This window comes from Streptomyces sp. NPDC051172 (genome assembly GCF_040682555.1).
Lineage (GTDB): Bacteria > Actinomycetota > Actinomycetes > Streptomycetales > Streptomycetaceae > Streptomyces.
Map to the genome: position 1 here is coordinate 1 of NZ_JBFBBE010000051.1, position 56,014 is coordinate 56,014.

Annotated in this window: 57 protein-coding genes (1 of these 57 cut by a window edge); 19 read left to right on the top strand and 38 right to left on the bottom strand. The window is 69.8% G+C overall.

Features of this window, described 5'->3' with window-relative positions:
* Positions 1-89: 89 nt before the first annotated feature.
* Positions 90-383: an MTH1187 family thiamine-binding protein gene (locus tag AB0N07_RS27655; protein WP_365839529.1), complete on the bottom strand. Its 294-nt coding sequence runs from the start codon at positions 381-383 to the stop codon at positions 90-92.
* The gene (locus tag AB0N07_RS27660; protein WP_115905837.1) at positions 380-724 is read right to left on the bottom strand and encodes a DUF3817 domain-containing protein; all 345 of its coding nucleotides are present in this window, start codon (positions 722-724) and stop codon (positions 380-382) included. Before AB0N07_RS27660 ends, AB0N07_RS27655 begins: the two co-directional genes overlap by 4 nt.
* Before the next feature lie 160 nt (positions 725-884).
* On the opposite strand from AB0N07_RS27660, the gene AB0N07_RS27665 reads away from it, so the two are divergent.
* The 4 genes from AB0N07_RS27665 to AB0N07_RS27680 all read left to right on the top strand — a co-directional run bounded on the left by AB0N07_RS27665 (position 885) and on the right by AB0N07_RS27680 (position 3,538).
* Positions 885-1,517, top strand: coding sequence for an AIM24 family protein (locus AB0N07_RS27665; RefSeq protein ID WP_115905838.1), 633 nt, complete (start codon positions 885-887; stop codon positions 1,515-1,517).
* Between the two features lies 1 nt (position 1,518).
* Entirely contained in the window at positions 1,519-2,169 is a 651-nt protein-coding gene (locus AB0N07_RS27670) for an AIM24 family protein (protein ID WP_365839531.1), read from the top strand.
* Positions 2,166-2,966: an AIM24 family protein gene (locus AB0N07_RS27675; protein ID WP_365839533.1), complete on the top strand. Its 801-nt coding sequence runs from the start codon at positions 2,166-2,168 to the stop codon at positions 2,964-2,966. The genes AB0N07_RS27670 and AB0N07_RS27675 overlap by 4 nt, the downstream gene beginning before the upstream one ends.
* 95 nt (positions 2,967-3,061) lie before the next feature.
* Positions 3,062-3,538, top strand: a complete 477-nt coding sequence (locus tag AB0N07_RS27680; RefSeq protein WP_365839535.1) for a MarR family transcriptional regulator — start codon at positions 3,062-3,064, stop codon at positions 3,536-3,538.
* Positions 3,539-3,692: 154 nt separating this feature from the next.
* Here the strand turns inward: AB0N07_RS27680 and AB0N07_RS27685 are convergent, their stop codons facing one another.
* The 3 genes from AB0N07_RS27685 to AB0N07_RS27695 form a co-directional block, all read right to left on the bottom strand.
* The gene (locus AB0N07_RS27685; protein WP_365839537.1) at positions 3,693-5,153 is read right to left on the bottom strand and encodes an MFS transporter; all 1,461 of its coding nucleotides are present in this window, start codon (positions 5,151-5,153) and stop codon (positions 3,693-3,695) included.
* Between the two features lie 188 nt (positions 5,154-5,341).
* Entirely contained in the window at positions 5,342-6,298 is a 957-nt protein-coding gene (meaB, locus tag AB0N07_RS27690; protein WP_365839539.1) for a methylmalonyl Co-A mutase-associated GTPase MeaB, read from the bottom strand.
* Between the two features lie 36 nt (positions 6,299-6,334).
* Complete coding sequence (locus tag AB0N07_RS27695; protein ID WP_365839541.1) at positions 6,335-7,537, bottom strand: acetyl-CoA C-acetyltransferase; 1,203 nt, start codon at positions 7,535-7,537, stop codon at positions 6,335-6,337.
* A 147-nt stretch (positions 7,538-7,684) separates the two neighbouring features.
* Here AB0N07_RS27695 and mce point away from each other — a divergent pair, with 147 nt between their 5' ends.
* The 7 genes from mce to AB0N07_RS27730 all read left to right on the top strand — a co-directional run bounded on the left by mce (position 7,685) and on the right by AB0N07_RS27730 (position 17,519).
* A complete protein-coding gene (gene mce / locus AB0N07_RS27700; RefSeq protein ID WP_099931336.1) occupies positions 7,685-8,125 on the top strand; it encodes a methylmalonyl-CoA epimerase in 441 nt (146 codons plus the stop codon).
* A gap of 211 nt (positions 8,126-8,336) precedes the next feature.
* The gene (gene scy / locus AB0N07_RS27705; RefSeq protein ID WP_365839543.1) at positions 8,337-12,215 is read left to right on the top strand and encodes a polarized growth protein Scy; all 3,879 of its coding nucleotides are present in this window, start codon (positions 8,337-8,339) and stop codon (positions 12,213-12,215) included.
* Between the two features lie 183 nt (positions 12,216-12,398).
* Positions 12,399-13,334 (top strand): cellulose-binding protein, encoded by a 936-nt coding sequence (locus AB0N07_RS27710; protein ID WP_030950047.1) that lies wholly within the window; start codon positions 12,399-12,401, stop codon positions 13,332-13,334.
* Between the two features lie 154 nt (positions 13,335-13,488).
* Entirely contained in the window at positions 13,489-14,514 is a 1,026-nt protein-coding gene (locus AB0N07_RS27715) for an ABC transporter ATP-binding protein (protein WP_365839544.1), read from the top strand.
* Positions 14,511-15,287: an ABC transporter permease gene (locus tag AB0N07_RS27720; RefSeq protein ID WP_365839545.1), complete on the top strand. Its 777-nt coding sequence runs from the start codon at positions 14,511-14,513 to the stop codon at positions 15,285-15,287. The genes AB0N07_RS27715 and AB0N07_RS27720 overlap by 4 nt, the downstream gene beginning before the upstream one ends.
* A 145-nt stretch (positions 15,288-15,432) precedes the next feature.
* On the top strand, positions 15,433-16,647 hold the full coding sequence (locus AB0N07_RS27725) for an ATP-binding cassette domain-containing protein (protein ID WP_365839547.1): 1,215 nt from the start codon (positions 15,433-15,435) through the stop codon (positions 16,645-16,647).
* Positions 16,644-17,519, top strand: a complete 876-nt coding sequence (locus AB0N07_RS27730; protein WP_365839549.1) for an ABC transporter permease — start codon at positions 16,644-16,646, stop codon at positions 17,517-17,519. The genes AB0N07_RS27725 and AB0N07_RS27730 overlap by 4 nt, the downstream gene beginning before the upstream one ends.
* A 7-nt stretch (positions 17,520-17,526) precedes the next feature.
* Here the strand turns inward: AB0N07_RS27730 and AB0N07_RS27735 are convergent, their stop codons facing one another.
* Entirely contained in the window at positions 17,527-17,868 is a 342-nt protein-coding gene (locus AB0N07_RS27735) for an ATP/GTP-binding protein (RefSeq protein WP_115905851.1), read from the bottom strand.
* A 220-nt stretch (positions 17,869-18,088) separates the two neighbouring features.
* Here AB0N07_RS27735 and AB0N07_RS27740 point away from each other — a divergent pair, with 220 nt between their 5' ends.
* The gene (locus AB0N07_RS27740; RefSeq protein ID WP_365839551.1) at positions 18,089-19,117 is read left to right on the top strand and encodes an LLM class flavin-dependent oxidoreductase; all 1,029 of its coding nucleotides are present in this window, start codon (positions 18,089-18,091) and stop codon (positions 19,115-19,117) included.
* Between the two features lie 84 nt (positions 19,118-19,201).
* Here the strand turns inward: AB0N07_RS27740 and AB0N07_RS27745 are convergent, their stop codons facing one another.
* Positions 19,202-19,594, bottom strand: coding sequence for an SCO5389 family protein (locus AB0N07_RS27745; protein WP_365839553.1), 393 nt, complete (start codon positions 19,592-19,594; stop codon positions 19,202-19,204).
* Between the two features lie 256 nt (positions 19,595-19,850).
* On the opposite strand from AB0N07_RS27745, the gene nucS reads away from it, so the two are divergent.
* Positions 19,851-20,522, top strand: coding sequence for an endonuclease NucS (gene nucS, locus AB0N07_RS27750; RefSeq protein WP_365839555.1), 672 nt, complete (start codon positions 19,851-19,853; stop codon positions 20,520-20,522).
* 68 nt (positions 20,523-20,590) lie between these two features.
* Here nucS and AB0N07_RS27755 read toward each other — a convergent pair whose 3' ends face one another.
* The 4 genes from AB0N07_RS27755 to AB0N07_RS27770 all read right to left on the bottom strand — a co-directional run bounded on the left by AB0N07_RS27755 (position 20,591) and on the right by AB0N07_RS27770 (position 25,432).
* The gene (locus AB0N07_RS27755; RefSeq protein ID WP_365839557.1) at positions 20,591-23,104 is read right to left on the bottom strand and encodes an ATP-binding protein; all 2,514 of its coding nucleotides are present in this window, start codon (positions 23,102-23,104) and stop codon (positions 20,591-20,593) included.
* Between the two features lie 206 nt (positions 23,105-23,310).
* Complete coding sequence (locus AB0N07_RS27760) at positions 23,311-23,634, bottom strand: STAS domain-containing protein (RefSeq protein WP_016438220.1); 324 nt, start codon at positions 23,632-23,634, stop codon at positions 23,311-23,313.
* Positions 23,635-23,803: 169 nt separating this feature from the next.
* Positions 23,804-24,652, bottom strand: a complete 849-nt coding sequence (locus AB0N07_RS27765; RefSeq protein ID WP_099931324.1) for a 3-hydroxyacyl-CoA dehydrogenase family protein — start codon at positions 24,650-24,652, stop codon at positions 23,804-23,806.
* Positions 24,653-24,790: 138 nt separating this feature from the next.
* The gene (locus AB0N07_RS27770) at positions 24,791-25,432 is read right to left on the bottom strand and encodes a TetR/AcrR family transcriptional regulator (RefSeq protein ID WP_365839560.1); all 642 of its coding nucleotides are present in this window, start codon (positions 25,430-25,432) and stop codon (positions 24,791-24,793) included.
* An 81-nt stretch (positions 25,433-25,513) separates the two neighbouring features.
* Between AB0N07_RS27770 and AB0N07_RS27775 the strand changes: the two genes are divergently transcribed.
* From AB0N07_RS27775 to AB0N07_RS27785, 3 genes are read left to right on the top strand one after another with little or no spacing between them, the layout of a single operon-like run.
* Complete coding sequence (locus AB0N07_RS27775) at positions 25,514-26,332, top strand: ATP-binding cassette domain-containing protein (protein WP_365839562.1); 819 nt, start codon at positions 25,514-25,516, stop codon at positions 26,330-26,332.
* A 7-nt stretch (positions 26,333-26,339) separates the two neighbouring features.
* Complete coding sequence (locus AB0N07_RS27780; RefSeq protein WP_365839564.1) at positions 26,340-27,089, top strand: ABC transporter permease; 750 nt, start codon at positions 26,340-26,342, stop codon at positions 27,087-27,089.
* A gap of 13 nt (positions 27,090-27,102) precedes the next feature.
* Positions 27,103-27,690: a cob(I)yrinic acid a,c-diamide adenosyltransferase gene (locus AB0N07_RS27785; protein ID WP_365839566.1), complete on the top strand. Its 588-nt coding sequence runs from the start codon at positions 27,103-27,105 to the stop codon at positions 27,688-27,690.
* Here the strand turns inward: AB0N07_RS27785 and AB0N07_RS27790 are convergent.
* From AB0N07_RS27790 to AB0N07_RS27820, 7 genes are read right to left on the bottom strand one after another with little or no spacing between them, the layout of a single operon-like run.
* Entirely contained in the window at positions 27,687-27,872 is a 186-nt protein-coding gene (locus AB0N07_RS27790; protein WP_365839568.1) for a hypothetical protein, read from the bottom strand. The two genes, AB0N07_RS27785 and AB0N07_RS27790, sit on opposite strands and share 4 nt — an antisense overlap.
* Positions 27,873-27,883: 11 nt before the next feature.
* Positions 27,884-28,291 (bottom strand): hypothetical protein, encoded by a 408-nt coding sequence (locus AB0N07_RS27795; protein ID WP_365839570.1) that lies wholly within the window; start codon positions 28,289-28,291, stop codon positions 27,884-27,886.
* A gap of 53 nt (positions 28,292-28,344) precedes the next feature.
* Positions 28,345-29,808: a HAMP domain-containing sensor histidine kinase gene (locus AB0N07_RS27800; protein WP_365839572.1), complete on the bottom strand. Its 1,464-nt coding sequence runs from the start codon at positions 29,806-29,808 to the stop codon at positions 28,345-28,347.
* Positions 29,805-30,500, bottom strand: a complete 696-nt coding sequence (locus tag AB0N07_RS27805) for a response regulator transcription factor (protein WP_365839573.1) — start codon at positions 30,498-30,500, stop codon at positions 29,805-29,807. The genes AB0N07_RS27800 and AB0N07_RS27805 overlap by 4 nt, the downstream gene beginning before the upstream one ends.
* Positions 30,501-30,554: 54 nt before the next feature.
* Complete coding sequence (locus AB0N07_RS27810) at positions 30,555-30,824, bottom strand: type II toxin-antitoxin system RelE/ParE family toxin (protein ID WP_365839575.1); 270 nt, start codon at positions 30,822-30,824, stop codon at positions 30,555-30,557.
* Positions 30,821-31,102, bottom strand: a complete 282-nt coding sequence (locus tag AB0N07_RS27815; RefSeq protein WP_365839577.1) for a type II toxin-antitoxin system Phd/YefM family antitoxin — start codon at positions 31,100-31,102, stop codon at positions 30,821-30,823. The genes AB0N07_RS27810 and AB0N07_RS27815 overlap by 4 nt, the downstream gene beginning before the upstream one ends.
* Positions 31,103-31,136: 34 nt before the next feature.
* Positions 31,137-31,700 (bottom strand): hypothetical protein, encoded by a 564-nt coding sequence (locus AB0N07_RS27820; RefSeq protein ID WP_365839579.1) that lies wholly within the window; start codon positions 31,698-31,700, stop codon positions 31,137-31,139.
* Between the two features lie 151 nt (positions 31,701-31,851).
* Here AB0N07_RS27820 and AB0N07_RS27825 point away from each other — a divergent pair, with 151 nt between their 5' ends.
* From AB0N07_RS27825 to AB0N07_RS27835, 3 genes are all read left to right on the top strand, one after another.
* A complete protein-coding gene (locus AB0N07_RS27825; protein WP_365839581.1) occupies positions 31,852-33,018 on the top strand; it encodes a histidine kinase in 1,167 nt (388 codons plus the stop codon).
* A complete protein-coding gene (locus AB0N07_RS27830) occupies positions 33,015-33,665 on the top strand; it encodes a response regulator transcription factor (protein WP_365839583.1) in 651 nt (216 codons plus the stop codon). The genes AB0N07_RS27825 and AB0N07_RS27830 overlap by 4 nt, the downstream gene beginning before the upstream one ends.
* A gap of 119 nt (positions 33,666-33,784) precedes the next feature.
* The gene (locus AB0N07_RS27835) at positions 33,785-35,605 is read left to right on the top strand and encodes a glycoside hydrolase family 18 chitinase (protein WP_365839585.1); all 1,821 of its coding nucleotides are present in this window, start codon (positions 33,785-33,787) and stop codon (positions 35,603-35,605) included.
* Positions 35,606-35,667: 62 nt separating this feature from the next.
* On the opposite strand, the gene AB0N07_RS27840 is transcribed toward AB0N07_RS27835, so the two are convergent.
* The 20 genes from AB0N07_RS27840 to rho form a co-directional block, all read right to left on the bottom strand.
* Positions 35,668-36,114 carry a DUF2550 domain-containing protein gene (locus AB0N07_RS27840; protein ID WP_232652304.1) on the bottom strand — a complete coding sequence of 149 codons (447 nt, stop codon included), beginning with the start codon at positions 36,112-36,114 and terminating at the stop codon, positions 35,668-35,670.
* 142 nt (positions 36,115-36,256) lie between these two features.
* Entirely contained in the window at positions 36,257-36,634 is a 378-nt protein-coding gene (locus AB0N07_RS27845) for a F0F1 ATP synthase subunit epsilon (RefSeq protein ID WP_030929143.1), read from the bottom strand.
* A 133-nt stretch (positions 36,635-36,767) separates the two neighbouring features.
* Positions 36,768-38,204, bottom strand: coding sequence for a F0F1 ATP synthase subunit beta (gene atpD, locus AB0N07_RS27850; protein ID WP_365839588.1), 1,437 nt, complete (start codon positions 38,202-38,204; stop codon positions 36,768-36,770).
* A complete protein-coding gene (locus AB0N07_RS27855; protein WP_365839590.1) occupies positions 38,204-39,121 on the bottom strand; it encodes a F0F1 ATP synthase subunit gamma in 918 nt (305 codons plus the stop codon). The genes atpD and AB0N07_RS27855 overlap by 1 nt, the downstream gene beginning before the upstream one ends.
* Before the next feature lie 21 nt (positions 39,122-39,142).
* Positions 39,143-40,732, bottom strand: coding sequence for a F0F1 ATP synthase subunit alpha (atpA, locus tag AB0N07_RS27860; protein WP_365839591.1), 1,590 nt, complete (start codon positions 40,730-40,732; stop codon positions 39,143-39,145).
* 137 nt (positions 40,733-40,869) lie between these two features.
* The gene (locus AB0N07_RS27865) at positions 40,870-41,685 is read right to left on the bottom strand and encodes a F0F1 ATP synthase subunit delta (protein WP_365839593.1); all 816 of its coding nucleotides are present in this window, start codon (positions 41,683-41,685) and stop codon (positions 40,870-40,872) included.
* The gene (locus AB0N07_RS27870; RefSeq protein WP_365839595.1) at positions 41,682-42,233 is read right to left on the bottom strand and encodes a F0F1 ATP synthase subunit B; all 552 of its coding nucleotides are present in this window, start codon (positions 42,231-42,233) and stop codon (positions 41,682-41,684) included. The genes AB0N07_RS27865 and AB0N07_RS27870 overlap by 4 nt, the downstream gene beginning before the upstream one ends.
* A gap of 38 nt (positions 42,234-42,271) precedes the next feature.
* Positions 42,272-42,511: a F0F1 ATP synthase subunit C gene (locus AB0N07_RS27875; protein WP_365839597.1), complete on the bottom strand. Its 240-nt coding sequence runs from the start codon at positions 42,509-42,511 to the stop codon at positions 42,272-42,274.
* Between the two features lie 69 nt (positions 42,512-42,580).
* Positions 42,581-43,351 (bottom strand): F0F1 ATP synthase subunit A, encoded by a 771-nt coding sequence (atpB, locus tag AB0N07_RS27880; protein WP_365839634.1) that lies wholly within the window; start codon positions 43,349-43,351, stop codon positions 42,581-42,583.
* A gap of 273 nt (positions 43,352-43,624) precedes the next feature.
* Positions 43,625-44,062, bottom strand: a complete 438-nt coding sequence (locus AB0N07_RS27885) for a hypothetical protein (RefSeq protein WP_365839599.1) — start codon at positions 44,060-44,062, stop codon at positions 43,625-43,627.
* A 299-nt stretch (positions 44,063-44,361) separates the two neighbouring features.
* A complete protein-coding gene (locus AB0N07_RS27890) occupies positions 44,362-45,690 on the bottom strand; it encodes an MraY family glycosyltransferase (protein WP_365839601.1) in 1,329 nt (442 codons plus the stop codon).
* 150 nt (positions 45,691-45,840) lie between these two features.
* Complete coding sequence (gene glyA, locus AB0N07_RS27895; protein ID WP_365839603.1) at positions 45,841-47,079, bottom strand: serine hydroxymethyltransferase; 1,239 nt, start codon at positions 47,077-47,079, stop codon at positions 45,841-45,843.
* Positions 47,080-47,149: 70 nt separating this feature from the next.
* The gene (locus tag AB0N07_RS27900; protein WP_365839605.1) at positions 47,150-47,827 is read right to left on the bottom strand and encodes a protein-tyrosine-phosphatase; all 678 of its coding nucleotides are present in this window, start codon (positions 47,825-47,827) and stop codon (positions 47,150-47,152) included.
* A complete protein-coding gene (locus tag AB0N07_RS27905; RefSeq protein WP_365839607.1) occupies positions 47,824-48,471 on the bottom strand; it encodes an L-threonylcarbamoyladenylate synthase in 648 nt (215 codons plus the stop codon). The genes AB0N07_RS27900 and AB0N07_RS27905 overlap by 4 nt, the downstream gene beginning before the upstream one ends.
* Positions 48,472-48,523: 52 nt before the next feature.
* Positions 48,524-49,369 (bottom strand): peptide chain release factor N(5)-glutamine methyltransferase, encoded by an 846-nt coding sequence (gene prmC, locus AB0N07_RS27910; protein WP_030928668.1) that lies wholly within the window; start codon positions 49,367-49,369, stop codon positions 48,524-48,526.
* Between the two features lie 39 nt (positions 49,370-49,408).
* On the bottom strand, positions 49,409-50,485 hold the full coding sequence (prfA, locus tag AB0N07_RS27915; protein ID WP_365839610.1) for a peptide chain release factor 1: 1,077 nt from the start codon (positions 50,483-50,485) through the stop codon (positions 49,409-49,411).
* A 106-nt stretch (positions 50,486-50,591) separates the two neighbouring features.
* Positions 50,592-50,816 (bottom strand): 50S ribosomal protein L31, encoded by a 225-nt coding sequence (gene rpmE, locus AB0N07_RS27920; protein WP_019753312.1) that lies wholly within the window; start codon positions 50,814-50,816, stop codon positions 50,592-50,594.
* Between the two features lie 122 nt (positions 50,817-50,938).
* Entirely contained in the window at positions 50,939-52,093 is a 1,155-nt protein-coding gene (locus AB0N07_RS27925) for an LCP family protein (RefSeq protein ID WP_365839612.1), read from the bottom strand.
* 210 nt (positions 52,094-52,303) lie between these two features.
* Positions 52,304-54,157 carry a trypsin-like serine protease gene (locus tag AB0N07_RS27930; protein WP_365839614.1) on the bottom strand — a complete coding sequence of 618 codons (1,854 nt, stop codon included), beginning with the start codon at positions 54,155-54,157 and terminating at the stop codon, positions 52,304-52,306.
* 130 nt (positions 54,158-54,287) lie between these two features.
* Positions 54,288-56,014 carry the 3' portion of a transcription termination factor Rho gene (gene rho, locus AB0N07_RS27935; protein ID WP_365839616.1) on the bottom strand. It continues 277 nt past the right edge of the window, so the window shows 1,727 of its 2,004 coding nt (coding positions 278-2,004); the start codon falls outside the window, past its right edge; its stop codon occupies positions 54,288-54,290.

The window sequence follows — 56,014 nt, forward strand, 5'->3', positions numbered from 1 at the left end:
CTCAAGTCGGGCCCACTGGCCGTTCGTCAGATCCCCACGTCCCACAAGACATGATCATCAACGAACAAGATCCACTTTCGCAACAGCCCCTAGTCGGCGAGGTACCGCTCGACCGTCTCCACCTTGGCGGTGAGACCGTCGGTCACCCCGGGGCGGATGTCCGCCTTGAGGACCAGGGACACGCGCGGCGCCCGCTCCTCGACCGCGGCGACGGCGCGCTTGACGACATCCATGACCTGGTCCCACTCGCCCTCGATGCTCGTGAACATCGCATCGGTGCGATGGGGCAGACCGGACTCGCGGACGACGCGGACGGCGTCGGCGACGTACTCCCCCACGTCGTCGCCGACGCCCAGCGGCGTCACGGAGAAGGCGACGATCATGCGTTGACGATTCCTTCCTGGCGGGCGCGAGAGGCGATGACGGCGTCCTCGGCGGCGCGCTTGAGCTTGCGCTCGGCGAAGAAGCCACCGGTGGGCAGGACGGAGAGCAGGAAGTAGAGGCCCGCGGTCTTCTTGTCCCACTTCGTACGGTTCCAGGCGTCGGCCCAGAAGATCACGTACAGGATGAACAGGACGCCGTGGACCATGCCCATCACCGGCACCGCGTTGAAGTCCGTGGTCCGCTTCAGCACGGAGCAGACCAGCAGGAGGAGGAAGGACACGGCCTCGGGAGCCGAGACGAGGCGCAGGCGGCGGAGGGCAGTGGCGGTCTTGATGTCCACGGGTCACCTTCGGTGGGAGACGGATCGCTCTTTGTGAACGGAAGCACAAGCGTCCGCCCATTGTGGCAAACGGTTCCCCTAGGGGTGCGCTCAGGGTGCGTCTCCACCCACGGGCCCTGTGCGCCGCACCCGCCCGACGGCTACCTTTCGCAGCGTGGCGATGTTTCGACTTCAAGGCAGCAAGGTGCTGGCCGTCGACATGACCGGGGATGCCGTGAAGGCGAAGAACGGCTCGATGGTCGCGTACGACGGGCAGATGGCCTTCAAGAAGATGACCGGCGGCGGTGAGGGCCTGAGGGGCATGGTGACCCGGCGGCTCACCGGTGAGCAGATGACCGTGATGGAGGTGAAGGGGCACGGGACGTGCTGGTTCGCGGACCGGGCCTCCGAGATCAACCTCGTGAGTCTCCAGGGGGACAAGCTGTACGTGGAGTCGAGCAATCTGCTCGCGACCGACGCCGGCCTCAGGACCGGCACGACCTTCACCGGCCTGCGCGGCGCCTCCCAGGGCAACGGGCTGTTCACGACGACCGTCGAGGGCCACGGCCAGGCGGCGATCATGTCGGACGGCCCGGCGGTGGTGCTGCGGGTGAGCGCGCAGTACCCGCTGACCGTCGACCCCGGCGCGTACATCGCGCACCAGGGGAATCTGCGGCAGTCCTTCCAGTCCGGTGTGACGTTCCGCACGTTCTTCGGAGAGGGCGGCGGCGAGGCCTTCCAGATCCGGTTCGAGGGGGACGGGCTGGTGTACGTACAGCCGAGCGAGCGGAACACGATCGCGGGGGATGTGTGACATGCCCTTCCGTGAGATCAACTCCAAGATGGTCGAGGCGACGGTGCTGCCCGGCCAACGGCTGTTCAGTCAGCGCGGCGCGATGCTCGCCTACAAGGGCGAGGTGTCCTTCACGCCCAACATCCAGGGCGGCCAGGGCGGGATCATGTCGATGATCGGGCGCCGGGTCGCGAACGAGGCCACGCCCCTGATGAGCGTCGAGGGCAACGGCACGGTGATGTTCGGGCACGGCGGTCACCACGTCCAGGTGATCAACCTCACCGGCGACACCCTCTACGTGGAGGCGGACCGGCTGCTCGCCTTCGAGGGCACGCTCCAGCAGGGCACGATGTTCATGGGCTCGCAGGGCGGGGTCATGGGCATGGTCCGCGGCCAGGTCACCGGCCAGGGGCTGTTCACGACCACCCTCAAGGGACACGGCTCGGTGGCCGTGATGGCCCACGGCGGAGTCTTCGAGCTCCCGATCACCCCCCAGCGGCCGGTGCACGTCGACCCACAGGCGTACGTCGCCCACCACGGCGACGTACGCAACAAGCTGTCCGCGGCGCTCGGCTGGCGCGACATGGTGGGACGCGGCTCCGGCGAGGCCTTCCAGCTGGAGCTCAGCGGCAACGGCGCGGTGTATGTCCAGGCCTCGGAGGAGAAGCTGTGAGCGCGTACGGGACTCCGGGCGGCCCGACGGTCTTCGACCCGATGACGCTGCCGGTGGACGACAACGTCAACAAGTACACCTTCTGCGTGGAGCTCAAGGGGAGCCAGTGGTTCCTGCAGAAGGGGAAGATGATCGCCTACTACGGCTCGATGGAGTTCAACGGCATCGGGCACGGCAGGCTCGACCGCCTTGTCCGTACCTCCTTTCATTCGCCACTGCATGCGAGCGACTGGGTCGTGGCGGAGGGCTCGGGCAAGATGCTCCTCGCCGACCGGGCGTTTGACGTGAACTCGTACGACCTGGACGACGGCAACCTGACCATTCGCTCGGGCAATCTGCTCGCTTTTCAGCCAAGTCTCGCGCTCAAGCAATCGATTGTGCCGGGCTTTCTGACACTCATCGGAACCGGAAAGTTCGTGGCCGCATCTAACGGTCCGGTGGTGTTCATGGAACCGCCGATCCGGGTGGACCCGCAGGCACTCGTCGGCTGGGCCGACTGCCCGTCGCCGTGCCACCACTACGACCACGGTTATCTGAGGGGCGTAATGGGCGGTCTACGTGCAATGACAGGCCTCGGCGGGGCCTCCGGGGAGGAGCACCAGTTCGAGTTCGTGGGGGCCGGCACGGTCCTGCTCCAGTCCTCGGAAACCCTCATGGCCGAGCAGGCCACGGGGGCGGTTCCACCGGAGCCCGGCGTGCCCGGTGGCGGCGGGGCACACATGGGTCCCTCACAGCAAGCCGGCACACCGCGCCTTCCCGGACAGCTGGGAGACCTCCAGCGTCGCTTCGGGCTGTGAGCGGTAGTCTGCGGAGTGTGACGTCGAACGTGTGCGCGCCGACACCACACCACCCTCACTAGTTCGCCTTTCAACATTTTAGGTAGACTTCATTCATGGAGACCGAGACGGCCACGCGCTGGCTGACCGATGCGGAGCAGTGCGCCTGGCGCACCCACCTGGAGGTCAACAGGCTGTTGACGTACCAGCTCGAGAGGGACCTGCAGCCGTTCGGACTGACGATGAACGACTACGAGATCCTGGTGAACCTCTCCGAGTCGGAGGACGTACGGATGCGGATGAGCGACCTCGCGTCCGCCACCCTCCAGTCCAAGAGCCGCCTCTCCCACCAGATCACCCGGATGGAGAACTCGAACCTGGTCCGCCGTGAGAACTGCGAGTCCGACCGCCGCGGGCTCTACGCGGTCCTCACGGAGCACGGCATGGAGACGATGAAGAAGGTCGCCCCGCACCATGTGTCGTCCGTGCGCAGGCATTTCATCGACCTGCTGTCCCCCGAGGCCATGGCGGAGCTCGACAAGGCCCTGAAGCCCATCGCGGAGCACCTGCGCGGGCAGCGGGGACGTCCCTAGCGGTTCTACGGCGCAAGCGGCAGGCGGAGTCCGAACGGGCCCCGCCTGCCGGTGCGTCCCGGACGGCGTTCCACCGTGCTTGCGTTGTCGGGAAGATTGGCGGGCACTCGCCCCAACTGCCCTGACGATCCGGCCACTTCCGAGCGACGGCCCGTCAGGCGGCGGGGACGCTCTTAGCGCCGCCCCGTTCCGGCGCGGCCCGAAGGGTGTTCCTCGCACGGCTGCGCCGCACCGTCGCGAGGGCCGTCAGCAGGGCCGCCGTGCCGGCCGCCGCGAAGCACAGTGCCGTCGGCACCCCGCCCACCAGAGGCCCGGCCACGGCCGCGCCTGCCGTGCTGCCCGCGTTGACACCCGTGTTGACCCAGGCACCGGCCCGGACCCGTGCCTGGGGCGCCGCCGCGTCATCGGCGATCAGATAGGCGGTGGTGAGCGCCGGCGAGACGAAGAACCCCGCGGCCGCCAGCGTGACGGCGAGCGTGCCGAGCCCGGCGGCGCACCCGGCACCGAGCAAGGCCACCCCCAGGCCCGCTGCGGCCAGGGGCAGCCGCACCGGGGCCGGGACACGCCAGTGGACAGCCCCGTTGACCAGACCGCCGACGGCACTCCCGGCCGACAACGCAGCCAGCGTCCAGGCCACGGCCCCGTCCCCGTAATGCCGCTGCTCCGCAAAGGCCACCACCACCAGATCCACCACCCCCAGCGTCAGCCCGACCCCGCCGGCAGCAACAACGGGCTGCAGAATCCCCCGCAACACACCCCGCCCGGCCCCGCGCCGCACCCGGGACAGCACTCCACGCAGCACGCTGCGCCCAGCAGCCCCCGGCCCGGCACGTAGCCCCTGCGGCGCCCCCGGCGCGACCGCGTCCTGCCCTACGCGGACTCGCCGCAGCGCGCTGAGCCGCGCACCGGCCGCCCCACAGACAAGCCCGCGCAGCCGCCACCCCCGCACGCCCCCGTCCCATCTGCCCCCACGCCGCCCCCTGCCCGCCTCGGCGGGCCTCGTCGCTCCGACGGCCGGCGACGAGGTGAAGGCGGCCGTGCCCGCCACGATCAGTCCGGTCCCGAAGGCGATGCCGGCCGCCGGTGGGGCGAAGCCGGTGAGGATGCCGACCAGGAGGGGGCCCGAGACGAAGAGGAGTTCCTCGGCGACGCCGTCGAGGCTGTAGGCGCGTTGCAGCAGGCCGCGGTCCGGGGCGAGCCTGCCCCATACGGCGCGCATCGTCGGGCCCAGCGGAGGGGTGCAGGCGCCCGCCGTGGCGGTCACGGCGCCCAGGACGAGCGGTGAGACGGCACCCGGCCGCCGTACGAGCAGCGTGAGCAGCCCGAGCAGGGCCGCGTACGCCGTGACCATCGGGACGAGCGTGCGACGCGGCCCGTGCCGGTCGATCAGAGCGGCCCGGGCGGGCGACAGGAAGACGCTGGTGGCGCCGAACAGCGCCATCACGGTGCCCGCCACCGTGTACGACCCCGAGGCGCGGTTCACGGCGAGCATCACGGACAGGGGGACGATGCCGTACGACAGCCTGCCGAGCAGGGCGGCGCCGAAGGTGCGGCGGGCATGCGGAATGCGGAGGACGGCGGCATACGACGGCCGTCCGACTGGCGTGGAAGACACGGGAGTTCCTCGACTCGAGGCGGAAAAGGAGACGCCTGATCGCCGCGTCGGCCGTGCGGTCGGTCAGTCGGTTCTTCGGTCGACTGCCGCTCGCCGTACGCGGGCCCGGGCGTGCCCTATGCCAAGAGGAGGTACATGCGAATCAACGTAACAGTGCGGGCCGGGAGCCGGCCACGCGATAAACCGTCTCAGCCCTGCGTCAACCCCGCCACCAGTTCGTCCGCCGCACGGTAGGGGTCCAGGTCCCCGGCCACGATCCGTTCCGCCAGTGCGCTCAGCCGGCGGTCGCCGTGCAGGTCGCCGATGCGTTCGCGCAGGGCCGTCACGGCGATGGTCTCCACCTCGCGGGAGGCGCGGGCCAGGCGGCGTTCCGCCAGCACGCCCCGCTCCTCCATCCATGCACGGTGCTTCTCCAGGGCCTCGACGACCTCGTCGACGCCCTCGGCGCGGGCGGCGACCGTCTTGACGATCGGCGGGCGCCAGTCGCCCGGGCTGCGGGACTCCCCCAGGCCCAGCATGTGGTTGAGCTCGCGGGCAGTGGCGTCGGCGCCGTCGCGGTCGGCCTTGTTGACGACGTAGACGTCACCGATCTCGAGGATTCCCGCCTTCGCCGCCTGGATGCCGTCGCCCATGCCGGGGGCCAGCAGGACGACGCTCGTGTCCGCCTGGGAGGCGATCTCGACCTCCGACTGGCCGACGCCCACCGTCTCGACCAGGATCACGTCGCAGCCCGCCGCGTCCAGCACCCGGATCGCCTGCGGGGCGGCCCACGCCAGGCCGCCCAGGTGGCCGCGGGTCGCCATCGAGCGGATGTACACGCCGGGGTCGGAGGCGTGCTCCGACATCCGCACCCGGTCGCCGAGCAGGGCGCCGCCGGAGAAGGGCGACGACGGGTCGACGGCCAGGACGCCGACCCGCCTGCCCTGCTTGCGGTACGCCGTGACGAGCGCGGACGTGGAGGTCGACTTGCCGACGCCAGGCGAGCCGGTCAGACCCACCACATACGCATTGCCCGTCAGCGGAGCGAGCGCCTCCATGACCTCCCTGAGCTGCGGGGACGCCCCCTCCACCAGGGAGATCAGCCGGGCCACGGCCCGCGGCCGGCCTTCCCTCGCCTGGGCGACGAGTGTGGAGACGTCCTGCATCACAGCTCCGTTCAGAGAAGTACGTGGAGAAAGGGCTCAGGCCTTGGGTACCCGCACGATCAGTGCGTCACCCTGACCGCCGCCACCGCACAGCGCGGCCGCACCCACACCGCCGCCCCGGCGCTTGAGCTCCAGCGCCAGATGCAGGACGAGCCGGGCGCCGGACATGCCGATGGGGTGCCCCAGGGCGATGGCGCCGCCGTTGACATTCACCTTTTCCGTTGAAACTCCGAGGTCCTTCATTGACTGCACCGCCACGGCGGCGAAGGCCTCGTTGATCTCGATGAGGTCCAGGTCCTCGACCCCCAGGCCCTCCTTCTTCAGGGCGTGCAGGATCGCGTTGGACGGCTGCGACTGGAGCGAGTTGTCCGGGCCCGCCACATTGCCGTGGGCGCCGATCTCGGCGATCCAGTCCAGGCCCAGCTCCTGCGCCTTGGCCTTGCTCATCACGACCACGGCCGCCGCGCCGTCCGAGATCTGCGAGGCGGAACCGGCCGTGATCGTGCCGTCCCGGGTGAACGCCGGGCGCAGCTTGCCCAGGGACTCCGCGGTCGTGTCGCCGCGGATGCCCTCGTCCTTGCTGAACAGGACCGGCTCGCCCTTGCGCTGCGGGATCTCCACCGGGGTGATCTCGGCCTCGAAGATGCCGTTCTTCTGCGCGGCGGCCGCCCGCTGGTGGGAGAGGGCGGCGATCTCGTCCTGCTCGGGGCGCTGGATGCCGAGGCGCGTGTTGTGCTTCTCCGTCGACTCGCCCATGGCGATGTTCTCGAAGGCGTCGGTCAGGCCGTCGTACGCCATCGCGTCGAGCATCTCGATCGCGCCGTACTTGAAGCCCTCGCGGGACTTCGGCAGCAGGTGGGGCGCGTTGGTCATGGACTCCTGGCCGCCCGCGACGATCACGTCGAACTCGCCGGCGCGGATCAGCTGGTCGGCGAGCGCGATGGCGTCGAGGCCCGACAGACACACCTTGTTGACGGTCAGCGCCGGGACGTTCATCGGGATGCCCGCCTTGACGGCGGCCTGGCGTGCCGGGATCTGCCCCGCCCCGGCCTGCAGCACCTGACCCATGATCACGTACTGCACCTGGTCGCCACCGATCCCCGCACGGTCGAGGGCGGCCTTGATCGCGAAGCCTCCGAGGTCGGCTCCGGAGAAGGACTTGAGGGAGCCCAGCAGCCGTCCCATGGGGGTACGCGCCCCCGCGACGATCACCGAGGTCGTGCTGTTCGATCCAGACATGAGCTGCGATCCCCTTCCGGCTGCACTGCCGAGGAGTGAACGAGGGTTTACTTCGAATGTACTGAGTGGCACTCCGTGCCGTCACCCGGCAGCCGGTGTGATCGCTGGCACGTTGCGTAACCATCCCCGGAGCGCTGCACTGAAACCATGCTGACGCGAATCGACCACATCGGAATCGCCTGTTTCGATCTCGACAAGACCGTCGAGTTCTACCGGGCCACATACGGCTTCGAGGTGTTCCACTCCGAGGTCAACGAGGAGCAGGGCGTCCGCGAGGCCATGCTCAAGATCAACGACACCTCCGACGGCGGGGCCTCCTACCTGCAGCTTCTGGAGCCGACGCGACCGGACTCGACCGTCGCCAAGTGGCTCGACAAGAACGGCGAGGGTGTCCATCACATCGCTTTCGGTACGGCGGATGTGGACGCCGACGCGGCCGACATCAAGGAAAAGGGCGTACGTGTTCTGTACGAAGAGCCCCGGCGCGGCTCCATGGGGTCACGAATCACGTTCCTGCACCCTAAGGACTGCCACGGCGTTCTGACAGAACTGGTCACTTCCGCGCCTGTTGAGTCACCTGAGCACTGACCCCCGTACATATGGGCCGGTAGGGTTGGGGGCGGTCGCCGTCTCTGTGGGGGGTGACCGCACGCCGGGGACCGTGTTTCGGGGGTCGAGCGTCGGGGCAGCAGCCCATGCTCCGCCGTTGATCTGACACCATTCCCCGGGGGCCCCGTTCGGCGGATGGACGGAGCTCGTTTGGCCAGACTTGCGACCAGGGGACGGATGGGACCGCGCAGTGCGGGGCTACGAACGCCAGGAGCGAGAGCCGGCGGCTGACGTCGACCACCTCTCTCGGTTCGAGGCCGAGATGGAGCGGCTGAAGACCGAGCGGGAAAAGGCGATCCAGCACGCCGAGGACCTCGGCTACCAGGTCGAGGTGCTGCGCGCCAAGCTGCACGAGGCGCGCCGCACCATCATGTCCCGGCCCTCCTTCGACGGCGGTGACATCGGCTACCAGGCCGAGCAGCTGCTGCGGAACGCGCAGATCCAGGCCGACCAGCTGCGTCAGGACGCCGAGCGCGAGCTCAGCCAGGCCCGTGCCCAGACCCAGCGCATCCTCCAGGAGCACGCGGAGCAGGCCGCCCGGCTGCAGGCCGAGCTGCACCAGGAGGCGGTCACCCGCCGCCAGCAGCTGGACCAGGAGCTGGCCGAGCGCCGGCAGACCGTCGAGTCGCACGTCAACGAGAACGTGGCCTGGGCGGAGCAGCTGCGCGCCCGCACCGAGTCCCAGGCGCGCCGGCTGCTCGACGAGTCCCGTGCCGAGGCCGAGCAGGCCCTGGCCGCCGCCCGTGCGGAGGCCGAGCGGGTCGCGACCGAGGCCAGGCAGCGGCTGCAGAGCGAGGCCGAGGAGGCCCGCGCGGAGGCGGACCAGCTGCTGCGCCGGGCGCGTGCGGACGCCGAGCGGCTGCTGAACGCCGCGTCCACCCAGGCCCAGGAGGCCACCGACCACGCCGAGCAGCTGCGCAGCTCCTCCGCCACCGAGTCGGACTCCGCCCGCCGCCAGGCGCAGGAGCTGAGCCGGGCCGCCGAGCAGCGCATGGCGCAGGCCGAGGAGGCGCTGCGCAAGGCGCAGTCCGAGGCCGACAAGCTGGTCACCGAGGCCACCGCGGCCGCCGAGAAGGCCCTCGCCAGCGCCGAGTCGACCAACGAGCAGCGCACCCGTACGGCGAAGGAGCAGGTCGCCCGGCTGGTCGAGGAGGCCACCAAGGAGGCCGAGGCCACCAGGTCGGACGCCGAGCAGGTCGTCGCGGACGCCCGTTCCGAGGCCGAGCGGATCGTCGCCGAGGCCTCCGAGAAGGCCCGCACGATCACGGCCGAGGAGAGCGCGACCCAGCTGTCCAAGGCGGCCAAGACGGCCGAGGACGTCCTCAACAGGGCGCAGGAGGACGCGAAGAACACCACCAAGGCAGCCGCCGAGGAGGCCGAGCGGATCCGCTCCGAGGCCGAGGCCGAGGCGGACCGGCTGCGCGCCGAGGCGCACGACATCTCCGAGCAGCTCAAGGGCGCGGCCAAGGACGACACCAAGGAGTACCGCGCCAAGACGGTCGAGCTGCAGGAGGAGGCGCGGCGGCTGCGCGGCGAGGCCGAGCAGCTGCGGGCCGACGCGGTCGCCGAGGGCGAGAAGATCCGCGCGGAGGCCCGCAAGGAGGCCGTCCAGCAGATCGAGGAGGCGGCCAAGACCGCCGAGGAGCTGCTCGCGAAGTCCCGGCAGGACGCGGACGAGCTGCGCCAGAAGGCCACCACGGACAGCGAGAAGGTCCGTACGGAGGCCATCGAGCGGGCGACCACGCTGCGCCGGCAGGCCGAGGAGACCCTCCAGCGCACCCGTCAGGAGGCGGAGCGGCACCGCGAGGAGGTCGTCGAGCAGTCCGAGGGCATCAAGGCCGAGGCCGAGCGGGCCGCCCGGGAGCTGCAGGAGGAGACCGAGCGGGCCATAGAGGCACGCCGCGCCGAGGCGGCCGAGGAGCTGACGCGGCTGCACACCGAGGCCGAGGAGCGCCTCGCCGCCGCCGAGCAGGCACTGACCGAGGCCCGCGAGGAGGCCTCGCGGATCCGCCGCGAGGCCGCCGAGGAGAGCGAGCGGCTGCGTACCGAGGCCGCCGAGCGGATCCGCACCCTGCAGGCGCAGGCCGAGGCGGAGGCCGACCGGCTGCGCGACGAGGCCGCGGCGGACGCTTCCGCGTCCCGGGCCGAGGGCGAGGCCATCGCCGTACGCCTGCGGTCCGAGGCCGCCGCGGAGGCGGAACGGCTGAAGTCGGAGGCGCAGGAGAGCGCCGACCGGGTGCGGGCGGAGGCGCTGGCCGCCGCCGAGCGGCTCGGCACCGAGGCCTCCGAGACGCTGGCCGCCGCGCAGGAGGAGGCCAACCGGCGCCGTCGCGAGGCCGAGGAGACCCTCGGTGCCGCGCGCACCGAGGCCGACCAGGAGCGCGAGCGGGCGCGCGAGCGGAGCGAGGAGCTGCTGGCCTCGGCGCGCAAGCGCGTGGAGGAGGCGCAGGCCGAGGCGGTCCGGCTGGTCGAGGAGGCCGACCGGCGCGCGAACGAGATGGTGTCGGGCGCCGAGCAACACGCCCAGCAGGTACGGGACTCGGTGGCCGGGCTGCACGAGCAGGCCCAGGAGGAGATCACCGGGCTGCGCAGCGCCGCCGAGCACGCGGCGGACCGTACCCGGCGCGAGGCGCAGGAGGAGGCGGACCGGGTCCGCTCCGACGCCTACGCCGAGCGGGAGCGGGCCAGCGAGGACGCGAGCCGCATCCGGCGCGAGGCGAACGAGGAGACCGACGCCGCCAAGGCGCTCGCCGAGCGCACGGTCGGAGAGGCGATCGCGGAGTCGGAGCGGCTGCGTTCGGACGCGGCCGAGTACGCGCAGCGGGTGCGTACGGAGGCATCGGACGCGATCGCCGAGGCCGACCAGGCGGCGGCGCGCACCCGGGCGGACGCCCGCGAGGACGCCAACCGCATCCGTTCGGACGCGGCGACGCAGGCGGACGTTCTGATCACCGAGGCGCGCGCCGAGGCCGAGCGGCTCACCACGGAGACGGTCCGGGACACCGACCAACTGCGCACCGAGACGGTCGCGGAGGCCGAGCGGGTGCGCGTCGAGGCGGTCGCCAAGGCGGAGAAGCTGATCGCGGACGCCACCGGGGACGCGGAGCGGCTGCGCGCCGAGGCCGCCGACACGGTCGGGGCGGCGCAGCAGCACTCCGAGCGGATCCGCAGCGAGTCCGAGCGGGTCAAGGCGGAGGCGGAGGCGGAGGCCGAGCGGCTGGTCAACGCGGCGCGCGAGGAGGCCGAGCGCACCCTCGACGAGGCCCGCAAGGACGCCAACAAGCGGCGCCAGGACGTGGCCGAGCAGGTCGACACCCTCATCACGGAGACCACGGCCGAGGCCGACAAGCTGCTCTCCGAGGCGCAGCAGCAGGCCCACAAGACCACCGCCGACGCCGAGGCGCAGGCCGACACCATGGTGGGTGCGGCCCGCAAGGAGGCCGAACGCCTGGTCTCGGAGGCGACGATCGAGGGCAACGGGCGGGTGGAGAAGGCCCGTACCGACGCGGACGAACTGCTCGTCGGCGCCCGCCGGGACGCCACCTCCATCCGCGAGCGCGCGGAGGAGCTGCGCGACCGCATCACCAGTGAGATCGAGGCGCTGCACGAGCGGGCCCGCCGTGAGGCCGCGGAGACGATGAAGTCGACGGGCGACCGCTGCGACGCGCTCATCAAGGCCGCCGAGGAGCAGCTGGCGAAGGCGCAGGCGAAGGCCAAGGAGCTGGTCTCGGAGGCCAACTCCGAGGCGGGCAAGGTCCGTATCGCCGCCGTGAAGAAGGCCGAGGGGCTCCTGAAGGAGGCCGAGCAGAAGAAGGCGGCGCTCGTGAAGGAGGCCGAGGAGCTCAAGGCCGAGGCGATCCGCGAGGCCAGGCGCACGGTCGAGGAAGGAAAGCGCGAGCTGGAGATCCTGGTGCGCCGGCGCGAGGACATCAACGCCGAGATCTCCCGTGTCCAGGACGTCCTGGAGGCGTTGGAGTCTTTCGAGGCCCCGACTGCGGGCAAGGACAGTGGCGTCAAGGCGGGTGCCTCGGTCGGCGCCCCCCGTTCGGGTAAGCCGTCGGACAGCTGATCGACAGGTCCAAATCCGGTGCCGTCTGGGGCCTTTGACCAATTTTCTGGCAAGCCGTCCGCCGGTCAGCCACTCAAAAGGGGTCTCATTCTGCAGATCAAACACGTATCCGCTCGATGACACACCGCTTCGGCCCCTAGGATTCCCCCTATCACCTCACCGGTCTCATTTGACAGGAACCCCATGAGCGACACTTCCCCCTACGGCTTCGAGCTTGTGCGGCGTGGGTACGACCGCGCTCAGGTGGACGAACGAATCTCCAAGCTCGTCTCCGACCGTGACAGCGCTCTCGCCCGCATCACCGCTCTGGAAAAGCGCATCGAGGAGCTCCACCTCGAGACGCAGAACGCCCAGGCTCAGGTAACCGACGCAGAGCCGTCGTACGCCGGTCTCGGCGCGCGTGTCGAGAAGATCCTCCGCCTCGCCGAGGAAGAGGCCAAGGATCTGCGCGAGGAGGCCCGTCGCGCGGCCGAGCAGCACCGCGAACTTGCGGAGTCGGCGGCCCAGCAGGTCCGCAACGACGCAGAATCGTTCGCTGCGGAGCGCAAGGCCAAGGCTGAGGACGAGGGCGTCCGGATCGTCGAGAAGGCCAAGAGTGACGCCTCGCAGCTGCGTTCCGAGGCGCAGAAGGACGCGCAGTCGAAGCGCGAGGAGGCCGACGCCCTCTTCGAGGAGACCCGCGCCAAGGCCGCGCAGGCCGCCGCCGACTTCGAGACGAACCTCGCCAAGCGCCGCGAGCAGTCCGAGCGCGACCTGGCGTCCCGTCAGGCCAAGGCCGAGAAGCGCCTCGCGGAGATCGAGCACCGCGCGGAGCAGCTCCGCCTGGAGGCCGAGAAGCTGCGCACCGACGCCGAGCGCCGCGCCCGCCAGACGGTGGAGACGGCCCAGCGCCAGGCCGAGGACATCGTGGCCGACGCGAACGCGAAGGCCGACCGGATCCGTTCGGAATCCGAGCGCGAGCTGGCCGCCCTCACCAACCGCCGCGACAGCATCAACGCCCAGCTGACGAACGTCCGCGAGATGCTCGCGACGCTCACCGGTGCGGCGGTGGCCGCCGCCGGTTCGCCGGCCGAGGACGAGCCGATTTCCCGTGGGGTTCCGGCGCAGCAGACCCGCTAGTCAGCAGCACGTTCGAAGGCCCGTACCGTCTCCCCCGGAGGTGCGGGCCTTCGTCGTCGGCTGCGGCGGCGGCACGGGCACCGCCGTCGTCCGCACGACGAGCCCCGAGCCCTCTCAAGTGGCAGCCCCCGAACCCCGGTCTTAGCGTGACTTCATGATCGAGCTCGAGGGCCTGACCAAGCGGTACGGCGAGAAACTGGCGGTCAACAACCTCACCTTCACCGTCAGACCCGGCATGGTGACCGGGTTCCTCGGGCCGAACGGGGCCGGCAAGTCGACGACGATGCGGATGATGCTGGGGCTCGACCGGCCCACCGCGGGGAACGTCCGGATCGACGGCAGGCACTACGACCACCTCAAGGACCCGCTGAGGTACATCGGCGCCCTGCTGGACGCCAAGGCCGTGCACGGTGGCCGCAGCGCCTTCAACCATCTGCTGTGTCTCGCGCAGAGCAACGGCATCCCGAGACGGCGGGTGGCCGAGGTCCTCGACACGGTGGGCCTCACCGCGGTCGCGAGGAAGAAGGCCAAGGGGTTCTCGCTGGGCATGGGGCAGCGGCTCGGGATCGCGGGCGCGCTGCTCGGCGACCCGCGGATCCTGATGTTCGACGAGCCGGTCAACGGCCTCGACCCCGAGGGCATCCACTGGATCCGCAATCTGATGAAGTCCCTGGCCGCCCAGGGGCGGACCGTCTTCGTCTCCTCCCATCTGATGAGCGAGATGGCGCTGACCGCCGACCATCTCGTCGTCATCGGACAGGGTCGGCTGCTCGCCGACACCTCCATGGCCGACTTCATCGAGCGGAACTCCCGCTCGTACATCCGGATCCGCTCCCCACAGCGCGAACGGCTGCTCGACGTGCTGCACGAGGAGGGCCTCACCGTCATCGAGTCCGGCAGCGGGGCACTGGAGGTGGACGGCGGCAAGGCCGAACAGATCGGCGAACTGGCCGCACAGCACCAGATCGTGCTGCACGAGCTGAGCCCCCAGCAGGCCTCCCTGGAGGAGGCCTTCATGCAGCTGACCGCGGGAGCGGTGGAGTACCACGCGCACGCCGACGCTCCCCTCGATGCGCCCTTTGAGACGCCCCTTGAGACGCCCCTTGAGGCCCGCTTCGAGGCGCCCTTCGAGGCGCCCCCGCAGCGGCAGCAGTGGGGCGAGGACTGGAAGAGGAGATGAGCATGGCGGCGATGCAGGTCGTACGGTCCGAGTGGACCAAGATCCGGTCGGTGGCGTCCACGGTGTGGACGCTCTCCCTCGCCGTGGTCGTCACCATCGCCCTCGGCATGCTGATCTCGGCGCTTTCCAGCCACGAGTTCGACAAGATGAGCCGGCAGGACCGGCTGACCTTCGACCCGACCTTCATCAGTTTCGCGGGCATGAGCCTCGGTCAGCTCGCGATGATCGTGTTCGGGGTGCTGGTCGTCTCGAACGAGTACAGCACCGGCATGATCCGCACCTCGCTGGCCGCCGTACCGCAGCGCGGCACCTTCCTGTTCAGCAAGATCGCCGTGGCGACCGGCCTCGCACTCGTCGTCGCCCTGGCGACCAGCTTCGTCGCCTTCTTCCTCGGGCAGGCCGTGCTCGGCGCGCACCGCGCCTCGATCGGCGACCCGCACGTGCTGCGCGCCGTGATCGGCGGCGGCATCTACATGACCCTCATCGCGGTGTTCTCGATGGGCGTCGCCGCGATGCTCCGCTCGCCGATGCTGTCGCTGGGCATCCTGATGCCGTTCTTCTTCCTGATCTCCAACATCCTGGGCAACGTCGACGCGACGAAGAAGATCGGCCGGTTCCTGCCGGACCAGGCCGGCAGCAAGATCATGCAGGTGGTCCCGCGGATCGACGAGGACACCTCGTACGGGCCCTGGGGCGGTCTCGGCATCATGGTGCTGTGGGTGGTCGCGGCCCTCGCGGGCGGCTATGTGGTGCTGAAGAAGCGGGACGCGTAGCGCTCCGCCGGGACCTCGCTCCGCCGGGAAGCGGAGTCACATTGCTTTACTTTCATTTGAGCGGAACCGTCAGCTCCTCGATATCCTCCTAACCCTTACGGGGGCGTGTGCCCCGCTGTCCTGAACCTTTCGATGGGTGCGGAGCATGATCGAGGCTGTAGGCCTGACCAAGCGCTACGGCGACAAGACCGCCGTGTACAACCTTTCCTTCCAGGTACGGCCGGGTGCCGTCACCGGCTTCCTCGGACCGAACGGCTCCGGCAAGTCGACGACGATGCGCATGATCCTCGGCCTGGACAACCCGACCGCGGGGCAGGTGACGATCGGCGGCTACCCGTATCCGAAGCTGCCCAACGCCCCCCGTCAGGTGGGCGCCCTGCTCGACGCCAAGGCCGTGCACGGCGGCCGGTCGGCCCGCAGCCATCTGCTGTGCCTGGCCCAGCTGTCCGGGATCCCGGCCCGCCGGGTCGACGAGGTGCTGGGCGTGGTCGGCCTCCAGGAGGTGGCCAAGAAGCGCTCCAAGGGCTTCTCCCTCGGCATGGGGCAGCGCCTCGGCATCGCCGCCGCGCTGCTCGGCGACCCCCAGGTGCTGCTCTTCGACGAGCCGGTCAACGGCCTCGACCCCGAGGGCATCCTCTGGGTGCGCAACCTCATGAAGGCGCTCGCGGCGGAGGGCCGTACGGTCTTCGTCTCCTCCCATCTGATGAGCGAGATGGCACTGACCGCCGACCACCTCATCGTGATCGGACGCGGACAGCTGCTGGCCGACATGAGCGTCAAGGACTTCATCTCGGCGAACTCCGCCGACTTCGCGCGCGTGCGTACGCCCGACACCGAGCCGCAGCTGCGCGAGAAGCTGACGTCCGCGCTCACCGAGGCGGGCGGGCACGTGCTGCCCGAGCAGGACGGCGCTCTGAGGATCACGGGGCTGGCGCTCCCCCGCATCAGCGACATCGCCCACGACGCCGACGTACGCCTGTGGGAGCTGTCGCCGCACCAGGCCTCCCTGGAGGAGGCGTACATGCGGATGACGCAGGGGGCCGTGGACTACCGCTCGACCACCGACCAGAAGGCGGGGCTGCAGCAGCCGCTGCCGCCCGGTGTGCAGCCGCCGATGCCGGTGCCGGGGCAGGGCCAACCCGACTGGTACGCCCCGCCGTCGCCCCAGGAGGGCGGGCAGCCGTTCGCGATGCCGCAGGGACAGCCGGGCCCGTACGGCGCTCCGGTCGCCCCGGGCGCGGGCCGGCCCAACCCGTACGCCCAGCCGGCGCCCGCGGCGCCCCAGACGCCGGCCGCGCCGCCCCAGCCCCCCGCCTCCGCCGCTCCCGCCGACCTGACCAAGCCCGAGGACGCCCGATGAGCACCCCGCAGCCCCCGATGCCGCAGGCCGCCGCACCCGACTGGCAGGCGGCGGCGCCCGGTTCGCCGTACCCGACCTACACCTCGCCGATCCCCGTGGTGCGCACCCATCTCGGGCACGCGATCTCCTCGGAGTGGACGAAGATCAGATCGGTGCGCTCCACGATGTGGACGCTCGGCGTGTTCCTGCTGCTGGTCGTGGGCATCGGGCTGCTGGTCGCCGTGCTGGTCGCCGCCAATCAGGGCGAGGAGAGCCTGCAGGGCCAGAACCCGTTGTCCTTCGGTGTGTTCGGGCTGCTGCTCGGCAGCATGTGCATCATCACCCTCGGGGTGCTGACCACGGCCTCGGAGTACGGCACCGGCATGATCCGGACCACGATGACCGCGTGCCCGTCACGCGCGCGCGTGCTGGCGGCGAAGGCCATCGTGTTCTTCGGGGTGGCGTTCACCGTCACGTTCGCCTCGGTGCTCCTCGTCGCCGTCGTGGACGTCGCCATGCTGAAGGGCGCCAAGGACCCGTCCGGCGGCGAGTGGCTGAAGGGTACGTTCGGCATCTCGTTCTACATCGCGCTGCTCGGGCTGCTCTCGCTCCTCGTCGGCTCGATCATCCGGCACTCGGCGGGCGCCATCACCATCATGATCGCCCTGGTGCTGGCGCCGCTGGTGATCGCGCTGTTCATGTTCTCGCAGGCCCTGGAGAAGGTGCGCCAGGCCCTGTTCGACTACTCGATCCCGAACCAGCTCAGTGCCTTCTACACCACCACCCTCAGCCGCACGGGCCCGACCGGCTGGGACCCGGTGTGGATCGCGCTGGGCGTGACGGCCGCCGCGTTCGCCGGCGCGGTCCTGCTGCTGCAGAAGCGTGACGTGTAACCGGGCTTCAGAACTTCGGCGCGTTACGGGACCGCTGCACCCGCGTGGTGCGGCGGTCCTTCGCGTTCCAGCACGCCTTGTGCCAGTGCCGGCGCTCGTCGACGCCCGAGTGCTCGGGCCAGGCCACCACGTGCGGGACGCCGGAGGGGATCATCTGGTCGCAGCCGGGGCAGCGGTACGTCTTGCCCTGCGCGCTCGCGCCCGCCACGTGCCGCACGCTCCACTCCTCCCCCTGCCAGCTCTCGGTGGACTGCCAGCCGCCGTAACGGCCGGGCCGGTCGTCCTCGCCGCTCCGGCCGGACGAGCCCGACGGGTCGGCACCCTTGGGTCGGTTGCGACGCGGGGACACGGGACACCTCACGGGGCTATACAGGAAGCACGGGTCGTGTCCAGCCTACGGGGCGCGGACGGGGGTACGCGTAGAGCACCGGCCGACCTCCCACCCCGCCGCGACCTCCCATTCTGCAGACAATCCGCAAATCTCTTCGCCAGGCCGTGTCCTCGGCACGTGTCAGACGGTTATGCGGGTGGGGGAGCTCCGCGTCGGAGCCAAGGAAGCAGGAAGAGCAATGCGCGTAGGAAGTTTCGTGTTGGCGGCCCAGTTCCCGGGGCAGGGCCAGGGGGAGGCGCTGCACCGCGCGGTCCGCTCGGCCGAGGTCGCCGAGGAAGCGGGCCTCGACTCGGTCTGGCTGGCCGAGCACCACTTCGTGCCGTACGGGACCTGCCCGTCGGCGATCACACTGGCGGCTCTACTCCTCGGCCGGACCCGCAGGCTCCGGGTCGGCACGGCGGTCACCGTGCTGCCCACCGCCCATCCGGTGGCGGTCGGCGAGCAGGCCGCGCTGCTGCACCTCACCTCCGGCGGGCGCTTCTCGCTGGGCGTGGGGCGCGGCGGACCGTGGGTCGACCTGGAGGTGTTCGGCTCCGGCATCAAGGCATACGAGGAGGGCTTCCCGGAATCACTCGATCTGCTGCTGCGCTGGCTGCGCGAGCCGTCGGTCGGGGCCGACGGAGAGCGCTTCGGTTTCCGTGAAGTGTCTGTCGTACCAAGGCCGTCGGAGTCCCTGTCGGAGGTACCGGGCCCCGAGGTCGTCGTCGCGTGCACCTCGCCGTCGAGTGTGCGGCAGGCCGCCGAGCGCGGGCTGCCGATGCTGCTGGGCATGCATGTGGGTGACGAGGAGAAGACCGAGATGGTCGCCCTGTGGCGGCAGCTGGCGCGCGCCGCGGGACACTCCGCGGAGACGGTCCTGGGCGCGGCCCATGTCTCGGCCGGCGTGTGCCAGATCGCGGACCGGCGTACGGACGCCGTGGAGGCGCTGACGAAGGCGATGCCGGGCTGGCTGAAGCAGGGGCTTGAGGCCCATGTCACGGTGGACGGCCGCACCCGGCAGATGCGCGACCCGCTGGCGTACACCGAACTGCTCTGCGGACTGCACCCGGTGGGCACCCCGCGCCTGTGCGCCGACCGGCTCGCGGCGACCAGCGAGCGGACCGGCATCTCCCGCTTCGCCCTGCTCGTGGAGGGCTCGGGAGACCTGGCGGCCACCGAGGAGAACGTACGGCGGCTGGGCGCCGAGGTGCTCCCGCACCTCGGTTGAACGGGCCTGCCCGGCTGCGGAGCTTGCCGCCCCAGTACTGAATGCACCTCCCGCGTACGGAGCGGCAAGCAAGCGGCATGCTCCTCAGCAGTCCCGGAACTCCGGGGACTGGTTGAGTACCTGACTGCGGACCGAGGTGAAGCGGGCCAGCGTCTCGTCGGCCGAGGCGTCCAATGGGAACACCGCCACCCGGTGGCAGTTCTGGAAGGCCAGCCGGACACCGAAATGCCGCTGCAGCGCGCCGCGTATCGCGTCACTCGCGAGCGCACGCAGCAGCTGTCCGCGTGCCTGCTCGTCCGGCGGGGGCGTCTGGTTGTCGGCGAAGTTGCCGCCGTCCACCTTCAGCTGGGCCACCAGGGAGCTGATCATCTCCCATGCGTAAGGCAGGGAGGTCCGGACGCAGTCGACGAATTCTGCTTCGTCGACCTCGCCTCGCTCGGCCTTCTCGAGTAGGGCCGGTGAGACGTCGAGCGACATGGGTTCTCCTCTCGCACCCCCGTGGTCGACAGGGGTTGCCGGACAGATAAGGGAGTTCGCGATACCGAACACGCTGAGTACTCGTCCCGCGACCTCCCGTTTACTACCGTAAGCAACGGGCGGTGACGGCACCAGGAAAATGCGTACATGGAGAGCCCTCTTTAGGCACACAATCAGCCACGAATGAACATGGGTTGTCTCGGGTCTTCCGGGGCGAATCGCGTGGACCCACACCCGTCGAGTAGCGTTGCCGACCATGCGTCTCGTCATTGCCCGATGCTCCGTGGACTACGCGGGCCGGCTCACCGCCCATCTCCCTTCGGCGCCCCGCCTGATCCTGGTGAAGGCCGACGGCAGCGTCTCCATCCATGCGGACGACCGCGCCTACAAGCCCCTGAACTGGATGTCCCCGCCCTGCACCCTGAAGGAGGGCGCGGGCGACGACGAGGGCGTCTGGACCGTCGTCAACAAGGCGGGCGAGAAGCTCATCATCACGATGGAGGAGGTCCTCCACGACTCCTCGCACGAACTGGGCGTGGATCCCGGCCTGATCAAGGACGGCGTGGAAGCACACCTTCAGGAGTTGCTCGCCGACCGCATCGAGACGCTCGGCGACGGCTACACGCTCATCCGCCGCGAGTACATGACGGCGATCGGCCCGGTCGACATCCTGTGTCGGGACGCCGAGGGTCGGACCGTCGCGGTCGAGATCAAGCGGCGCGGTGAGATCGACGGCGTGGAGCAGCTCACCCGCTACCTCGAGCTGCTGAACCGCGATCCCCATCTCGCCCCGGTCCGCGGCATCTTCGCGGCCCAGGAGATCAAGCCGCAGGCCCGGGTCCTCGCCACGGACCGCGGAATCGGCTGCGCGGTGCTGGATTACGACGCCCTGAGGGGCATCGAGGACGACAAGCTGCGGCTGTTCTGACCTCCGTCGCTACGAGCAAGAGGGCCGGGTCCGTCGGACGGACCCGGCCCTCTTGTGCGCAACTGACCTCACATCACCGGGCTGGAGCTGCCGCTCTGCGGTGTGCTCGCCGAACTGGTCGTCGAGGCCGGAGTGCTGGTGGCCGGGGCGGTGGAGGTAATCGGCGCGCTGGCCGAGTTGGAGGTGGACGGTGGCGTCGGCTGCGTCGGCGTCGGCGAAGACGTGTCGCTCGGCGTAGGGGACGCCGACTTCGTTGGTGTCGAGGACGCCGACTTCGTAGGCGTCGGCGATGTCGACTTCGTAGGGGTCGGCGATGTCGGCTTCGTAGGCGTGGAAGCGCCGCCCGAACCCTTCGTACCGCTCGGGTTGTCCGACGGCTGACCCGTGCTCGACGACGGCGTCGGGGCGCCCGAGGTGCCGGGTGTGCCGCTGGGGCCCGGGCCCGTGGGGCGACTCGTGGCGGTGCCGGTGTCGCTCTTCGGTTTGTCCGCACCGAGGCTGCCGTCGTCGGTGCCCTGTCCGGCGGACGGGTTGACGCCGACGTTGTCGGACGGGTTGTTGGCGTCGTTGTTGGACGTGGCGCCGAGCGTCACGACCGTACCGAGCACGGCGGCGAGCAGTGCGCCCGCGCCGGCCGCGACGAGGTTGCGCCGGGCGAGACCGCGGATGCCGCCGCGGTGGCTCTTCGTCGGCGGGCCGGACACGGCCCGGTTGACGACGATGGTCGAGGTGTCGCCGGACGAGGGCGGCGGGCCCGCCGGGAACGCGGCCGGCACTCCGCCGGGCGGCGACTGGGACTCCTCGTAGCGCGCGTCCGGGACCTCCTCGCCCGCCGTCGAGCCGAGGCCCGGCGTGGTGCCGGAGCGGTCGGAGACCAGGGCGAGGGCGCGGCGGCCCGCGACGGTGCCGCGCTTGTCGGCGAGCGCGCCGCGCAGCCCGATGGAGGACTCCAGCTCGGCGCGGGCCCGGTCGAGCTGTCCGCCGCAGAGTGCGAGGACGCCCAACTCGTGGTGGAAGTAGGCCTGTTCGGACACCTCGCCCGAAAGGCGGGCGGCCTCGGAACCGGACCGCAGCGCCCGCTCCCAGGCGCTCCAGTGCAGGCCCGCGGCGAACGCGGGGGCCGCCGTGCGGGCCAGCTGGACGGTGACGCTCTCCTCGCCCTCGGCCGGGGCGGTCGTGCCCGGCACCAGGACGCCGAGCGCGGCGAGCAGGGCGTCGGCCTCGGCGCACACCCGCTCCGGGGTGACCGAGGGGTGTCCCGCCCACCAGGCGTAGTGCTGGGCGGCGGTCAGGGCCTGCGCCTCGATGCCGTCGCCGTATCCGGCGGCCTCGAGCTGGGCGAGGACCCCGGCGGCGAGCCGGTAGCGGGAGCCGACCGCGGAGACCAGTCCGCAGGAGGCCAGTTCGCCGAGGGCGGCGTCCGCATGGGTGTCGCCGACCAGCGCGGGCAGATGCGCCTGGTGCGGCACCTCACCGCCGAGCGCGACGGCGAACCGCAGTGTGGCGCGCGCCGAGGCGCTGAGCCGCGAGGCCAGCAGCGGTGCGGGCGCGGCGGCCTCGCCGAGCGACGGCAGGGGTACGGCGTCGCCGTCCTCGGCGTCGAGCGAGGTGTCGAACGGGGCGTCCGCGGGGATCGCGTCCTCGAAGACGCCGAACGCCTCGACGGCGCTGGTCCCGGCGCGCTGCTGGTCGCGCTGGCGCAGCAGGGCGCCGGCCTGGACGAAGCGCAGCGGCAGGCCCTCGGACTCGAACCAGAGGTCGCCGGCCCAGTTGGCCTCCTCCTCCGTCAGCACCCGGCCGACGGCGCGTTCGATGAGCTCCACGCCGCCCGCACGGTCCAGACCGCCGAGGAAGACCTCTTCAAGGGCGGAGTCGGCGGAGGGCGCGGGCACCTCGGGCGTCGCGCCGATCACGAAGGCGCACTCGGGCGTCGCGTCCAGCAGCTCGTCGAGACCCGCGCCGCCGAACTTGACGTCGTCGAGAACGACGACCGCGCCGATCTCCCGGACCAGTTCGAGCAGTTCGTCGCGTTCCGGGCGGTGCAGGGGCGCGTTGTAGACGGCGTAGAAGAGGTCGTACAGCAGGTCGCTCGCCGTGCGGTGGAAGCCGCTGAGACGGACCACGCCATCGGGGGCCAGGTCCGCGCAGTCCTCGGCGACCAGGTCGAGGAGGGCGGTGCGGCCGGAGCCCGCGGGGCCGGTGAGACGCACGGAACGACCGCGGGCCAGCAGCCGGACCAGGCGCTCGCGATCCTCCTGGCGTTCCAGGAGATGCAGCGAGGGTCGGCCCGGTCCCGGCGGGACGGGCGGCTTGGCCGCGCGGCCCACCTCGGCGCGCTCGGCCGCCGTGAACTTCTCGGGCCGCCCCGGGCGCTCGCCCGGTGGGCAGGCCTCTATTTCGCTGCCGTCGACGGGATTGACGGTGAGCAGGTAGTCGCCCGTGACAAGCTGTACCGTGCGCGCGAGCGCGGGCGAGTGCTGGCCGAAGTCGGGTGTCAGGGAGTCCCTGGGCGGGCGCTGGCGCGGCGCGCTGCCGTCGCCGTCATGGCCGTAGTCCTCGGGTCCCCGCGTGTTCGGGTCCATAGGTTCAAGCCCCCCAAAAGCGTCGTGTGTGCCTCGAGCCCCTCCCGGCCTTGCTGCACACCGCGCTGTCGCTTCTGGTCCGGACCCGCTTGCAGGGATGTCAGGCAGCGGGCGACCGAACCCTAAACCTTCGCTCAGTATCTACGACAGTCCGGGGTACCGGGCCGTGCGAGACGTCACAGTCTCGTGAGGATCACTCTGGAGGGTCACACGCGGGGCAGTGACTCCACCCCGATGCCGCCCTCGATCGCCAGGATCCGGTGCAGCCGGGTGGCCACCAGCAGGCGCTGCATCTGCGGCGGAACGTCGCGCAGCACCAGGCGCCGGCCGCAGCGGCCGGCCCGCCGGTGGACGCCCATGATCACCCCGAGTCCGGTGGCGTCCCAGGAGTCCAGTTCGGACAGGTCCAGCACCAGGTCGCCGGCTCCGTCGTCGACGGCCGAGTGCAGGACCGTACGGGCGTCCGCCGCGCTGCGGACGTCGAGGCGGCCCCCGACGACCAGCTCGGCGTGGTCGCCCCTGATGTACATATGCGCTCCCCGAGAGTGCGGTGACGTACTCCGTGACGGTGGCTGTGCAACGTCTGACTGCTTCAGCGGCGACGAGGTTGCCGTCTGTAAGCGAACCGATACCGAATTCACCCCCGCGGGTGATACCCGCGGGGCCTGTGCGGTTTCAGTGGCTGTACGTACTGATGTGTCAGTACGTGTAGAAGCCCTGCCCGCTCTTGCGCCCGATGTCACCGGCGTCAACCATCCGGCGCATCAGCTCCGGCGGTGCGAACTTCTCGTCCTGCGACTCGGTGTAGATGTTGCTGGTCGCGTGCAGCAGGATGTCGACCCCGGTCAGGTCCGCCGTGGCGAGCGGTCCCATCGCGTGGCCGAAGCCCAGCTTGCAGGCGAGGTCGATGTCCTCGGCGCTCGCCACGCCCGACTCGTAGAGCTTGGTCGCCTCGACGACGAGGGCGGAGATGAGACGGGTCGTCACGAAACCGGCGACGTCCCGGTTGACGACGATGCAGGTCTTGCCGACGGACTCGGCGAACTCCCGGGCGGTGGCGAGGGCTTCATCGCTCGTCTTGTAGCCGCGGACGAGTTCGACGAGCTGCATCATCGGCACCGGCGAGAAGAAGTGGACGCCGACGACCCGCTCGGGGTGCTCGGTGGCCGCCGCGATCTTGGTGATCGGGATCGCGGAGGTGTTGGAGGCGAGCACGGTGTCCGGGCGGACGATCTTGTCGAGCGCGCGGAAGATCTCGTGCTTGACTTCCAGTTTCTCGAAGACGGCCTCGACGACGACGTCCGCGTCGGCGGCGGCGTCCAGGTCGGTGGTCGCGGTGATGCGGCCGAGGGCGGCGTCGGCGTCGTGCGCCTCCAGCCTGCCCTTGCTGACGAACTTGTCGTACGAGGCCTTGATGCCGTCGGTGCCGCGCTTCAGCGCTTCGTCGGTGACGTCGCGCAGGACCACGTCCCAGCCCGCCTGCGCGGAGACCTGGGCGATGCCGGAACCCATCAAGCCGGCGCCGATGACGGCAAGCTTCCGTGCCACGTTTGCGACTCCCCTTTGAAACGCCTTACACACTGTTTATGTCTGCCTCTTCGGCGGACCTTAGCGCTCGTGAGGTGCTGTGTGACCGGTAAGTAATGCGCGTCACGTCTCATCTGACGGACATCACACCGGGGCGGGTCATTCCGTGCCTCGGACGGCGTAGTTGAGCACCTTCTCGCCCAACAGCTCCTCGATGTCGTCCAGGAGGACCAGTACCTCTCGTGACACTTCGCCCGGGTTGCGCCCCTTGACCATCTCACGGCCGACGACCCCCATCACACAGCTGTGCACCCAGCCGAGCTGACCCGCGATCAGATGCGGCATCGGGTCGTCGTCGGCCGCGCCGGTGTCCTCCCGCAGGACCTGTTCGAGATTGGCCTGAACCTCCTGCCCGATCGCCCACAGCCGGGAGCGCAGGGCGGGAGCGTTCTCGACGACGCGCATGAAGGAGGCGAACCCCGGAATCAGCCCGACCCTCGGCGAGACCGCCTCCACTTCCTCGCGCAGCTCCCGTAGAACGGCGGCCGCGGCGGACTCCCCCTTGTTGCGACCCCGGACCCAGCGGGCCATCCGGTCGACCATGCCGACGGAGCGGTCGAAGAAGAGGTCCTCCTTCGCCGGGAAGTAGTTGTAGACGGTGTTGACGGAGACGTCGGCGGCCTCGGCGATCTCCGCGACCGTCACCGCGTCGAAGCCGCGCTCGATGAACAGCCCCGTGGCGACGTCCGAGATGTACTGCCGGGTCTGCCGCTTCTTCCGCTCCCTGAGCCCCTCTGCCATGTCCGAATCCTAGCTTTCACTGGGCCCGCTGAAAACTTGGAGTCATTGCAAAATTGGGGAGCCTCTGTTTTTCTGTACGGCATGGCAGTCATCAGCGCGGCCGGACTGGCCCGCACCTTCCAGACCAAACGCGGCCCCGTTCAGGCCGTCCGCGGTGTCGACCTCACCGTCCGCGAGGGCGAGATCCTCGGTTTCCTCGGCCCGAACGGCGCCGGCAAGACAACCACCCTGCGCATGCTCACGACCCTGCTCGCCCCGACCGGCGGCGCGGCCACCGTCGCCGGACACGACCTCGCGGCCGACCCCGCGGGCGTACGGAAGGCCTGCGGTTACGTCGCCCAGTCGGGCGGGGTCGACGCGCAGATCAGCGTGCGGGAGGAACTCGTCACCCAGGGCCGCCTCTACCGCCTGACGAAGCCCCAGGCGATCGCGCGCACCGCCGAGTTGGCCCGCGACCTGGGCCTCACCGAACTCCTCGACCGCAAGACGTCCGCGCTCTCCGGCGGCCAGCGGCGCCGCCTCGACATCGCGATGGCCCTCACCCACCGCCCGCAGGTCCTCTTCCTCGACGAGCCGACGACCGGCCTCGACCCCGGCAGCCGCGCCGACCTGTGGGACCTGATCCGCCGTCTGCGCGACGAGCGCGGCACCACGGTCTTCCTGACCACCCATTACCTCGACGAGGCCGAGGCCCTCTCCGACCGTCTGGTGATCGTCGACAAGGGAGTGGTCGTGGCGGAGGGCACGCCCACCGCGCTCAAGCTCCGGTACGGCGGCTCGATCGACGCGAGCCTCCAGGACACGTTCCTCGCCATCACCGGCCGCGGGCCCTCCCCCAGTCTCGAACAAGCTCGACCGGGGGGACCCCCATCGGCCGACGCCGCCCCCGTAGCCGTATAGGAATCCGATGCTGCTTCACGACACCGCACTGATCTACGGTCGCTACCTCCGCCAGTCCCTGCGCTCCCGCTTCGCGCTGCTCTTCGGCGTGCTGATGCCGCTGCTGTATCTCCTTTTCTTCGGACCGCTGCTGACGGGGCTGCCGCTCGGCGGGCGGGGCAGTTCCTGGCAGCTGCTCGTGCCGGGGCTGCTGCTTCAACTCGGTCTGTTCGGGGCGTCGTTCGCGGGGTTCTCGATCATCATCGAGCAGGGCCAGGGAGTGGTCGAGCGGATGCGGGTGACGCCCGTCAGCCGCCTCGCGCTCCTGCTGGGCCGTGTGCTGCGCGACGCCACGGTGTTCGTCTTCCAGGCGGTGCTGCTGGTGGTCGCGGCCGTGGCCATGGGGCTGCGGGCGCCGCTCGCCGGGATCCTGATCGGCTTCGGGTTCGTCGCCCTGCTCACCGTCTCGCTCGGCTCGCTGTCGTACGCGCTGGCGATGAAGGTCCGCACCCCACAGGAGTTCGGGCCGCTGATCAACGCCATGACCATGCCGTCGATGCTGCTGTCCGGGCTGATGCTGCCGATGTCCCTGGCCCCGGTCTGGCTGGACGTGCTCTCGCACTTCATGCCGTTCCGCTATCTGGTGGACGCCGTGCGGGACGCATACGTCGGCTCGTACGCGACGGATCACATGCTGTACGGCGTCCTGGTCTCCCTCGGTTTCGCGGCGCTCGCCGTGACAGTGGGCACACGCGTGTTCCGGACGGCCGGAGCGTAACTACGCTGGTCACATGGTCAATCTGACGCGCATCTACACCAGGACCGGCGACCGGGGCACCACCGCTCTCGGCGACATGAGCCGGGTCGCCAAGACCGATCTGCGGATCTCCGCGTACGCGGACACCAACGAGGCGAACGCGGTGATCGGCACGGCGATCGCGCTGGGCGGTCTCGAGGAGGAGATCGTCAAGGTCCTCACCCGCGTCCAGAACGACCTGTTCGACGTGGGTGCGGACCTGTCCACGCCGGTCGTCGAGAACCCCGAATTCCCGCCCCTGCGTGTCGAACAGTTCTACGTCGACAAACTGGAGGCGGACTGCGACCGCTTCAACGAGCGGCTGGAGAAGCTGCGCTCCTTCATCCTCCCGGGCGGTACGCCGGGCGCGGCCCTGCTGCACCAGGCCTGCACGGTCGTACGGCGGGCCGAGCGGTCGACATGGGCGGCCCTGGAGGTCCACGGTGCCAAAGGAAAAGAGGGCAGCATGAACCCCCTCACCGCGACCTACCTGAACCGCCTGTCGGACCTCCTGTTCATCCTGGCCCGTACGGCCAACAAGGAGGTCGGGGACGTGCTGTGGGTGCCGGGCGGGGAACGCTAGCGGTCCGCGGACGCGTCCTGGTCCGCCCGGGCGACCGCGGACTCGGCGGCGGTCACCTTCTTCTGCATCTCCGAGTAGCCGGACGGGGTGGCGGACGAGGACGGCGTGGTGGCCGCCGAGCCGTGTCCCCGGGCGCAACCCGCGAGGAGCCCGACAACCAGCAGCACCGCTGCCGCTGTCACCCCGGCACGCATCAGTTCACGCCCCCGTTGTTGTCCTTGCACCAGGTCTGCACAGCGGCCAGGTCCTTCTGCCGCTGCTGGAGCGTCGTCACCAGGGACTTGCGGAAGGTCAGGCGGTCCTGGAGATACGTGGCGATCTCGCTGTGACCGGCCGCCTCGGCCTTGTCCACCCGCTGCTGCAGCCGGGCGATCGAACCGCGCTTGTCGGCGCCGGCGTTCAGCCGGTTCAGGGCGCGGTCGATGCGGTGGTCGATCTTCGGTACCCGCTTGCACAGGGCCTTTGCCCCGTCCCCGGTCGGCGTGACCTTGGACGCGGGCGAGGGCGTGCTCTCGGCCACGGCCGCTCCCGTGCCGCCGGCCAGAATCGCCGCTACGGCCGCTCCCACGAGCAGCGTGCGCCGGTGTCGTCGTACATGCATCTCAGCCTCCGTTCCGCGGACGGCCCCCTTCGTCCGTCCGCCTGCCGTGGAGGCTAGGAAGGCTCTTTGGGGAAACTCTGTGACCGGTTTGCCCCGGCTGTGCCGATCAGCCAGTCCCGGCGGGCGGGCGGGGCCGCTCCCGTGGACGGCAGCCGTACCTCGAAGCGGGCACCGACGCCCTGCGGACCGTCCTTCACCGTGACGCTCCCCCGGTGCAGGGCCGTCTGCTGGGCCACCAGGGTCAGGCCGAGTCCGGAGCCCGAGCTGCCGGGGCCGCGGGCGAAGCGCTCGAAGATCCGGGCGCGGGTCGGCTCGGGTACGCCCGGGCCCCGGTCGTCGACCGTGATCACGATCTGCCCGTCCGCCTGCCGTACCCCGACGGTCACGGTGGCCTGCCCGGCCGCGTCCCGCCCGTGGGCCAGGGCGTTGGCCAGCAGGTTGTCGAGGAGGAGGCGGATGCCTGGTTCCCAGCCGTGGACCGTGGCCCCGGGCGCCGCCTCCAGCGTGATGCGGGCGTCCGGGGCGCGGCGCCGGGCCTCGGCGACCGCCGCGTCCGCGGTCTCCGTGACGTCCACGGTCCGGAAGGCCTCCGCCTCGACGAGGTCGCCGCGGCCGAGTTCGCGCAGCATCACCAGCAGGTTCAGCAGACGGGCGTGTTCGCCGCGCAGATCGGCCAGGACCTCCGTGCGGTCCGGCTCCGGCAGGTCCGGGTGGTCGGCGAGGATGTCGAGGTTGGTGCCCATGCTCATCAGCGGGGTGCGCAGTTCGTGGGAGGCGGCCGCGGAGAAGGAGCGGGCCGTGTCCAGTGCCTCGGCGGTGCGGGCGGCCTGCTCGTCGTAGCGGGCGAGGACCGTGCGCAGGGTGGCGGCCAGTTCGTCGACCTCGGTCACCCCGGTGGGCTCGTCGGGCGGCCGGGCGGCGCTGGTGCGCGGGTCGAGTCCGGCGGTACGGCGGCCGAGGCGCCGCAGCGGGCCGGTCGCTCCGGTGGCGATGCCCCAGGCGAGCAGGCCGGACAGGGGCGCGGCGAGCAGGGTCGTGACCGCCACCCGGCGCCGTACGAGCCGTAGTTGGGCCTGGTCGGCGGCGTTGGGCGAGAAGACCCAGAGGGTGCCCGTGCCGCGCGCGGTGGTGATCGGCCGGGACAGCGCGCGCCAGCTGGTGCCGCCGTCCCGGACGGTGACCGGTCCCCTGGTCGCCTCGGGCAGCGGCACCGAGGCGCCCGGCTGCGGCCCGCCGCTGAAGGTGGCGTCCGGTCCGAGGACGCGTACGCCGACGTCGAGGGCCGCGCTGTAGAGGAGCCGCTCCTTGTTGTCGGCGGCCTTGGGCCGGCCGGCCGCGCTGGCCCGCAGCAGGGCGCGCGCGTCCGGGGCAACGGCCACGGCGCGCGCCCGCAGATGGCTGTCCTCGGCACTGTGCAGATCGTGCTTGACCAGCTGGAGGAGCAGCCAGCCGGAGGCGAGCACGAGGAGCGGCACGGTGACCCCGACGGCGAGCCCGATCCGGGTGGAGAGCCTCATGGCGACTCTTCCCGCAGCACGAACCCCACCCCGCGCACGGTGTGGACGAGCCTGGGCCGGCCGTCCGCCTCCAGCTTGCGCCGCAGATAGCTGACGAAGGTGTCGACGGCGTCGGTGCGCACGTCGAAGTCGTAGCCCCACACCCGTTCCAGGAGCTGGTCGCGGGTGAGGACGAGCCCGGCGTTGCGGGCGAGCACCTCCAGCAGCTCGAACTCGCGGCGGGTCAGCTCCAGTGGCCGTCCGTCCCGTTCGGCGGTGCGGGCGCCCGGGTCGATCACCAGACCGGCGACCCGCAGCACCTCCCCCACGGGCGGACGGCGGCGCAGCAACGCGCGCAGCCGCAGCACGAGTTCCTGCAGCGCGAACGGCTTGACCAGGTAGTCGTCGCCGCCCGCCTGGAGCCCGGCGATACGGTCGGCGGTCTCGTCGAGGGCCGACAGCATGAGCACGGGGAGGTCCTGGCCGTCGTGGCGGAGCCGTTCGCACACCTCGATGCCGCTCATGCCGGGCATCGACACATCGAGGACGAGGACGTCCGGCGGCGTCTCCTCGATCGCCGCCAGCGCCTCACGACCGCCGTCCGCCGTCCGCACCCGAAACCCGCTCAGCCGCAGCCCGCGCTCCAGCGAACGCCGGATGGCCGGGTCGTCGTCCACGACCAGCACCGCACCGGGGCTGCCCGTCTCGCTCATCCGTCCCTCCCCTCAGCGTCCGGTCAGGGTACGACTCTCATCGGGGATGGTGTCTCAGAGGCGTCGGTAGATCTCCCGGCGGTGGCCGACCTCGACCACGAGGATGACGAGCCTGCCGTCGTCGATCATGTAGGCGATCCGGTACGAGCCCACACTCAGTCGGTACAGGTCGTCATGGCCCGACAGCTTCTTCACGTCCGCGTCCTCGCGGTACGGGTCGTCGCCGAGGCGGCTGAGCGCATGGAGGATGCGCAGGGCGGTCGTCTGGTCAACGGCATTGAGCTGTCGGCGCGCGGCAGCGGTGAACTCGAAGGCGTACTTCACGCGACGTCCGGCTTGGACGTGCCGAAGATGTCCGCGATCACGTCGGCCAGTGTGGCGCGCGGCGCTTCGCCCTCTTCGGCGAGGGTCTGCAACGCCTTGCGCGCAAGCAACTCGTCCGCCGCCTCCTCCAGCGCGTTGTACTCCTCTATGGGCACGATCGCGGCCACCGGCGTGCCGCCGCGCGTGATGACGGTGGGCTCGCCCTCTTCCGCGTGGTCGAGGAGCCGCGCCAGATTGGCCCGGGCTTCGCGAACGGATACGGATACGGAGTCGTCCATGGCCGAGAGTGTACCCGCATCCGTGTACACAGGCTCACAAACTCTCGTCCCGGCGCACGACAGCGGTCGCCGGCTGCTTCTTCGGCCAGATCAGGTACGTCAACGCGACGATCCCGTGGATGCCGAGGGTCCGCAGCGCCGCCCACTGGAAGGCGCGCAGCGACGAGGTGTCGCCGTCGCCGACGTACCAGATCGCCCACTGGAGGAGGGCGCAGGCGATGGTCGCCGCGAGGAGGGTGCGCAGCCAGAGACGGCCCTCGTGGCGGGCCCGGGCGAGGCCGTAGCGGGGCGGGCCCACGGGTTTCGGTGCCCCGGCCAGGCGATGGGCGGCGTGGCCGTCGAGCCGGCGGATCGTGTAGCGCCCGTAGGCGATGGTGAAGCCGATGTAGAGGGCGGCCAGGCCGTGTCCCCAGCTCGGTTTCGCGCCGTTCTTCAGGTCGACGGCCGTCACCACGAACAGCACGACCTCCAGCAGCGGCTCGCACAGCAGCAGAGCCACGCTGGTGCGGCGCCACTTGAGCAGGTAGCGGACGGCGAGCCCGGCCGCCAGCAGCACCCAGAAGCCGACCTCGCAGGCGATGATCAATCCGACGACCACGACACACCCCTTCCCTCGTCCTTCCAGGCTTCCGGTCGGTGCGGGCGCTTTCGTCGTCGGCGGTGACGAGGTCGTGGTACATCGAAAGATGCAGTTCGGGACCCTCCCCCGGAAGCACGCGCGCGGTGCGCGGGCCGTGTTGGATGGAGCCATGGCCGCACGACTCACCCGCCCGCACCGTGACGACGTACTCATCGCCGTGAGCGGACTGGGCGGTGGGCTGTTGCTGTGGGCCATCGGCCTCTACAGCCGGACGGCGAACGACCCGATCACCGTGGTCGACGCCCGCTGGGCGGTCCTCGTGCCGCTCGTCGTCACCACTGCCTGCGAGCTCCTGCGCCGCACCCGCCCGCGCACCGCCCTGCTCGTCGGCACGGTCGCGATCACCGCGGACCTGGTGACCCGCGGCAACCTCGCCACCATCGTCATGTTCACGGACCTCGTCTATGCGGCCGTCCTGTACGGCACACGCGCCTCCGCCCGCCGCATCGTCTGGATCACCGGCCTGCTCACGGTGATCGGGACGGTCGTCCCGTACGTGGCCTGGCGCGTACCGCAGGCCCTGCTCATCGGGGTCGGCGTCGCGCTCGTCACTGTGGCGCCCGCAGCGACGGGCTGGGTCGTGCGCGACCACCGTGACGCCGCCGACGCCGAGCGGCTGCGCGCCGAACAGACCGCGCTGCTCGCCGAGATGGACCGCAGCCAGGCAGTCGCCGCCGAACGGGCCCGGATGGCACGGGAGTTGCACGACATGGTCGCCAACCACCTCTCCGCGATAGCCATCCACTCCACGGCCGCACTGTCCATCGACGATCCCGGCACATCGAGGGAGGCCCTCTCCGTCATCCGCGAGAACAGCGTCGAAGGGCTCGCGGAGATGCGGCGCCTGATCGGCATCCTGCGCGACGACGACGGTGAGCCGAGCGCGGTCCCGACCCTCGACGGCCTCACCGCTCTCGTCGACGGCGCCCGCGCCAACGGCCTCGACATCACCCTCGACACCGACCACGGCACGGTACCCGCACCGGTCGAACTCGCCGCCTACCGCATCGTCCAGGAGTCCCTGACCAACGCCCTCAAGCACGCCTGCCCGGGCCGCGTCACCGTCGCCCTCGTCCAGCAGGACAGCGTGCTCGACGTCCGTGTGACCAGCCCCTACGGCCACCGGGACGGCCCGCGCGCACCCGGCTCCGGCGCCGGACTGGTCGGCATGCGGGAGCGGGCGGCGCTGCTGGGCGGCACCTTCGAGGCCGGACCCGACGGCGGCTTCTGGGCCGTACGCGCCACGCTCCCCCTGACCGAAGGAGGTTCCGAATGAGCCGGTCCATCAGGGTCCTCGTCGCCGAGGACCAGTCCGCCGTCCGCGCCGGACTCGTCCTGATCCTGGGCAGCGCACCCGACATCGAGGTGGTCGGGGAGGCGGCGGACGGCGAGCAGGCGGTGGCGCTGGCACGGGAGTTGCGGCCGGATCTCGTACTGATGGACGTCCAGATGCCGCGCCTGGACGGAGTGTCGGCGACCCGTCAGGTCGTCGGGGAGGGGTCGGCCGACGTCCTCGTCCTCACCACCTTCGACCTCGACGAGTACGTCTTCGGGGCGCTGCGCGCCGGTGCCGCCGGGTTCCTGCTCAAGAACACCGAGGCGAAGGACCTGCTGGAGGCGGTACGGACCGTGGCCCGCGGAGAGGGCCTGATCGCACCGGCCGTCACCCGCCGCCTGATCGCCGAGTTCGCCACCACGTCCGTACGCGAGCCGACGGCCGATCCCGCCGTGCTCGACAGCCTCACCCGCCGCGAACGCGAGGTGCTGTCCTGCCTCGGCGAGGGCCTGTCCAACGCCGCCATCGCGGCCCGCCTCGACATGGCGGAGGCGACGGCGAAGACGCACGTCAGCCGCCTCCTCGGGAAGCTGGAGCTGCGCAGCAGGGTCCAAGCGGCCGTACTGGCACAGGAGTTGGGGATCTAGCACAGGCCGCGCCAGAGTGGTCCAGACCTATTGACCTATGGTCCAGACCTTTCTATTCTCGCGGCACTGTGGGCGTGAAGGCTCAGTCACGCCCCCCAACTCCCCATAGGAGGCGCACCATGCGCTTCGGACACAGAGCCGCGGCAGGCTTCGCGACCCTGTTGCTGCCGCTGGCCTGTCTCGTCGGCCTCGCAGGCTCCGCCCAGGCCGCGACCACCGCGACGGCGACCTACACCAAGACCCAGGACTGGGGCACCGGCTTCGAGGGCAAGTGGACGGTGAAGAACACCGGCACCACGGCCATCAGCTCCTGGACGGTCGAGTGGGACTTCCCCTCCGGTACGTCCGTCACCTCTGCCTGGGACGCGGACGTCACGTCCTCCGGCACCCACTGGACCGCCAAGAACAAGTCCTACAACGGCTCCATAGCCCCGGGCGCCTCCGTCTCCTTCGGCTTCAACGGAGCGGGCTCCGGCTCGCCCTCCAACTGCAAGCTGAACGGCGACAGCTGCGACGGCACCACGGTCCCCGGTGACGCGGCACCCTCCGCGCCGGGCACCCCCACCGCCTCCTCCGTCACCGACACCTCCGTGAAACTGTCCTGGAGCGCGGCCACCGACGACAAGGGCATCAAGAACTACGACGTCCTGCGCGACGGCAAGGTCGTCTCGACCGTCACCACGACCTCGTACACGGACACCGGCCTGACCGCCGGCTCCGACTACTCGTACACCGTCCAGGCCCGTGACACCGCCGACCAGACCGGCCCGGTCAGCGGCTCGGTCGCCGTGCACACCACGGGCGGCACGACCACTCCCCCGACCTCCGGCTCCGCGGTCAAGCTCGGCTACTTCACCGAGTGGGGCATCTACGGCCGCAACTACAACGTCAAGAACCTGGTGACGTCGGGCTCCGCGTCGAAGATCACGCACATCAACTACGCCTTCGGCAACGTGACGGGCGGCCAGTGCGCGATCGGCGACTCCTACGCCGACTACGACAAGGCCTTCACGGCCGACCAGTCGGTGAGCGGTGTGGCCGACACCTGGGACCAGCCGCTGCGCGGCAACTTCAACCAGCTGCGCGAGCTGAAGGCCAAGTACCCGAACATCAAGGTGCTGTGGTCCTTCGGCGGCTGGACCTGGTCCGGCGGCTTCGGACAGGCGGCGGCCGACCCGACCGCCTTCGCGAACTCCTGCTACAACCTGGTCAAGGACCCGCGCTGGGCCGATGTCTTCGACGGCATCGACATCGACTGGGAGTACCCGAACGCCTGCGGCCTGTCCTGCGACACCAGCGGCGCGGCAGCGTTCAAGAACGTGATGTCCGCGCTGCGCGCCAAGTTCGGCTCAAGCGCTCTCGTCACGGCCGCGGTCACCGCGGACGGCTCCGCCGGCGGCAAGATCGAGGCCGCCGACTACGCGGGCGCCGCCCAGTACGTCAACTGGTACAACGTGATGACGTACGACTTCTTCGGTGCCTGGGACGCCCAGGGCCCCACCGCCCCGCACTCCCCGCTCACCTCGTACAGCGGCATCCCGAAGGCCGGGTTCACCACGGCCGACGCGATGGCCAAGTACAAGGCGGTCGGCGTCCCCGCGAGCAAGCTGCTGATCGGCATCGGTTTCTACGGGCGCGGCTGGACCGGCGTGACACAGGACGCCCCCGGCGGTACCGCGACGGGCCCGGCCGCGGGCACCTACGAGCAGGGCATCGAGGACTACAAGGTGCTCAAGACGTCCTGCCCGACCACCGGCACAGTCGCCGGCACGGCGTATGCGCACTGCGGCAGCAACTGGTGGTCGTACGACACCCCGTCGACCATCGCCGGAAAGATGAGCTGGGCCAAGTCCCAGGGTCTCGGCGGCGCGTTCTTCTGGGAGTTCAGCGGCGACACCAGCAATGGTGAACTCGTGAGCGCCATCAGCAACAACCTGTAAGGCCGTCAAACCCCGTTCACTCTCCTCCGGACTTCACTTCGTCTGGGGGAGAGTGAATGCGGTTACGCCACATTCACTCGCTGTCCAGGCGGGGCTGCCTCCAGCCACGCGAGGAAACCGGTCAGCGCGTCTTCGCTCATCGCGAGTTCGAGACGCGTGCCGCGGTGCAGACAGGTGAGGATCACCGCGTCGGAGAGCAGCGCCAGCTCCTCCTCGCCCTCGGGGAGGCGGCGGCCGGCGACCTCGATCGCGGCGCGTTCCAGGACGCGGCGCGGGCGGTAGGCGTAGGAGAAGACGCGGTACCACTCGATGCGGTCGCCGTTGTAGCGGGCGACTCCGTAGCTCCAGCCTTTTCCGCTGGTGTCGGGTTTCTCCGGGACGTCCCAGCGCAGGCTGCAGTCGAAGGTGCCGCCCGAGCGCTGGATCAGTCTGCGGCGCAGGCCGAAGACGAACAGCCCCAGCACCACAAGGGCGACCACGACTCCGCACACAGTCAGAGCGAGGACCATCGACACCGACCTCCTCGTCTCCTAGGTACCGAAAATAGGTAACGGAACGGAAAAAACCCATATATCTGCCTCAGCCGCGGTCGGCTCCGGATTGCTCCGGTGCCGGCCGCGGCTGAGTGACGTCTTCACATGGTGTGTGGCTTCAGCGGGTCGCCGTCGCCGCACGCAGTCGTACGTCCGCGCGACGCTCGGCAGAGGCATCGCCCTCCGCCTTCGCGCGCTCCAGCTCTCGCTCCACACGCTGGACATCGATCTCGTCCGACAACTCGGCGATCTCGGCCAGCAGCGACAGCTTGTTGTCCGCGAACGAGATGAAACCGCCGTGCACCGCGGCGACGACCGTTCCACCATCACTCGTACGGATGGTCACCGGGCCCGACTCCAGCACACCGAGCAGCGGCTGGTGACCGGGCATGACGCCGATGTCGCCGGACGTGGTGCGCGCGACGACCAGGGTGGCCTCGCCGGACCAGACCTCTCGGTCGGCCGCGACCAGCGCGACGTGCAGCTCAGCAGCCAAGGTGGCTCCTCGGGTCACCACCCGGCGGTTCGGCCGGGTGTTGGTTACAAGTCTAATGGGCGTGAAAGAGGGGGCGGGACGTACCCCGCCCCCTCACACATGAGCCGTAGGGCTCAGTTCGAACTCAGGGAGTTCAGGAGACGCCCAGCTCCTTGGCGTTGGCCTTGAGGTCCTCGATGCCACCGCACATGAAGAACGCCTGCTCCGGGAAGTGGTCGTACTCGCCGTCGCAGATCGCGTTGAAGGCCGCGATCGACTCGTCCAGCGGGACGTCCGACCCGTCGACGCCGGTGAACTGCTTGGCGACGTGGGTGTTCTGGGACAGGAAGCGCTCCACGCGACGGGCACGGTGGACGACGAGCTTGTCCTCCTCGCCGAGCTCGTCGATACCGAGGATCGCGATGATGTCCTGGAGGTCCTTGTACTTCTGCAGGATCGTCTTGACGCGCATGGCGGCGTCGTAGTGGTCCTGCGCGATGTACCGCGGGTCCAGGATGCGGGACGTGGAGTCCAGCGGGTCCACGGCCGGGTAGATGCCCTTCTCCGAGATCGGACGGGACAGAACCGTCGTCGCGTCGAGGTGGGCGAAGGTGGTGGCCGGGGCCGGGTCGGTCAGGTCGTCCGCGGGGACGTAGATCGCCTGCATCGAGGTGATCGAGTGACCACGGGTCGAGGTGATGCGCTCCTGGAGGAGACCCATCTCGTCGGCCAGGTTCGGCTGGTAGCCCACCGCGGAGGGCATACGGCCGAGCAGCGTGGAGACCTCGGAACCGGCCTGCGTGAAGCGGAAGATGTTGTCGATGAAGAACAGCACGTCCTGCTTCTGCACATCGCGGAAGTACTCCGCCATGGTCAGACCCGCGAGGGCCACGCGCAGACGGGTGCCCGGGGGCTCGTCCATCTGACCGAAGACCAGCGCGGTCTTGTCGATGACGCCCGAGTCGGACATCTCCTCGATGAGGTCGTTGCCCTCACGGGTGCGCTCGCCGACACCGGCGAACACGGAGACACCGTCGTGGTTGTTGGCGACGCGGTAGATCATCTCCTGGATGAGCACCGTCTTGCCGACGCCGGCGCCGCCGAACAGACCGATCTTGCCGCCCTTGACGTACGGGGTCAGCAGGTCGATGACCTTGACGCCGGTCTCGAACATCTCGGTCTTCGACTCGAGCTCGTCGAAGTTCGGGGCCTTGCGGTGGATGCCCCAGCGCTCGCCCTCGTACTTCTCGTCGACGTTCAGCACCTCACCGAGGGTGTTGAACACCTTGCCCTTGGTGAAGTCGCCGACCGGCACCGTGATGGAGTTGCCGGTGTCGGTGACCGCGGCCTGGCGGACCAGACCGTCGGTGGGCTGCATGGAGATGGTGCGGACCAGGCCGTCACCCAGGTGCTGGGCGACCTCCAGGGTCAGCGTCTTCTTCTCGCCGGCGTTGGCCGGGTCGGCCACCTCGACGTGAAGCGCGTTGTAGATCTCCGGCATCGCGTCGACGGGGAACTCCACGTCGACGACCGGGCCGATGACCCGGGCGACGCGGCCCGTGGCCGTCGCGGTCTCAACAGTGGTGGTCATTAGCGGTCACTCCCCGCGGTCGCGTCGGCCAGGGCTGCGGAGCCACCGACGATCTCGCTGATTTCCTGGGTGATTTCGGCCTGGCGGGCCGCGTTGGCAAGTCGGGAGAGCGTGGTGATGAGCTCTCCCGCGTTGTCGGTCGCCGACTTCATCGCGCGCCGCGTGGCGGCGTGCTTCGAAGCGGCCGACTGGAGGAGCGCGTTGTAGATACGGCTCTCCACGTAGCGCGGCAGCAGGGCGTCGAGGACGTCCTCCGCCGAGGGCTCGAAGTCGTACAGCGGGAGGATCTCGCCCTGGGGGGCTGCTTCCTTCGCCACCTCTTCGAGGCTGAGCGGCAGCAGACGGTCGTCGAGCGCCGTCTGCGTCATCATCGACACGAACTCGGTGAAGACGATGTGGAGTTCATCCACGCCGCCCTCGGCCGTCTCGGTCTCGATGGCCTCGATCAGCGGCGCCGCGACCTTCTTGGCGTCCGCGTACGTCGGCTCGTCGGTGAATCCGGTCCACGACTCCGTGACCTTGCGCTCACGGAAGTTGTAGTGGGCGAGGCCACGGCGGCCGACGATGTAGATGTCGACCTCCTTGCCCTCCCCCTCCAGCCGCGCGGTCAGCTGCTCCGCCGCCTTGATGGCGTTGGAGTTGAAGGCACCGGCGAGACCACGGTCGCTCGTGAGGAGCAGCACCGCGGACCGCGTGACCGTCTCGGCCTGGGTGGTCAGCGGGTGCTTGGTGTTCGAGCCGGTACCGACCGCCGTGACCGCACGCGTCAGTTCTTTCGCGTACGGCGTGGAGGCCGCCACCTTGCGCTGCGCCTTGACGACGCGCGAGGCGGCGATCATCTCCATCGCCTTGGTGATCTTCTTGGTCGCGGTGACGGATCGGATGCGACGCTTGTAGACCCGGAGCTGGGCTCCCATGAGTCAGGTCCCTTCCTTACGTCACTTGGCGGCGGCCGGGGCGTCCTCGCCGAGAAGCTTGCCGTCCGAGGTCTCGAACTGCTTCTTGAACTCGGCGATCGCGTCGGCAACAGCGGTGAGGGTGTCGTCCGACATCTTGCCGCCCTCGCGGATGGAGGTCATGAGGCCCTGCTCCTTGCGGTGCAGGTAGTCCAGGAGCTCCTTCTCGAAGCGGCGGATGTCGGCCACCGGGACGTCGTCCATCTTGCCGGTGGTGCCGGCCCAGACGGAGACGACCTGGTTCTCGGTGGACATCGGCTCGTACTGCGCCTGCTTCAGCAGCTCGACCATGCGCTGACCGCGCTCCAGCTGCGCCTTCGACGCGGCGTCCAGGTCGGAACCGAAGGCGGCGAACGCCTCCAGCTCACGGAACTGGGCGAGGTCCACACGGAGGCGGCCGGCGACCTGCTTCATCGCCTTGTGCTGGGCGGAACCACCGACTCGGGAGACGGAGATACCGACGTTCAGCGCGGGGCGCTGACCGGCGTTGAACAGGTCCGACTCCAGGAAGCACTGGCCGTCGGTGATGGAGATGACGTTGGTCGGGATGAACGCCGAGACGTCGTTGGCCTTGGTCTCGACGATCGGCAGACCCGTCATCGAGCCGGCGCCCATCTCGTCGGAGAGCTTCGCGCAGCGCTCCAGCAGACGGGAGTGCAGGTAGAAGACGTCACCCGGGTAGGCCTCACGGCCCGGCGGGCGGCGCAGCAGCAGCGACACGGCGCGGTAGGCGTCGGCCTGCTTCGACAGGTCGTCGAAGATGATCAGGACGTGCTTGCCCTCGTACATCCACTGCTGACCGATGGCCGAACCGGTGTACGGCGCAAGGTACTTGAAGCCGGCCGGGTCGGACGCGGGGGCGGCGACGATGGTCGTGTACTCCAGCGCGCCGTTCTCCTCCAGCGCACGGCGGACCGACGCGATGGTGGAGCCCTTCTGGCCGATGGCGACGTAGATGCAGCGGACCTGCTTCTTCGGGTCGCCCGAGCGCCAGTTGTCGCGCTGGTTGATGATCGTGTCGACGGCCAGGGCGGTCTTGCCGGTCTGGCGGTCACCGATGATCAGCTGACGCTGACCGCGGCCGACGGGGGTCATCGCGTCGACGGCCTTGTAGCCGGTCTCCATCGGCTCGTGCACCGACTTGCGCTGCATGACCGTGGGGGCCTGCAGCTCGAGGGCGCGGCGACCGGACGTCTCGATCTCGCCGAGGCCGTCGATCGGGTTGCCGAGCGGGTCGACGACGCGGCCGAGGTAGCCCTCGCCGACGGCGACGGACAGGACCTCACCGGTGCGGGTGACCGGCTGGCCCTCCTCGATGCCGGCGAACTCGCCGAGCACGATGGCACCGATCTCGCGCTCCTCGAGGTTGAGGGCGAGGCCGAGGGTGCCGTCCTCGAACTTCAGCAGTTCGTTGGCCATGGCCGAGGGCAGACCCTCGACCTTCGCGATGCCGTCGCCGGCAAGGGTGACCGTACCGACCTCCTCGCGCGAGGCCGCGTCCGGCTTGTACGACTGGACGAAGTTCTCCAGCGCGTCCCGGATCTCCTCCGGCCGGATCGTGAGCTCCGCCATCTGGGTTCCCTGCTCTCCTTGTTGGGCCCGAAGTTTCAACTTGGGGGTCTGGGGGCGACCCCCAGGAATCCTCTGCACGACCCAACCGGGCCGTAGGTACTACTGCTGTACTGCTGTTCTGCTTATGAAGTTGCTGCTCAGCTCGCCAGGCGGCGGCCGGCGTCCTCGATGCGGTCCGCGATCGAGCCGTTGATGACCTCGTCGCCGACCTGCACCCGGATCCCGCCGAGGACCTCGGGGTCCACGTCGATGTTGAGGTGCATCGTGTGGCCGTAGAGCTTCGCGAGAGCGGCGCCCAGGCGCTGCTTCTGCGTGTCGCTCAGCGGCACCGCCGAGGTGACGACGGCGACCAGCCGGTCCCGGCGCTCGGCGGCGAGCTTGGACAGGGACTCCAGTCCCGCCTCCAGGCTACGTCCCCGCGGCGCGGTCACAAGGCGCGTCACCAGACGCTCGGTCGACGGGACGGCCCGGCCGCCGAGCAGCCGGTGCAGCAGCTCGATCTTGGCGGCGGTGGTCGCGGCGCGGTCGGTGAGCGCGGCACGCAACTCGGTGTTCGAGGAGACGATCCGCCCGAAGCGGAACAGCTCGTCCTCCACGTCGTCGAGCGCACCCCGCTTCTGCGCGGCGGTGAGCTCGGCGATGTCCGCCAACTGCTCCAGCGCGTCCACCAGATCGCGAGACTGCGACCAGCGGGAGCGCACCATGCCGGACACCAGGTCGACGGTCTGGCCGCCGACCTGGGAGCCGAGCAGGCGCTGGGCCAGCTCGGCCTTGGCCTCGCCGGCCTGCGCCGGGTCGGTGAGGACCCGACGCAGCGACACCTCGCGGTCGAGCAGCGCGGTGACGGCGGCCAGCTCGTCGGCGAGCTTCGTCGCGTCGGCGGACGTGGAGTCCGTCAGCGCGTCGAGGCGCTCGCGTGCGGCTGCCAGGGCCTCGCGGCTCGCTCCGTTCATCGGGTGGCCTCGGCCTTCTCCTCGAGCTCGTCGAGGAAGCGGTCGATGACGCGGCTCTGCCGGGCGTGGTCCTGAAGGGACTCACCGACGAGCTTGCCGGCCAGCTCGGTTGCGAGGTGACCGACGTCCTGCCGCAGCGCGGACGCGGCGGCCTTGCGGTCGGCCTCGATCTGCGCGTGGCCGGCGGCGACGATCTCCTCGCGCTGCCGCTGACCCTCGGCGCGCATCTCGGCGATCAGCGCGGCACCCTGCTCCTGCGCCTCCTGGCGAAGACGCGCGGCCTCGTGCCGGGCCTCGGCGAGCTGGGCCTTGTACTGCTCGAGGACGCTCTGGGCCTCGACCTGAGCCGCCTCGGCCTTCTCGATGCCACCTTCGATCGCCTCGCGGCGCTCCTCCAGAACCTTGTTGATGTTCGGGAGCAGCTTCTTCCAGAAGAAGAAGAACACGATGGCGAAGGCGATGGCTCCAACAAGCAGCTCGGGGCCGGCCGGGATAAGCGGGTTCTGCTGCTTTTCCTCGGCCGCGAGCGCTACCAGGTTGGCGATCACATCAGTGCCTTTCGTCGAAACGTGTCAGGTAAGGCGGATCAGGTACCGAACACGAACGGCATAACGATGCCGATGAGGGCGAGCGCCTCACAGAAGGCGAAACCCAGGATCTGGTTGGCGCGGATCAGACCGGCCGCCTCGGGCTGACGGGCCAGGGCCTGGGTGCCGTTACCGAAGATGATGCCGACGCCGACGCCGGGGCCGATGGCTGCGAGACCGTAACCGATGGAACCCAGGGAACCATGGACGCCAGCGGCGAGTTCGAGGGTCGCGGACATGCCGTTACTTCCTTCTCTTATGCGAACCGGTGGGGGTTGACCACCGGACGACCTGGGGGTGGATGGGGCTCAGTGATGCTCGGCGAGAGCGCCCTGAACGTAGGAGCAGGCCAGCAGCACGAAGACGTACGCCTGGACGGCCTGCACGAAGAGCTCGAAGAGGATCATGACCACGGTCATCACGAACGAGACACCGGCGGCCGGGATCATGTAGCTGTTCAGCAGGTACCAGGAGGCGACGGTGAACATCACCAGCATCAGGTGACCCGCGAACATGTTGGCGAAGAGTCGCACCGCGTGTGTGAACGGGCGGACCAGCAGGTTCGAGAAGAACTCGATGACCATGACGAGCGGCAGCACACCACCGAGCGACTTGTCGTAGCCCGTCACGTTCTTGAAGAAGCCGACGAAGCCGTGCTTCTTGAAGGTCAGGGAGACCCACGTGACGTAGACGACCGCGGCCAGCACCACCGGGAAGGCGAAGACCGAGGACACCGGGAACTGGGCCAGCGGGATCACGGACCAGATGTTCATGATCCAGATGAAGAAGAACAGCGAGACCATGAGCGGGACGTACTTCTCGCCCTCGCGCTTGCCGAGCGTCTCGTAGACGATGCCGCGGCGCACGAAGTCGTAGCCGGCCTCAGCGACCATCTGCAGCTTGCCCGGGACCACCTTGGCCTTGCCGAACGCCAAGGTGAAGAACGTGACTACGAGCAGCGAGGTGATGAGCGCGAGGAGCATCACCTTGTTGAACTCGAACCCGCCGACCGTGACGATCGGCTTGAACAGGAACGAGTGCAGGCCCGGAGCCGGGAAGCCACACCCGTTGTCGGACATGATCCGACAACTCCAGTCAAAGGCGAGCTGGGTCTGGTCAGCACTCACCGCGGGCTCCTTCGGCGTGACGCATGGGTACGGCAACCTCGTTGTGTCGGCGCGGCGCGCAGCCGCGGGTCGGCACTGGACTGGTGTTACGGATGTGAGGGCGGCTGGGGGGCATCAAGCCTCGCGATTGAGCAGGCGTCAGCTCAGATGCCCGCGCCCACGATGCCGCAGTTGGCACCGGACGATAGCAGGAGATCTCACAAGCCTTTTTCCCGCCCCTGTCCCTCACGACGACGACCCTGTCTTCTCGGACTTTCCACTCTTCTCGGAGTCGGGGTCGATGTAGAAAAGCTTGGCTTTCATATGCGCACGAGCCTGCGCAGCCATCCACACGACAGTCGCGACGACGAGCGAGACGGCGAACGTCTTCGCATTGAAGAGGGTGGTGTCCTTGAAGACGGCCACGAAGATCAGGAGCAGCAGGAGCTGAGCGACGTACAGCATCAGCCCCATGGCCTGGAACAACTGCGGGACCGTTTTTGCCGTCCACTGCAGGACGTACAGACCGATTCCCATGAACAGGATCGCCAGCAGTGTGCCGACCACCGCGCCGAGCGCACCCTTGCCGCCGGCGACCGCAGCGCTGACGGCGACAGCGATCACGCCGACAGCCGCTGTGGGCACAGCGGTCTGCAAGAGGTTCCGGGCGTCATTGGACGGCATGGCGGCAACTCCGCTTTCACAGGGGGGCAGGTGTCGTCATGGACGAGCGTAGTCCCGGATCGAGAGGGGAACTCACGGCCAATGGGCCGTCGCACTACGGCCCTTCAGCTCTCTCCGGGGTTCTCGTGAACCGTATCACAAACTATTTGATGCGGTCTTTACCTAGCAGGTGTGCTTGCCGTCACACATGAGAGTGACAGTGCGCGTCTGTGCAGAAACCGAACCGTCTTGTCTGATATTGGAGGGCTTTGTTCCCCCACGAGTTGGCAATGCTCTAGTCAGATTCTTACCTTGTCGAGTCAGCGCGGAGTACCGGCCTTGCGGCGGTCCAGGAAGCGCGGACGGGCGCCCAGAGCGGTCGCACCGTTCACTCCTGCCACACCGGCCACGACCGGAGGACGCTGTTCCTCTTCGGCTGCGGCCGGGTGCGCGGGAGTGGACGCGGTTTCGGCGACGGCCCTGCGGCGGCGGTAGCGCGGCGGCACGAAGTGCTCGGCCCAGCGCGGGGCGCGCGGTGTGAAGCGGGGCAGCAGCAGGAGCAGCAGGCCGATGGCACAGAGGATCACGATGCCCAGCACGATCCACATCGAGGCCGAGTTGACCGAGTAGGCGAGGGCGCCGAAGGCGATCAGCGCCGACCAGAAGTACATGATCAGGACGGCCCTGCTGTGCGAGTGGCCGATCTCCAGCAGCCGGTGGTGCAGATGCCCGCGGTCCGCGGCGAACGGCGACTGGCCCCGCCAGGTGCGGCGCACGATGGCCAGCACCAGGTCCGCGGCGGGGATGGCGATGATCGTCAGCGGCAGCAGCAGGGGGATGTAGACCGGGACCATCTGGTGCACGGTGTTGCGCTCGGACCCCGCGAACAGCTTCATGGCGTCCGGGTCGACCTGGCCCGTGATGGAGATCGCGCCCGCGGCCAGCACCAGCCCGATCAGCATCGAGCCCGAGTCGCCCATGAAGATGCGCGCGGGGTGCATGTTGTGCGGCAGGAAGCCCACGCACATGCCCATCAGGATGGCCGCGAACAGCGTCGCGGGGGCGGCGGCCTCGATGCCGTACGAGTACCAGATGCGGTAGGCGTACATGAAGAACGCGGCGGCGGCGATGCACACCATGCCGGAGGCGAGGCCGTCCAGACCGTCCACGAAGTTGACCGCGTTGATCGTGATGACGACCAGCGCCACCGTCAGCAGGGTGCCCTGCCACTGGGTCAGCGCGACGGTGCCGGCGCCGGGGACCGGCAGCCACAGGATGGTCAGACCCTGCATGACCATCACACCCGCGGCGATCATCTGGCCGCCGAGCTTGATCAGGGCGTCGATCTCGAACTTGTCGTCCAGGACGCCGATGAGCCAGATGAGCGCCGCTCCGGAGAGCAGCGCCCGCGGTTCGTTGGACTTCTCGAAGACCTCGTTGAGGTTGGTGAGATGGTCCGCGACCAGCAGGCCCGCGCACAGGCCGAAGAACATGGCGATCCCGCCGAGGCGCGGAGTCGGCTCCCGGTGCACGTCACGGGCCCTGATCTCCGGCATGGCTCCGGCCACGATCGCGAACTTCCGTACCGGCCCTGTCAGCAGATACGTCACCGCGGCCGTGATGCAGAGCGTCAGCAGGTATTCACGCACAGGCTTCCCCACAGGTCTCGCTGGCCATCTCAGCCCCACACCCTAGCGACGCACGCATATGAATGGGGACTGCCGGGTAGCGACGATGGTTGCACGCGTGCCTGTGCACGCAAGCTGCACCCAGTGGTACGCAGGTGCGTCTACCCCCGCTCAGCCGGTGTACGGCTGAAATCTACCGGTGAGCTCGCGCACCTGATCACGCGCCTTCTGGCTCTCGGTCCCGCCCCGCAGCACATCCGCCAGCAGCGCGGCGATCGAGGCCATTTCCTCCTCTCCCATCCCCTGAGTGGTCACGGCCGCCGTGCCGAGCCGCAGGCCACGGGCGTCCCCGTGCGGCAGCGCACAGCAGTCCAGCACCATTCCGGCCGCGGCGAGGCGGCCGCGCGCGGTGCGTCCGTCGACGCCGAGGGGCGCCGGGTCGGCGGTGATCAGATGGGTGTCCGTGCCGCCGGTGGTGACCACCAGGCCCTCGGCGGCCAGCCCAGCCGCCAGCGCCCGGGCATTGGCGACCACCTGATGGGCGTACAACCTGAACGCCGGGGTTGCCGCCTCGCCGAACGCGACGGCCTTGGCGGCGATGGTGTGCATCTGCGCGCCGCCCTGGGTGAAGGGGAAGACGGCCCGGTCGACCCGCTCGGCGAGCTCGGCGCCGCACAGGAGCATCCCACCGCGCGGCCCGCGCAGCACCTTGTGCGTGGTCGCGCAGACCACGTCGGCGTACGGCACCGGGCTGGGCGCCGCTCCCCCGGCGACGAGCCCGATGGGATGGGCGGCGTCGGCGATGAGATACGCCCCGACCGCGTCGGCGACCTCGCGGAAGACGGCGTAGTCGATGTGCCTGGGGTAGGCGATGGAACCGCACACGATCGCCTTGGGGCGGTGCATACGGGCGAGGGTGCGCACCTGGTCGTAGTCGATGAGCCCGGTCTCGGCGTCGACGCCGTAGCCGACGAAGTCGAACCAGCGGCCGGAGAAGTTGACGGGCGAGCCGTGTGTGAGGTGGCCGCCGTACGGGAGGCCGAGGGCGAGGACGGTGTCGCCGGGCCGCAGGAGCGCCGCGTAGGCGGCGAGGACGGCCGAGGAGCCGGAGTGCGACTGCACGTTGGCGTGCTCGGCGCCGAAGAGGGCCTTCGCGCGGTCCACGGCGAGGCGCTCGGCGACGTCGACGATCTCGCAGCCGCCGTGGTGGCGGGCGCCCGGGTAGCCCTCGGCGTACTTGTTGGCCAGCGGCGAGCCGAGCGCTGCCAGCACCGCGGGCGAGGAGAAGTTCTCGGCGGCGATGAGCTGCAGCGTCGTCGACTGCCGGTCGCGCTCACCGAGCAGGATCTCGGCCAGCTCGGGGTCCTGCCGGCGCAGGACATCGGCCTCGAGGGTGTGAGTGACCGGCATGATGGGCTCCGGGGGCGTCGACGGTGACGTACGACCAATGTAGGCCCGGTACCGGTGAGGTGCTCGGTTGTTACGCCTTCGCAGGTACCCCGGTGAGCGCTGTGACGACGGGATCGAGCGCCTGGTGTATCTCCTCGCCGATGGACCGGAAGAAGGTCAGCGGGGCGCCGTACGGGTCGTACACCTCGTCCGCCTCGGCGGTCGGGGCCAGGAGCCACCCGCGTAGAGCCGCCGCAGCCCGGACCAGGGCACGCGCGCGTGCCACCACGCCGTCCTCCAGGGGCGGCAGGGTCGCCGGGTCTATCGCCCGCACCAGGCGGGTGAACTCCTTCAGGGTGAAGGTGCGCAGGCCCGCCGAGTGGCCCATGGAGATGACCTGGGCGCGGTGGTCGCGGGTGGCCGTCAGGACGAGGTCGGCCATGATGACGTGCTCGTCGAGCAGTTCGCGGCCCATGAAGCCGGAGGCGTCCGCGCCGAAGTCCGCGAGGACCGCCTCGGCGTTGGCCTCCATGGGCGCACCCTCGTGGCCCCAGGTGCCCGCGCTCTCCACGATCAGCCCGCCCCACAGGGGGTCGCCGAGCCGGTCCGCCAGGGCATGGCGGGTCAGCCGCTCGGTGATCGGCGAGCGGCACACATTGCCGGTGCTGACGTGGAGGATGCGGAAGTTGGTCATGGGGACGCCCTGTTCGAACAGGTTCCCCGTCTCTACCCCGTTGCCTATGCCACGCCCCGCGTCAGGGGCCGTCAATTCGCCACCTCGAGGTCGGGTACGACCTTCCGCAGCTCGTCCGGCGAGATCGCGCCCTCACGCAGCAGCACCGGCACCGTGCCGGTGACGTCGACGATGGAGGACGGGACGTTGGCGGGGGTCGGGCCGCCGTCGAGGTACACGGAGACCGAGTCGCCGAGCATCTCCTGCGCGGCGTCGCAGTCCTCGGGAGCGGGGTGCCCGGTCAGGTTCGCCGAGGACACGGCCATGGGGCCGACCTCGGTCAGCAGCTCGATGGCGACCGGGTGCAGCGGCATCCGGATGGCGACCGTGCCCCGGGTGTCCCCCAGGTCCCACTGCAGGGACGGCTGGTGCTTGGCGACGAGCGTGAGCGCGCCCGGCCAGAAGGCGTCGACGAGCTCCCAGGCCAGCTCGGAGAAGTCGGTGACGAGACCGTGGAGCGTGTTCGGGGACCCGATCAGCACGGGGGTGGGCATGTTGCGGCCCCGGCCCTTGGCCTCCAGCAGGTCGGCGACCGCCTCCGAGGAGAACGCATCGGCGCCGATGCCGTACACCGTGTCGGTCGGGAGGACCACGAGCTCGCCACGGCGGACGGCGGACGCGGCTTCGCGCAGACCGGTCGTGCGGTCCGTCGCGTCGTTGGTGTCGTATCGCCGAGCCATGTCTAGCGGGCCTCCTCGTACACGTACATCGGGAAGTGGGTCGTCGGGGTGGTCACGGCAGTGCCTTGCGGGCCGTCGCGAACCGTGGGCGGTTGTTGAGGTCCGGGTGGTCGGCCGCGTCGGCCCAGCCCCGCTCCTCGGTGAAGATCCACGGCACCTGGCCGCCCTGGGTGTCGGCGTGCTCGATGACGACGACACCGCCCGGGCGCAGCAGCCGGTGTGCGGTCCGTTCCAGACCGCGGATGAGATCGAGGCCGTCCTCCCCCGAGAACAGGGCGAGTTCGGGATCGTAGTCCCGCGCCTCGGGAGCGACGTACTCCCATTCGGTCAGCGGGATGTACGGCGGGTTGGAGATGACCAGGTCGACCTGGCCGTCGAGGTCCGGGAAGGCGTCAAGGGCGTTGCCCTGGCGCAGGTCGACGCGCGAACCCTCGACGTTCTTGCGGGTCCACTGGAGGGCTTCCTCGGACAGCTCCACGGCGTGCACGCGCGAGCGCGGGACCTCCTGGGCGAGCGCGAGCGCGATGGCGCCGGAGCCGGTGCACAGGTCGACGATGCAGGGTTCTACGACGTCCATCGCGCGTACGGCGTCTATGGCCCACCCGACCACGGACTCCGTCTCGGGCCGCGGCACGAACACGCCCGGTCCCACCTGGAGTTCGAGGTAGCGGAAGTAGGCACGCCCGGTGATGTGCTGCAGCGGCTCGCGCTGTTCGCGCCGGGCGATGACCTCCCAGTAGCGGGCGTCGAAGTCCGAGTCCTTCACGGAGTGCAGTTGGCTGCGCTTCACGCCGTGCACGAACGCGGCGAGCTCCTCCGCGTCGGTGCGCGGCGAGGGCACGCCGGCGTCGGCCAGCCGCTGGGTGGCCTGTGCCACCTCTGCGAGCAGCAGGTTCACGCATTCCTCCGTGTCGTACTGGGTCGTGCGCAGGTGCCTTTAGGCAGCCGCCAGCTTCGCCGCCGAGTCCGCGTCGACGCAGGCCTGGATCACCGCGTCGAGGTCGCCGTCCAGGACCTGGTCCAGGTTGTAGGCCTTGAAGCCGACGCGGTGGTCCGAGATGCGATTCTCCGGGAAGTTGTACGTGCGGATCTTCTCGGAGCGGTCGACGGTGCGGACCTGGCTGCGGCGGGCGTCGGCGGCTTCCTTCTCCGCCTCCTCCTGCGCCGCTGCGAGCAGCCTGGAGCGCAGGATACGCATCGCCTGCTCCTTGTTCTGCAGCTGGCTCTTCTCGTTCTGGCAGGAGGCGACGACTCCGGTCGGAATGTGCGTGATGCGCACCGCGGAGTCGGTGGTGTTGACGGACTGGCCGCCGGGCCCGGAGGAGCGGTAGACGTCGATGCGGAGGTCGTTCGGGTTGATCTCCACGTCGACCTCCTCGGCCTCCGGCGTGACCAGCACACCGGCCGCGGAGGTGTGGATGCGGCCCTGGGACTCGGTGGCCGGCACGCGCTGCACGCGGTGCACACCGCCCTCGTACTTCAGCCGGGCCCAGACGCCCTGGCCGGGCTCGGTGGCGCCCTGGCCGCCCTTGGTCTTCACGGCGACCTGGACGTCCTTGTAGCCGCCCAGCTCGGACTCGGTGGCGTCGATGATCTCGGTCTTCCAGCCCACGCGCTCGGCGTACCGGAGGTACATGCGCAGCAGGTCACCGGCGAAGAGCGCGGACTCGTCGCCGCCGGCGCCGGCCTTGATCTCGAGGATCACGTCCTTGTCGTCGGACGGGTCCCGGGGCACGAGCAGCAGGCGCAGCTTCTCGGTGAGTTCCTCGCGCTGCTTCTCCAGCTCCTTGACCTCGGCCGCGAAGTCGGGCTCGGCGGCGGCGAATTCCTTCGCCGTCTCGATGTCGTCGCCGGTCTGCTTCCAGGAGCGGTACGTGGCGACGATCGGGGTGAGCTCGGCGTAGCGCTTGTTCAGCTTGCGCGCGTTGGCCTGGTCGGCGTGGACCGACGGGTCGGCGAGCTTCTTCTCCAGGTCGGCGTGCTCACCGACGAGTTCCTCGACGGCCTCGAACATCTTGGGCTCCTGTACTGCGTGGAAAAGGGGGAAGTCGGGCGACCAAAAACGCCGGTCCCGGCGCGCCTGTGAAGGGCGCGGCCGTGGACCGGCGAATGGGAGCCAGCTACTTCTTGGAGCCGGCCGCAGCCTTGCCGAAGCGGGCCTCGAAGCGGGCCACACGGCCACCGGTGTCGAGGATCTTCTGCTTGCCCGTGTAGAACGGGTGGCACTCGGAGCAGACCTCGGCGCGGATGGTGCCGCTGGAGATCGTGCTGCGGGTGGTGAACGACGCGCCACAGGTGCAGCTGACCTGCGTCTCGACGTACTCGGGGTGGATGTCGCGCTTCAAGGTGTCTCCTAGTTTCGGGAGGGCGCCGGGTCGCTTCCGCGGGGTGCGGTCGCGTGAACCGGGGCCGACGTACCAGTCTGCCAGGACTGGGGCCATCCCCCAAAACCGGGGGCTCGGGTGATCTATTCCCTGCGGGCCGGCGGGGCGCTCACCACGCCCTTTGCTTCGCCGCTTGCCGTTCCTTCAGTCGCCGACTTCGGGATCGTGCGGTCGTTCTTGAGCGCGTCCCAGACCTGTTGGGCCTTGGCCTTCTCCACGATCACCCGGTTCGGGTTCGACGGGTCGTACTGGACCGGCATCGTGATCATGTGCATGTTGCTGGAGCTGATGCTCTTCAGGCCGTTCGCGAAGGACATCAGGGAGTTGACCGAGCCCAGGTCGGAGTCGGTCGTCACCGCCTTGGTGGCGGTGTCGGCGAGGTCGTAGAGCTTCTTCGGGCTGGTGAAGATGCCGACGTGCTTGACCTGCTCGACCAGGGCCTTGATGAAGGCCTGCTGGAGCTGGATGCGGCCGAGGTCGGAGCCGTCGCCGACGCCGTGCCGGGTGCGGACCAGGCCGAGGGCCTGCTCGCCGTCGAGCGTGTGCGTGCCGGCCTTGAGGTTCAGATGGCTCTGGGAGTCCTCGATGTCCTTGGTCGTGGTGACCGGGACGCCGCCGAGCTCGTCGATGAGCTTCTCGAAGCCGCTGAAGTCGACCTCGAGGTAGTGGTCCATGCGCAGCCCGCTGATCGACTCCACCGTCTTCACGGCGCAGGCGGCGCCGCCGGTGGAGTACGCGGTGTTGAACATGACGCCGGATGCGACGGGATGCGTCTTGCCGTTCGTGTCGGTGCACTCGGGGCGGTCGACGAGGGTGTCGCGGGGCATGGAGACCACGGCGGCCTTCTTGTGGCCCTTGTAGACGTGCACGATCATCGCCGTGTCGGAGCGGGCGCTGCCGTCGTCGGTACCGCCGCCGAGCTTCTTGTTGTTGCCCGAGCGGCTGTCCGAACCGAGGACCAGGATGTTCTCGGAGCCGTTGTCGACCTTCGTCGGCCGGTCCGTACCCAGGGCCGAGTTGATGTCGACGCTCTTGATGTTGCCGTTGAGCTTGAAGTACAGGTAACCGGCTCCGGTGCCGCCCAGCACGACGATGCCCGCGGCGGTCCACGCCGTGATCAGCAGGCCTCTGCGGCGCGTGCTGCGGGGCTTGCGGCGACGGCCCTTGGCGGGGCCGCGCGTGTCGTCGGTGCCGGACTCCCCCGGTATGCCGGGTTCCGGCGCGCTCTCGGCGGACATGTGCTCCTCGTTCTCGTCCGGTCGGTTACCCCCTGCTTTCAGGGACAGGCCTGTCGGTCACGGATACGCGTCGTACCGCACCATCGTCACTCCGTCGGGTCAGACGGAGAAACTCGAGAAAGGGTTGCACAACGCTCTGTGCCCGACCCGTGGAAGGACGGACACAGAGCGTCACGGAGATGTCCGGGCGTAACCCGCTCACCTGCGGATTCAGCCGAGAAGGTCGTACTGCTGGAAACCCGTACCAAGCGAGACTCTTGTGGCAAAGATCCCACTCGAGGCCTGGCCGGTGCCCGGGTAGAGGTAGAGCGTGCCGCCGGGCGTGCGGGCCAGGAAGTCGGCCTTGCCGTCCCCGGTCACATCGCCCACGGCGTCGAGGGTGTTGTACGTGGTGGTGCTCCAGGTACGGACGTTGATCCTGCTGGAGAACGCCCCGGAGCCGGCCGTACCGGTGCCGCGGTACAGGTAGATGTAACCGGTGCTCTTCTGACGCGCGATCAGGTCGGCCTTGCCGTCGCCGTTGAAGTCGCCGTGGCCGAGCAGGGCGTTGTACTGGTTCCAGCCGGTCCCGACGCTCACCGGGGTACCGAAGGTGCCGTCACCCTTGCCCGGGTAGATCCACAGGGTGCCGCCGGAGTCGACCGAGAGCAGGTCGGGCTTGTAGTCGCCGGTGACGTCACCGGGGGCGACGATGCGGGTGCGGGTGGACCAGTTGCTGAAGATCTGCGTCTTGGTCCAGGAGCTGCCGGCGGGCACGTAGTGCTCCCAGTAGACCGCGCCGGTGGAGCTGGAGCGCAGGATGAAGTCCTGGTAGCCGTCCCGGTTGAGGTCGGTCTGCAGGATCACGTTGTAGCCGCTGAAGGAGCCCCAGGAGATCCGGGAGGCCAGCGAGGTGCCCTTGGAGTCCAGCTCGTAGCCGGTCTTGGTGGAGGAGTTGCGCAGGAACAGGTCGGCCTTGGAGTCGCCGCTCAGGTTCGTGTCGTCGATGCGCGGGTAGGCGGCGCCGACGTAGCTGCGGACCTTGGTGAAGACGCTGTAGTCGCCCTTCGCCACGCAGTTCTCGACGCCCCAGGAGACGACGCCCACGATCCGGTTGTTGACGATCAGGGGGCCACCGGAGTCGCCGTTGCAGGACGCCTTGGTGCCGGTGTCGCTGCCGCTCTGCGTGCCGGCGCACACCATGTGGCCCGCGACGTAGTCCGAGCCGTAGGCGGTGGTGCAGGTGCTGTCGGCGTGGATGGTCAGCTGGGCCGACTGCAGGGTCTGCGCGATGTCGTTGCTGGTGGAGCTGGTACGGCCCCAGCCGTAGAGCGTGGCGACGGTGCCGCCCGCGTACGACGCGGTGTCGGTGGACGTCGTCATACGGACCGGCGTCGCCTTGACGGGGTTCGGCAGCGTCAGCACGGCGATGTCGTTGTCGGGGGCGCCGTTGGTCGTCGTGGTGTACGACGGGTGGTTCCACTGCCGCCAGACGCCGGAGACCGTGCCGCCGTGCAGGTCGGTGCTGCCGTCGCTGTTGGTGGTCGGCAACTGGTTCGTGCCGGTGATGATCGCGCCGTACGCGTGCCAGTTGAAGCCCTTGACGCAGTGCGAGGCGGTGAGGATCTTCGTCGGCGAGACGACGGTGCCGCCGCAGAAGAAGCTGACGTCGTCGCTCGTGTCGGTGGTGCCCTTGTCGTCGTAGTACCAGAGCTGGGCCATGAACGGCGCCGAGGTGATGGCGGTGTCGGTGCCGCCGATGACCATCGGGCTGATGGTGGAGCCACTGGTGCTGGTGCTCGTGCTCGTGCTGCTGCCGGTGCCGCTGGTGGTCTTCGACGACTTGGTGGTCTTCTTGCCCATGGCGGCGTCGGTGGCGAGGGCCCCGGAGACGCGCTGCTGCAGCTCGGAGAGCGACGGCGAGGTCATGGCCGGCTTCACATGAGGCGTCGCGGACGGCGCGGCGTTCGCGGACGACGTCAGCAGCGCGGCGGCGACGGCCGCGACGAGGCCGGTCGCGGCGACCGGCAGGGCAAGGCGTATCCGGCGTCTGTGACGACCGCTGCCGGACAGGGATGTGGACAAGAAAGTCCCCCAGTGAGACAAGTGATGGATGAGGCGCCTGGTGCGCCCCATCCACTCAGCGCAAAAAGGCCGTTCATCGTCACTGGTGTGACGATGAACGGCCTTTTGCGAGGTGCCGGAAGGCGGTGTCTCAGTCGCCGTTGCCGGGGGTGGGCGTCGTCTTCTGAATCTGCATCAGGAACTCGCCGTTCGACTTCGTCTGCTTCATCTTGTCCAGCAGCAGCTCGATCGCCTGCTGCTGGTCGAGCGCATGCAGCACCCGCCGCAGCTTCCAGACGACCGCCAGCTCCTCGTTGCCGAGCAGGATCTCTTCCTTACGGGTACCGGACGCGTCCACGTCCACCGCCGGGAAGATGCGCTTGTCGGCGAGCTTCCGGTCGAGCTTCAGCTCCATGTTGCCGGTGCCCTTGAACTCCTCGAAGATCACCTCGTCCATACGGGACCCGGTGTCGACGAGAGCGGTCGCCAGGATGGTGAGCGAGCCGCCGTCCTCGATGTTCCGCGCCGCACCGAAGAAGCGCTTCGGCGGGTACAGCGCGGTCGAGTCGACACCACCGGACAGGATGCGGCCGGAAGCCGGCGCGGCCAGGTTGTAGGCACGGCCCAGACGCGTGATCGAGTCGAGCAGCACGACCACGTCGTGGCCCAGCTCCACCAGCCGCTTGGCACGCTCGATGGCGAGCTCGGCGACCGTGGTGTGGTCCTCGGCCGGGCGGTCGAAGGTCGAGGAGATGACCTCGCCCTTGACCGACCGCTGCATGTCGGTGACCTCTTCCGGACGCTCGTCGACCAGGACGACCATCAGGTGGCACTCCGGGTTGTTGTGCGTGATCGCGTTGGCGATCGCCTGCATGATCATGGTCTTACCGGTCTTCGGCGGGGCCACGATCAGACCGCGCTGGCCCTTACCGATCGGCGAGACCAGGTCGATGATGCGGGTGGTGAGCACGCCCGGGTCCGTCTCCAGGCGGAGGCGGTCCTGCGGGTAGAGCGGGGTGAGCTTGTTGAACTCCGGGCGTCCGCGGCCGTGTTCGGGCGCCATGCCGTTGACGGAGTCCAGGCGCACCAGCGCGTTGAACTTCTCGCGGCGCTCGCCTTCCTTGGGCTGGCGGACCGCGCCGGTGACGTGGTCGCCCTTGCGCAGGCCGTTCTTGCGGACCTGGGCGAGGGAGACGTACACGTCGTTGGGACCCGGCAGGTAGCCCGACGTACGGATGAAGGCGTAGTTGTCCAGGATGTCGAGGATGCCCGCGACCGGGATCAGGACGTCGTCCTCGTTGAGCTGCGGCTCGGCGCCGCCCATCTCGTCACGGCCACGGCGGCCACGGCGGTCCCGGTAACGGCCCCGACGGCCGCGGCGACCGCCCTCGAAGTCGTCGTCGTCCTGCGGGCCGTTGTCGCGCTGCTGGCGGTCCTGGCGGGCGCCGCCCTGCTGGCGGTCCCCCCGGTCCTGGCGGTCCTGGCGCTGCGGGCCACCGCCCTGGCCGCCCTGCTGCTCGTCGCCCTTGTTGCCGCGGCCCGAGCGGTCCCGGCCGCCGCGGTCTCCGCGGTCGCGGTCCCGGCGGTCACGGCGGCCCTGGCGGCCCTCGCCGTCACCGGCGTCGCCCTGCGGCTGCGGGGCGGGCGTCTCGGCCTTGGGCTCGTTCTTCGCCTCGGCGGCGACCGTCTCGGGGCTGCCCGCCTCGGCGGTGGCGCGACGGCGACGGCGCTCGACGGGAGCGTCCTCGCTGGCCGGCTGGCCGGGGATCTCGATCTGCTGCTGGGCCACGGCCTTCTCGGCCGGGGCGGCCGCCTTCTTCTCGGCGGCGGGAGCGGCGTCCTCGCCCGTACGAGCCTTGGAGGTGGCACGGCGCTTGG

Bases quoted from the DNA above. Each gene is read 5' to 3' on its own strand.
- AB0N07_RS27655 (WP_365839529.1), bottom strand. From the start codon at position 383: ATGATCGTCGCCTTCTCCGTGACGCCGCTGGGCGTCGGCGACGACGTG.
- AB0N07_RS27665 (WP_115905838.1), top strand. From the start codon at position 885: ATGTTTCGACTTCAAGGCAGCAAGGTGCTGGCCGTCGACATGACCGGG.
- AB0N07_RS27670 (WP_365839531.1), top strand. From the start codon at position 1,519: ATGCCCTTCCGTGAGATCAACTCCAAGATGGTCGAGGCGACGGTGCTG.
- AB0N07_RS27680 (WP_365839535.1), top strand. From the start codon at position 3,062: ATGGAGACCGAGACGGCCACGCGCTGGCTGACCGATGCGGAGCAGTGC.
- meaB (WP_365839539.1), bottom strand. From the start codon at position 6,298: ATGCAGGACGTCTCCACACTCGTCGCCCAGGCGAGGGAAGGCCGGCCG.
- AB0N07_RS27695 (WP_365839541.1), bottom strand. From the start codon at position 7,537: ATGTCTGGATCGAACAGCACGACCTCGGTGATCGTCGCGGGGGCGCGT.
- mce (WP_099931336.1), top strand. From the start codon at position 7,685: ATGCTGACGCGAATCGACCACATCGGAATCGCCTGTTTCGATCTCGAC.
- AB0N07_RS27710 (WP_030950047.1), top strand. From the start codon at position 12,399: ATGAGCGACACTTCCCCCTACGGCTTCGAGCTTGTGCGGCGTGGGTAC.
- AB0N07_RS27715 (WP_365839544.1), top strand. From the start codon at position 13,489: ATGATCGAGCTCGAGGGCCTGACCAAGCGGTACGGCGAGAAACTGGCG.
- AB0N07_RS27720 (WP_365839545.1), top strand. From the start codon at position 14,511: ATGAGCATGGCGGCGATGCAGGTCGTACGGTCCGAGTGGACCAAGATC.
- AB0N07_RS27725 (WP_365839547.1), top strand. From the start codon at position 15,433: ATGATCGAGGCTGTAGGCCTGACCAAGCGCTACGGCGACAAGACCGCC.
- AB0N07_RS27730 (WP_365839549.1), top strand. From the start codon at position 16,644: ATGAGCACCCCGCAGCCCCCGATGCCGCAGGCCGCCGCACCCGACTGG.
- AB0N07_RS27740 (WP_365839551.1), top strand. From the start codon at position 18,089: ATGCGCGTAGGAAGTTTCGTGTTGGCGGCCCAGTTCCCGGGGCAGGGC.
- AB0N07_RS27745 (WP_365839553.1), bottom strand. From the start codon at position 19,594: ATGTCGCTCGACGTCTCACCGGCCCTACTCGAGAAGGCCGAGCGAGGC.
- nucS (WP_365839555.1), top strand. From the start codon at position 19,851: ATGCGTCTCGTCATTGCCCGATGCTCCGTGGACTACGCGGGCCGGCTC.
- AB0N07_RS27755 (WP_365839557.1), bottom strand. From the start codon at position 23,104: ATGGACCCGAACACGCGGGGACCCGAGGACTACGGCCATGACGGCGAC.
- AB0N07_RS27760 (WP_016438220.1), bottom strand. From the start codon at position 23,634: ATGTACATCAGGGGCGACCACGCCGAGCTGGTCGTCGGGGGCCGCCTC.
- AB0N07_RS27770 (WP_365839560.1), bottom strand. From the start codon at position 25,432: ATGGCAGAGGGGCTCAGGGAGCGGAAGAAGCGGCAGACCCGGCAGTAC.
- AB0N07_RS27775 (WP_365839562.1), top strand. From the start codon at position 25,514: ATGGCAGTCATCAGCGCGGCCGGACTGGCCCGCACCTTCCAGACCAAA.
- AB0N07_RS27780 (WP_365839564.1), top strand. From the start codon at position 26,340: ATGCTGCTTCACGACACCGCACTGATCTACGGTCGCTACCTCCGCCAG.
- AB0N07_RS27785 (WP_365839566.1), top strand. From the start codon at position 27,103: ATGGTCAATCTGACGCGCATCTACACCAGGACCGGCGACCGGGGCACC.
- AB0N07_RS27795 (WP_365839570.1), bottom strand. From the start codon at position 28,291: ATGCATGTACGACGACACCGGCGCACGCTGCTCGTGGGAGCGGCCGTA.
- AB0N07_RS27800 (WP_365839572.1), bottom strand. From the start codon at position 29,808: ATGAGGCTCTCCACCCGGATCGGGCTCGCCGTCGGGGTCACCGTGCCG.
- AB0N07_RS27805 (WP_365839573.1), bottom strand. From the start codon at position 30,500: ATGAGCGAGACGGGCAGCCCCGGTGCGGTGCTGGTCGTGGACGACGAC.
- AB0N07_RS27815 (WP_365839577.1), bottom strand. From the start codon at position 31,102: ATGGACGACTCCGTATCCGTATCCGTTCGCGAAGCCCGGGCCAATCTG.
- AB0N07_RS27825 (WP_365839581.1), top strand. From the start codon at position 31,852: ATGGCCGCACGACTCACCCGCCCGCACCGTGACGACGTACTCATCGCC.
- AB0N07_RS27830 (WP_365839583.1), top strand. From the start codon at position 33,015: ATGAGCCGGTCCATCAGGGTCCTCGTCGCCGAGGACCAGTCCGCCGTC.
- AB0N07_RS27835 (WP_365839585.1), top strand. From the start codon at position 33,785: ATGCGCTTCGGACACAGAGCCGCGGCAGGCTTCGCGACCCTGTTGCTG.
- AB0N07_RS27840 (WP_232652304.1), bottom strand. From the start codon at position 36,114: ATGGTCCTCGCTCTGACTGTGTGCGGAGTCGTGGTCGCCCTTGTGGTG.
- atpD (WP_365839588.1), bottom strand. From the start codon at position 38,204: ATGACCACCACTGTTGAGACCGCGACGGCCACGGGCCGCGTCGCCCGG.
- AB0N07_RS27855 (WP_365839590.1), bottom strand. From the start codon at position 39,121: ATGGGAGCCCAGCTCCGGGTCTACAAGCGTCGCATCCGATCCGTCACC.
- atpA (WP_365839591.1), bottom strand. From the start codon at position 40,732: ATGGCGGAGCTCACGATCCGGCCGGAGGAGATCCGGGACGCGCTGGAG.
- AB0N07_RS27865 (WP_365839593.1), bottom strand. From the start codon at position 41,685: ATGAACGGAGCGAGCCGCGAGGCCCTGGCAGCCGCACGCGAGCGCCTC.
- AB0N07_RS27875 (WP_365839597.1), bottom strand. From the start codon at position 42,511: ATGTCCGCGACCCTCGAACTCGCCGCTGGCGTCCATGGTTCCCTGGGT.
- atpB (WP_365839634.1), bottom strand. From the start codon at position 43,351: ATGTCCGACAACGGGTGTGGCTTCCCGGCTCCGGGCCTGCACTCGTTC.
- AB0N07_RS27885 (WP_365839599.1), bottom strand. From the start codon at position 44,062: ATGCCGTCCAATGACGCCCGGAACCTCTTGCAGACCGCTGTGCCCACA.
- glyA (WP_365839603.1), bottom strand. From the start codon at position 47,079: ATGCCGGTCACTCACACCCTCGAGGCCGATGTCCTGCGCCGGCAGGAC.
- AB0N07_RS27905 (WP_365839607.1), bottom strand. From the start codon at position 48,471: ATGGCTCGGCGATACGACACCAACGACGCGACGGACCGCACGACCGGT.
- prfA (WP_365839610.1), bottom strand. From the start codon at position 50,485: ATGTTCGAGGCCGTCGAGGAACTCGTCGGTGAGCACGCCGACCTGGAG.
- AB0N07_RS27925 (WP_365839612.1), bottom strand. From the start codon at position 52,093: ATGTCCGCCGAGAGCGCGCCGGAACCCGGCATACCGGGGGAGTCCGGC.